At 59.7% G+C, this 57,671-nt stretch carries 41 protein-coding genes (2 of these 41 cut by a window edge); 24 read left to right on the top strand and 17 right to left on the bottom strand.

Features of this window, described 5'->3' with window-relative positions; translation table 11 throughout:
* From prpB to prpD, 5 genes are all read left to right on the top strand, one after another.
* On the top strand, positions 1-812 hold the 3' portion of the coding sequence (gene prpB / locus DFS28_RS16575) for a methylisocitrate lyase (RefSeq protein ID WP_008146328.1). It extends 79 nt beyond the left edge of the window; the window shows 812 of its 891 coding nt (coding positions 80-891); the start codon falls outside the window, past its left edge; the stop codon is at positions 810-812.
* Positions 813-951: 139 nt separating this feature from the next.
* Entirely contained in the window at positions 952-2,079 is a 1,128-nt protein-coding gene (gene prpC / locus DFS28_RS16570; RefSeq protein WP_111450650.1) for a 2-methylcitrate synthase, read from the top strand.
* A 185-nt stretch (positions 2,080-2,264) separates the two neighbouring features.
* Positions 2,265-4,859: a Fe/S-dependent 2-methylisocitrate dehydratase AcnD gene (gene acnD, locus DFS28_RS16565; protein WP_111450649.1), complete on the top strand. Its 2,595-nt coding sequence runs from the start codon at positions 2,265-2,267 to the stop codon at positions 4,857-4,859.
* 54 nt (positions 4,860-4,913) lie between these two features.
* Positions 4,914-6,104 carry a 2-methylaconitate cis-trans isomerase PrpF gene (gene prpF, locus DFS28_RS16560; protein ID WP_111450648.1) on the top strand — a complete coding sequence of 397 codons (1,191 nt, stop codon included), beginning with the start codon at positions 4,914-4,916 and terminating at the stop codon, positions 6,102-6,104.
* A gap of 200 nt (positions 6,105-6,304) precedes the next feature.
* Positions 6,305-7,789 carry a 2-methylcitrate dehydratase gene (gene prpD / locus DFS28_RS16550; RefSeq protein WP_111450647.1) on the top strand — a complete coding sequence of 495 codons (1,485 nt, stop codon included), beginning with the start codon at positions 6,305-6,307 and terminating at the stop codon, positions 7,787-7,789.
* A gap of 7 nt (positions 7,790-7,796) precedes the next feature.
* Here prpD and DFS28_RS16545 read toward each other — a convergent pair whose 3' ends face one another.
* On the bottom strand, positions 7,797-8,699 hold the full coding sequence (locus DFS28_RS16545) for a DMT family transporter (RefSeq protein WP_371922177.1): 903 nt from the start codon (positions 8,697-8,699) through the stop codon (positions 7,797-7,799).
* A gap of 137 nt (positions 8,700-8,836) precedes the next feature.
* On the opposite strand from DFS28_RS16545, the gene DFS28_RS16540 reads away from it, so the two are divergent.
* Positions 8,837-10,246, top strand: coding sequence for a PLP-dependent aminotransferase family protein (locus DFS28_RS16540; RefSeq protein WP_111450645.1), 1,410 nt, complete (start codon positions 8,837-8,839; stop codon positions 10,244-10,246).
* A gap of 112 nt (positions 10,247-10,358) precedes the next feature.
* Here the strand turns inward: DFS28_RS16540 and DFS28_RS16535 are convergent, their stop codons facing one another.
* Entirely contained in the window at positions 10,359-11,177 is an 819-nt protein-coding gene (locus DFS28_RS16535) for a pyruvate, water dikinase regulatory protein (RefSeq protein WP_111450644.1), read from the bottom strand.
* 174 nt (positions 11,178-11,351) lie between these two features.
* Between DFS28_RS16535 and ppsA the strand changes: the two genes are divergently transcribed.
* From ppsA to DFS28_RS16495, 8 genes are all read left to right on the top strand, one after another.
* Positions 11,352-13,727, top strand: a complete 2,376-nt coding sequence (ppsA, locus tag DFS28_RS16530) for a phosphoenolpyruvate synthase (RefSeq protein WP_111450643.1) — start codon at positions 11,352-11,354, stop codon at positions 13,725-13,727.
* 166 nt (positions 13,728-13,893) lie between these two features.
* A complete protein-coding gene (locus DFS28_RS16525; RefSeq protein ID WP_111450642.1) occupies positions 13,894-14,883 on the top strand; it encodes an alpha/beta fold hydrolase in 990 nt (329 codons plus the stop codon).
* A gap of 121 nt (positions 14,884-15,004) precedes the next feature.
* A complete protein-coding gene (rraA, locus tag DFS28_RS16520) occupies positions 15,005-15,496 on the top strand; it encodes a ribonuclease E activity regulator RraA (protein WP_111450641.1) in 492 nt (163 codons plus the stop codon).
* A 25-nt stretch (positions 15,497-15,521) separates the two neighbouring features.
* A complete protein-coding gene (locus DFS28_RS16515; RefSeq protein WP_111450640.1) occupies positions 15,522-16,517 on the top strand; it encodes a zinc transporter ZntB in 996 nt (331 codons plus the stop codon).
* A gap of 63 nt (positions 16,518-16,580) precedes the next feature.
* Entirely contained in the window at positions 16,581-16,829 is a 249-nt protein-coding gene (locus DFS28_RS16510) for a hypothetical protein (RefSeq protein ID WP_008146303.1), read from the top strand.
* Between the two features lie 2 nt (positions 16,830-16,831).
* A complete protein-coding gene (locus DFS28_RS16505; protein ID WP_046053154.1) occupies positions 16,832-17,656 on the top strand; it encodes a mechanosensitive ion channel domain-containing protein in 825 nt (274 codons plus the stop codon).
* 89 nt (positions 17,657-17,745) lie between these two features.
* Positions 17,746-18,336: an RNA polymerase sigma factor SigX gene (gene sigX, locus DFS28_RS16500; RefSeq protein ID WP_008146300.1), complete on the top strand. Its 591-nt coding sequence runs from the start codon at positions 17,746-17,748 to the stop codon at positions 18,334-18,336.
* Positions 18,337-18,443: 107 nt separating this feature from the next.
* A complete protein-coding gene (locus DFS28_RS16495; RefSeq protein ID WP_111450639.1) occupies positions 18,444-19,478 on the top strand; it encodes an OmpA family protein in 1,035 nt (344 codons plus the stop codon).
* A 124-nt stretch (positions 19,479-19,602) separates the two neighbouring features.
* On the opposite strand, the gene cobA is transcribed toward DFS28_RS16495, so the two are convergent.
* The 8 genes from cobA to DFS28_RS16455 all read right to left on the bottom strand — a co-directional run bounded on the left by cobA (position 19,603) and on the right by DFS28_RS16455 (position 31,316).
* Positions 19,603-20,370 (bottom strand): uroporphyrinogen-III C-methyltransferase, encoded by a 768-nt coding sequence (cobA, locus tag DFS28_RS16490; protein ID WP_111450638.1) that lies wholly within the window; start codon positions 20,368-20,370, stop codon positions 19,603-19,605.
* Between the two features lie 10 nt (positions 20,371-20,380).
* A complete protein-coding gene (locus DFS28_RS16485; protein ID WP_165934005.1) occupies positions 20,381-23,095 on the bottom strand; it encodes a nitrate reductase in 2,715 nt (904 codons plus the stop codon).
* On the bottom strand, positions 23,095-23,412 hold the full coding sequence (nirD, locus tag DFS28_RS16480) for a nitrite reductase small subunit NirD (protein WP_008146292.1): 318 nt from the start codon (positions 23,410-23,412) through the stop codon (positions 23,095-23,097). Before nirD ends, DFS28_RS16485 begins: the two co-directional genes overlap by 1 nt.
* Positions 23,409-25,862, bottom strand: coding sequence for a nitrite reductase large subunit NirB (gene nirB / locus DFS28_RS16475; RefSeq protein WP_111450637.1), 2,454 nt, complete (start codon positions 25,860-25,862; stop codon positions 23,409-23,411). The genes nirD and nirB overlap by 4 nt, the downstream gene beginning before the upstream one ends.
* A 402-nt stretch (positions 25,863-26,264) precedes the next feature.
* Positions 26,265-27,935 (bottom strand): bifunctional protein-serine/threonine kinase/phosphatase, encoded by a 1,671-nt coding sequence (locus DFS28_RS16470; RefSeq protein WP_111450636.1) that lies wholly within the window; start codon positions 27,933-27,935, stop codon positions 26,265-26,267.
* 7 nt (positions 27,936-27,942) lie between these two features.
* Positions 27,943-29,154, bottom strand: coding sequence for a NarK/NasA family nitrate transporter (locus tag DFS28_RS16465; protein WP_111450635.1), 1,212 nt, complete (start codon positions 29,152-29,154; stop codon positions 27,943-27,945).
* Positions 29,155-29,513: 359 nt separating this feature from the next.
* The gene (locus tag DFS28_RS16460; RefSeq protein WP_008146285.1) at positions 29,514-30,089 is read right to left on the bottom strand and encodes an ANTAR domain-containing response regulator; all 576 of its coding nucleotides are present in this window, start codon (positions 30,087-30,089) and stop codon (positions 29,514-29,516) included.
* A gap of 15 nt (positions 30,090-30,104) precedes the next feature.
* Positions 30,105-31,316, bottom strand: a complete 1,212-nt coding sequence (locus DFS28_RS16455) for a CmpA/NrtA family ABC transporter substrate-binding protein (RefSeq protein WP_111450634.1) — start codon at positions 31,314-31,316, stop codon at positions 30,105-30,107.
* Between the two features lie 229 nt (positions 31,317-31,545).
* Between DFS28_RS16455 and DFS28_RS16450 the strand changes: the two genes are divergently transcribed.
* The gene (locus DFS28_RS16450) at positions 31,546-32,565 is read left to right on the top strand and encodes a quinone-dependent dihydroorotate dehydrogenase (protein WP_111450633.1); all 1,020 of its coding nucleotides are present in this window, start codon (positions 31,546-31,548) and stop codon (positions 32,563-32,565) included.
* Between the two features lie 245 nt (positions 32,566-32,810).
* Here the strand turns inward: DFS28_RS16450 and rmf are convergent, their stop codons facing one another.
* Positions 32,811-33,026, bottom strand: a complete 216-nt coding sequence (gene rmf, locus DFS28_RS16440; RefSeq protein ID WP_003223300.1) for a ribosome modulation factor — start codon at positions 33,024-33,026, stop codon at positions 32,811-32,813.
* A 529-nt stretch (positions 33,027-33,555) separates the two neighbouring features.
* Here rmf and rlmKL point away from each other — a divergent pair.
* Positions 33,556-35,826: a bifunctional 23S rRNA (guanine(2069)-N(7))-methyltransferase RlmK/23S rRNA (guanine(2445)-N(2))-methyltransferase RlmL gene (rlmKL, locus tag DFS28_RS16435; RefSeq protein WP_008146282.1), complete on the top strand. Its 2,271-nt coding sequence runs from the start codon at positions 33,556-33,558 to the stop codon at positions 35,824-35,826.
* A gap of 142 nt (positions 35,827-35,968) precedes the next feature.
* A complete protein-coding gene (locus DFS28_RS16430) occupies positions 35,969-38,368 on the top strand; it encodes a GGDEF domain-containing protein (RefSeq protein WP_111450632.1) in 2,400 nt (799 codons plus the stop codon).
* A 134-nt stretch (positions 38,369-38,502) separates the two neighbouring features.
* Here DFS28_RS16430 and dacB read toward each other — a convergent pair whose 3' ends face one another.
* Positions 38,503-39,963 (bottom strand): D-alanyl-D-alanine carboxypeptidase/D-alanyl-D-alanine-endopeptidase, encoded by a 1,461-nt coding sequence (gene dacB, locus DFS28_RS16420; protein ID WP_111450631.1) that lies wholly within the window; start codon positions 39,961-39,963, stop codon positions 38,503-38,505.
* 233 nt (positions 39,964-40,196) lie between these two features.
* On the opposite strand from dacB, the gene DFS28_RS16415 reads away from it, so the two are divergent.
* A complete protein-coding gene (locus DFS28_RS16415) occupies positions 40,197-40,541 on the top strand; it encodes a YggL family protein (protein ID WP_111450630.1) in 345 nt (114 codons plus the stop codon).
* 138 nt (positions 40,542-40,679) lie between these two features.
* On the opposite strand, the gene DFS28_RS16410 is transcribed toward DFS28_RS16415, so the two are convergent.
* Positions 40,680-41,873 carry a benzoate/H(+) symporter BenE family transporter gene (locus DFS28_RS16410; RefSeq protein WP_111450629.1) on the bottom strand — a complete coding sequence of 398 codons (1,194 nt, stop codon included), beginning with the start codon at positions 41,871-41,873 and terminating at the stop codon, positions 40,680-40,682.
* A gap of 359 nt (positions 41,874-42,232) precedes the next feature.
* On the opposite strand from DFS28_RS16410, the gene DFS28_RS16400 reads away from it, so the two are divergent.
* Positions 42,233-42,997 carry a GntR family transcriptional regulator gene (locus DFS28_RS16400; RefSeq protein ID WP_008146364.1) on the top strand — a complete coding sequence of 255 codons (765 nt, stop codon included), beginning with the start codon at positions 42,233-42,235 and terminating at the stop codon, positions 42,995-42,997.
* A 157-nt stretch (positions 42,998-43,154) separates the two neighbouring features.
* Here DFS28_RS16400 and guaD read toward each other — a convergent pair whose 3' ends face one another.
* The 4 genes from guaD to xdhA form a co-directional block, all read right to left on the bottom strand.
* A complete protein-coding gene (guaD, locus tag DFS28_RS16395) occupies positions 43,155-44,459 on the bottom strand; it encodes a guanine deaminase (RefSeq protein WP_111450627.1) in 1,305 nt (434 codons plus the stop codon).
* Between the two features lie 23 nt (positions 44,460-44,482).
* A complete protein-coding gene (xdhC, locus tag DFS28_RS16390) occupies positions 44,483-45,328 on the bottom strand; it encodes a xanthine dehydrogenase accessory protein XdhC (protein WP_111450626.1) in 846 nt (281 codons plus the stop codon).
* Positions 45,329-45,443: 115 nt separating this feature from the next.
* The gene (gene xdhB / locus DFS28_RS16385) at positions 45,444-47,843 is read right to left on the bottom strand and encodes a xanthine dehydrogenase molybdopterin binding subunit (RefSeq protein ID WP_111450625.1); all 2,400 of its coding nucleotides are present in this window, start codon (positions 47,841-47,843) and stop codon (positions 45,444-45,446) included.
* Positions 47,836-49,290, bottom strand: a complete 1,455-nt coding sequence (gene xdhA / locus DFS28_RS16380) for a xanthine dehydrogenase small subunit (RefSeq protein ID WP_111450624.1) — start codon at positions 49,288-49,290, stop codon at positions 47,836-47,838. The genes xdhB and xdhA overlap by 8 nt, the downstream gene beginning before the upstream one ends.
* A gap of 267 nt (positions 49,291-49,557) precedes the next feature.
* Here xdhA and DFS28_RS16375 point away from each other — a divergent pair, with 267 nt between their 5' ends.
* From DFS28_RS16375 to DFS28_RS16355, 5 genes are all read left to right on the top strand, one after another.
* Positions 49,558-50,217 carry a GntR family transcriptional regulator gene (locus DFS28_RS16375; protein WP_046053172.1) on the top strand — a complete coding sequence of 220 codons (660 nt, stop codon included), beginning with the start codon at positions 49,558-49,560 and terminating at the stop codon, positions 50,215-50,217.
* 2 nt (positions 50,218-50,219) lie between these two features.
* Positions 50,220-53,708 carry a chromosome segregation protein SMC gene (smc, locus tag DFS28_RS16370; RefSeq protein ID WP_111450623.1) on the top strand — a complete coding sequence of 1,163 codons (3,489 nt, stop codon included), beginning with the start codon at positions 50,220-50,222 and terminating at the stop codon, positions 53,706-53,708.
* Between the two features lie 258 nt (positions 53,709-53,966).
* Positions 53,967-54,821: a cell division protein ZipA gene (gene zipA / locus DFS28_RS16365; protein WP_111450622.1), complete on the top strand. Its 855-nt coding sequence runs from the start codon at positions 53,967-53,969 to the stop codon at positions 54,819-54,821.
* Between the two features lie 183 nt (positions 54,822-55,004).
* Positions 55,005-57,362, top strand: coding sequence for an NAD-dependent DNA ligase LigA (gene ligA, locus DFS28_RS16360; RefSeq protein WP_111450621.1), 2,358 nt, complete (start codon positions 55,005-55,007; stop codon positions 57,360-57,362).
* A 230-nt stretch (positions 57,363-57,592) separates the two neighbouring features.
* Positions 57,593-57,671: the start of a putative zinc-binding metallopeptidase gene (locus tag DFS28_RS16355; RefSeq protein ID WP_111450620.1), read on the top strand. Its footprint extends 1,088 nt past the window's final position; 79 of the gene's 1,167 nt are visible here — the first part of the coding sequence; it begins with the start codon at positions 57,593-57,595; the stop codon falls past the right edge of the window.

The raw sequence follows: 57,671 nt of genomic DNA, 5'->3' as shown, positions 1-57,671 counted from the left end.
CGATCAACGCCAATCACGCGCTGCTGGCCAAGCGCGCCGGTTTCAAGGCTATTTATCTGTCGGGTGGCGGGGTGGCTGCCGGCTCCCTCGGCGTGCCGGACCTGGGCATCACCGGCCTGGATGACGTGCTGACCGACGTGCGCCGCATCACTGACGTTTGCGACCTGCCGCTGTTGGTGGACGTCGACACCGGTTTCGGCTCCTCGGCGTTCAACGTTGCGCGCACCGTCAAGTCGATGATCAAGTTCGGCGCGGCGGCAATTCACATCGAAGACCAGGTGGGCGCCAAGCGCTGCGGTCACCGTCCTAATAAAGAGATCGTGTCCCTGCAGGAAATGGTCGATCGCATCAAGGCAGCTGTTGATGCGCGCACCGATGACAGCTTCGTGATCATGGCCCGTACCGACGCCCTCGCAGTGGAAGGTCTGGAATCCGCTTTGGATCGCGCCGCCGCGTGCATCGAGGCCGGCGCCGACATGATTTTCCCGGAAGCCATCACCGAACTGGACATGTACAAGCTGTTCGCCAGCCGCGTGAAAGCGCCGATCCTGGCCAACATCACCGAATTCGGCGCGACGCCGCTGTACACCACCGAGCAGCTTGCCGCCGCCGATGTGTCGCTGGTGCTGTACCCGCTGTCGGCGTTCCGCGCGATGAACAAAGCCGCCGAAAACGTCTACACCGCGATCCGCCGCGACGGCACGCAACAGAACGTGATCGACACCATGCAGACGCGCATGGAGCTTTACGATCGCATCGACTATCACACCTTCGAGCAGAAGCTCGATGCGTTGTTTGCCGCGAAGAAGTAATTGTAGGAGCGAGCCTGCTCGCGATGGACGCCAACGATAACGCGGTGTCCTTAATGCACCGAGGTGTTCCGTCCACCTTCGCGAGCAGGCTCGCTCCTACAAGTTTCCCTAACAAATTCAAGAAAAACTGGAGACAGCAATGGCCGAAGCAAAAGTACTCAGTGGCGCCGGGCTCCGTGGCCAGGTTGCCGGGCAAACCGCACTGTCCACCGTGGGCCAGTCGGGCGCAGGCCTGACCTATCGTGGCTACGACGTTCGCGAACTGGCGGCTGACGCACAGTTCGAAGAAGTGGCCTACCTGCTGCTTTACGGTGAACTGCCGACCCAAACCCAGCTCGCCGCTTACATCAGCAAACTGGGCAAGCTGCGCGACCTGCCGCAAGCGCTGAAAGAAGTGCTGGAACGCATCCCCGCCGACGCCCACCCGATGGACGTGATGCGCACCGGTTGCTCGTTCCTGGGCAACATCGAACCGGAGAAAGACTTCTGCGAACAACACGACGTGACTGACCGTTTGCTCGCCGCGTTCCCGGCGATCATGTGCTACTGGTATCGCTTCAGCCATGACGGCAAACGCATCAGCTGCGTGAGCGACGAACAATCCATCGGCGGCCATTTCCTGCACCTGCTGCACGACAAGAAGCCGAGCGAGTTGCACGTCAAAGTGATGAACGTTTCGCTGATCCTCTACGCTGAGCACGAGTTCAACGCCTCGACGTTCACCGCGCGGGTTTGCGCCTCGACCCTGTCGGACATGTATTCGTGCATCACGGCGGCCATCGGCTCGCTGCGCGGTCCGCTGCATGGCGGCGCCAACGAAGCGGCGATGGAAATGATCGAGCGCTTCAGCTCGCCGCAAGAGGCCGTCGAAGGCACCCTCGGCATGCTTGCGCGCAAGGACAAGATCATGGGCTTCGGTCACGCGATCTATAAGGACAACGATCCGCGCAATGAGGTGATCAAGGGCTGGTCGAAAAAACTCGCCGAGGAAGTGGGCGACACCGTGTTGTTCCCGGTTTCCGAAGCCATCGACGCAACCATGTGGGAGCAGAAGAAACTGTTCCCGAACGCCGACTTCTACCATGCGTCGACGTACCACTTCATGGGCATCCCGACCAAGTTGTTCACCCCGATTTTCGTCTGCTCGCGCCTGACCGGCTGGGCGGCGCACGTGTTCGAACAACGTGCCAACAACCGCATCATCCGCCCGAGCGCCGAGTACGTCGGCGTCGAACAGCGCAAGTTCGTGCCAATCGAACAACGCTGAATGGTGTGGGCCGGCTGAACCGGGAACCTGTAGGAGCCGAGCTTGCTCGCGATGACGGTCTGACATTCAACATCGATGTCGACTGATATACCGCTATCGCGAGCAAGCTCGGCTCCTACAGGGCACCGGTCTCAATTCAAATGCCAGGTCCCACCTTTTGAAATCACCGTGACCGAGTCCTGACGATGAATACTGAATTCCGTAAACCGCTGCCCGGCAGCCATCTGGATTACTTCGACGTCCGCGCGGCTGTCGAAGCCATCCAGCCCGGCGCCTACGACACTCTGCCGTACACCTCCCGCGTGCTGGCGGAAAACCTGGTGCGTCGCTGCGACCCGGCCACGCTCACCGAATCCCTGAAGCAATTCATCGAGCGCAAACGCGACCTCGACTTCCCATGGTTCCCGGCCCGCGTGGTGTGCCACGACATTCTCGGCCAGACCGCGCTGGTCGACCTCGCCGGCCTGCGTGACGCCATCGCTTTGCAAGGTGGCGACCCTGCGCAAGTGAACCCGGTGGTGCCGACGCAATTGATCGTCGATCACTCCCTGGCCGTCGAGCGCGGTGGCTTCGATCCGGAGGCGTTCGAGAAGAACCGCGCCATCGAAGACCGTCGCAACGAAGACCGTTTCCACTTCATCAACTGGACCAAAAAAGCCTTCAAGAACGTTGATGTGATCCCGCCGGGCAACGGCATCATGCACCAGATCAATCTGGAGAAAATGTCTCCGGTGATCCAGGTGCGCGACGGCGTGGCGTTCCCCGACACGTGCGTCGGCACCGACAGCCACACTCCGCACGTCGATGCACTGGGCGTGATCGCCATCGGTGTCGGCGGCCTGGAAGCGGAAAGCGTGATGCTCGGCCGCGCGTCGTGGATGCGTCTGCCGGAAAGCGTCGGCGTTGAATTGACCGGCAAACTGCAACCGGGCATCACCGCCACCGACATGGTGCTGGCGCTGACCGAGTTCCTGCGTCAGCAAAAAGTCGTTGGCGCATGGCTGGAGTTCTTCGGCGAAGGCGCCTCCGCGTTGACGCTTGGCGACCGTGCGACCATTTCCAACATGGCCCCGGAATATGGCGCCACCGCCGCGATGTTCTACATCGATCAGCAGACCATCGACTACCTGAAACTCACCGGCCGTGAAGACGAGCAGGTGCAGTTGGTCGAGAACTATGCCAAGACCACAGGCCTGTGGGCTGACAGCTTGAAGAATGCGCAATACGAGCGTGGGTTGAGCTTTGACCTGTCCTCGGTAGTGCGCAACATGGCCGGCCCGAGCAACCCGCACGCACGCGTTGCGACCTCGGACCTCGCCGCCCAAGGTATCTCCGGTCAGTGGACCGAAGTGCCCGGTCAGATGCCGGATGGCGCGGTAATCATCGCCGCCATCACCAGTTGCACCAACACCAGCAACCCGCGCAACGTCATCGCCGCCGGCCTGCTGGCGCGCAATGCCAACAAGCTCGGATTGACCCGCAAACCGTGGGTCAAATCGTCCCTGGCGCCGGGTTCGAAAACCGTGGCGCTGTACCTGGACGAAGCCGGCCTGACCACCGAACTGGAGCAACTCGGTTTCGGCATCGTGGCCTTCGCTTGCACCACCTGCAACGGCATGTCCGGCGCGCTGGATCCGGTGATTCAGCAAGAGATCATCGACCGCGACCTGTACGCCACCGCTGTGCTGTCCGGCAACCGCAACTTCGATGGCCGGATCCACCCGTACGCCAAGAATGCGTTCCTTGCTTCGCCGCCATTGGTCGTGGCTTACGCCATTGCCGGCACCATCCGTTTCGACATCGAAAAAGATGTGCTGGGTGTGGTCGACGGCAAGGAAGTCCGCCTCAAAGACATCTGGCCGAGCGACGAAGAAATCGACGCGGTGGTGAAAGCATCGGTCAAGCCGGAGCAATTCCGTCAGGTCTACATTCCGATGTTCGCCATCCACGAAGACACCGGTCCGAAAGTGACGCCGCTGTACGACTGGCGCGAGATGAGCACCTACATCCGCCGTCCGCCGTACTGGGAAGGCGCGCTGGCCGGTGCTCGTCCGCTCAAGGGCATGCGCCCGCTGGCGGTGCTGCCGGACAACATCACCACCGATCACCTGTCGCCTTCAAACGCGATCATGCTCGACAGCGCCGCCGGCGAATACCTGGCGAAAATGGGCTTGCCGGAAGAGGACTTCAACTCTTACGCAACGCACCGCGGTGACCACTTGACCGCGCAACGCGCCACCTTCGCCAACCCGAAACTGTTCAATGAAATGGTTCAGGAAAACGGCAAGGTCAAACAGGGTTCGCTGGCTCGCGTCGAGCCGGAAGGCAAAGTGATGCGCATGTGGGAAGCCATCGAAACCTACATGGAACGCAAGCAGCCGCTGATCATCATCGCCGGCGCCGACTACGGTCAGGGTTCGTCCCGCGACTGGGCAGCCAAAGGCGTGCGTCTGGCGGGTGTGGAAGCGATTGCAGCCGAAGGCTTCGAGCGCATTCACCGCACCAACCTGGTGGGCATGGGCGTGTTGCCGCTGGAATTCAAACCGGGCACCGACCGCAAGACATTGGGCATCGATGGCAGCGAAACCTACGACGTGATCGGTGAGCGCACCCCGCGTGCCGAGCTGACGCTGGTGATCAACCGTAAGAACGGCGAACGCGTCGAAGTGCCGGTGACCTGCCGCCTCGACACCGCCGAAGAAGTGTCGATCTATGAGGCCGGCGGCGTGCTGCAACGCTTCGCTCAGGACTTCCTCGAAGAATCGGCGGTTGCCGTTTAACACGATAAGTTCGGGCGGGGCCACGCGGCCTCGCTCGATCCTAAAAGGAACATCATGGCTCACGCACCTCAAATTAAAATCGCCGCCACCTACATGCGCGGCGGCACCAGCAAAGGCGTGTTCTTCAGCCTGAAAGACCTGCCTGAAGCAGCACAGGTTCCAGGCCCGGCGCGCGATGCCTTGTTGCTGCGCGTGATCGGCAGTCCTGACCCGTACGACAAGCAAATCGACGGCATGGGCGGCGCGACCTCCAGCACCAGCAAAACCGTGATCCTGTCCAAAAGCATCAAGGCCGATCACGACGTCGACTATCTGTTTGGTCAGGTGTCCATCGACAAGCCTTTCGTCGATTGGAGTGGCAACTGCGGCAACCTGTCGGCGGCGGTCGGTTCGTTTGCCATCAGCAATGGTTTGGTGGACGCCAGCCGCATCCCGCACAACGGCGTTGCCGTGGTTCGCGTGTGGCAGGCCAACATCGGCAAGACCATCATCGCCCACGTGCCGATCACCAATGGTGAAGTGCAGGAAACAGGTGATTTCGAACTCGACGGCGTGACCTTTCCGGCGGCTGAAGTGCAGGTCGAATTCATGGACCCTGCAGCGGAAGAAGAGGGCGGCGGCGGTTCGATGTTTCCTACCGGTAACCTGGTGGATGACCTCGAAGTGCCTGGCGTCGGAACCTTCAAGGCGACCATGATCAATGCCGGTATTCCGACGATTTTCGTCAATGCCGAAGACATCGGTTACACCGGCACCGAGCTGCAAAGCGCGATCAACAGCGACCCAAAAGCGTTGCTGATGTTTGAAACCATTCGGGCTTACGGCGCATTGCGCATGGGCCTGATCAAGGATCTGGACGAAGCGGCCAAGCGTCAGCACACGCCCAAGGTTGCCTTTGTGGCCAAGCCTGCGGACTACGTCGCTTCGAGTGGCAAAGCGATTGCGGCGGCTGATGTCGATCTGCTGGTGCGGGCGCTGTCCATGGGCAAATTGCACCACGCGATGATGGGCACGGCGGCCGTGGCGATCGGTACGGCGGCGGCGATTTCCGGCACGCTGGTGAACCTTGCCGCGGGTGGTGTCGAACGCAATGCCGTGCGCTTTGGGCATCCGTCCGGCACCTTGCGTGTGGGGGCTGAAGCCAGCCTGGTGAACGGCGAGTGGACCGTGAACAAAGCCATCATGAGCCGCAGTGCGCGGGTGTTGATGGAAGGGTTTGTCCGCGTGCCGGGCGATTCGTTCTAAAACACGCCAAACCACTGTGGGAGCGGGCTTGCTCGCGAAAGCGGTGTGTCAGCTTGCATTGATGTCGGATGTGCCGCCGTCTTCGCGAGCAAGCCCGCTCCCACAGTTTGATTGCATTACCAAATAAGAACGGTGTAACCAACCAAGATTGCCCCTGAACCGAGGTCCCATTAACGAACCACTTCAAGAGTGAATCGAACATGAGCACCAACGTCGACCAGAACAACCGCCCCGACTACGACACGGTCCTGCAGGACATTGCCGACTACGTCCTCAATTTCAAGATCCAGTCCGCCGAAGCCCTCGACACCGCACGCAACTGCCTGATGGACACGTTGGGTTGCGGCCTGCTGGCCCTGCGCTTCCCCGAATGCACCAAACACCTCGGCCCCATGGTGGAAGGCACCGTCGTCCCGTTTGGCGCGCGTGTCCCCGGTACCAGTTATCGCCTCGACCCGGTCAAGGCGGCGTGGGACATCGGCTGCATCGTGCGCTGGCTCGACTACAACGACACCTGGCTCGCCGCGGAGTGGGGCCATCCGTCCGATAACCTCGGCGGCATTCTCGCGGTGGCCGATCACTTGTCGCAAAAACGCCTGGCCAATGGCGACGCGCCGCTGACCGTTCGCGCGGTGCTCGACGCCATGATCATGGCTCACGAAATCCAGGGCGTGATCGCGTTGGAAAACTCCTTCAATCGTGTAGGCCTGGATCACGTCATCCTGGTGAAAGTCGCCTCGACCGCGGTCACCGCCAAGCTGATGGGCGCCAATCGTGAGCAGTTGTTGTCGGCGTTGTCCCATGCGTTCGCCGACGGTCAGGCGCTGCGCACTTACCGTCATGCGCCGAATGCCGGATCGCGTAAATCCTGGGCGGCCGGCGACGCGTCCAGCCGTGGCGTGCGTCTGGCGGACATCGCCATGCGTGGCGAAATGGGCATCCCTGGCGTACTGACCGCGAAACAATGGGGCTTCTACGATGTGCTGTTCAGTCACACCAACAACGACCTGGCGCTCAAGCCCGAAGACAAACGCGCGTTCAGCTTCTCCCGGAAGTACGGCAGCTACGTGATGGAAAACGTGCTGTTCAAGATCAGCTTTCCGGCCGAGTTCCATGCGCAAACGGCGTGCGAAGCGGCCGTGACGTTGCATCCGCAAGTCAGAAATCGCCTGCACGAAATCGACAAAATCGTCATCACTACCCACGAATCGGCAATCCGCATCATCTCCAAGGTCGGCCCGCTGGCCAATGCGGCGGACCGTGACCATTGCATTCAGTACATGACAGCCGTGCCGCTGGCGTTCGGCAATCTGGTGGCCGAGCAGTACGAAGACGACTTCCACGCAGCGCATCCGATCATCGACGTGCTGCGCGAGAAAATGGTTATCGTCGAAGACCCGCGCTACACCCGCGAATACCTGGAGGCCGACAAACGCTCCATCGCCAATGCGATACAGGTGTTCTTCAAGGACGGCTCCAGCACCGAAAACGTGTTGGTGGAGTACCCGATCGGCCATCGCCGTCGCCGCTCCGACGGCATTGCGCTGCTGGAAGACAAGTTCAAGGCGAACCTGGCGACGCGCTTCAACGCCCAGCGCAGCGCTGAGATCTTTGCGTTGTGCAAGGATCAGGCGAAGCTTGAAGCCACACCGGTGAACAGGTTTGTGGATTTGTTTGTGATCTGACCGTCGCCTAGGGGTTTGTTTTTTTGCCGATGAGCCACTTCTCCACAGGCAATTTGGTGATCGCAAACCCCGTCAGCAAAATCGCCGAGTACATCATCAGTTCCCGGGACACGGTTTGCCCCTCGTACCAGGCGCCGATGATCACTGCGAACACCGGAAAAATGATGAACACAAACGACAGAATGATCGGGCTCAGCCGCTTGAGCAGCAAAAAGTAAACGATAAACCCGCCCACCGACGCCACCAGCCCCAGATAGAGCAGGGCGCTCCACGAACGCGCGGTGATGCTATTGAACTCCGGTGCTTCGACACTCAATCCGGCGACAAACAGCATCAGCCCGGCGATGCCGATTGGCAGCGTGTTGTAGGTGATCACGCTGATCGCCGTACCGTGTTTTTTAGTCACCACGTAACACAGCGCATGCATCACCGCCGCGCAGAGGATCGCCAACACCCCGAACATTTCAGCATGGTCAAGATGCAGCCCCTGGCTGCGGATGATCATGAACAGGCTGCCGAAACCGATGGCAATGCCCAGCACTTGCGAGGGGTAGATTTTCTCCCGCAGAAACAGCGCGCAAAACAACAGGATGAACACCGGCATGCAGCTGAACAACAGCGCCGTCAGACCCGATGACACGTGCATCTCGCCGTAGTTGAGCAAGTAGTACGGCAGGCTGAAATACGACAGCGTGACAAAGACAAAAAACCAACGGCTTTCCTTGGGAAACAGCAGCGGCTCACGACGTATCAGGGCGAAGCCGAGAAAGAGCGGGAAGGCGATGAGGAACCGCAGGCCGGCAGCGGTCAGCGGCGGCACGCTTTCAACGGCAATCTTGATCCCGAGCCACGTGGTGCCCCAGCTCAGGCACACGATCAGGAACAACACGCTGGTGATCAGGGCGGCCAGCCAGGGTTTAGCAGTACGTGAAGGTGCGCTGATGGCTATGGACATGATCGGACTCCTTTTATGTTCGGAATTGACCTCCTTCTGCAAAAGGTCTATCCCTGATTGAACCTGTTTCAAGCACGCTATTCGGGGCTGGAATGACTGTCAAAACAAGTATTGCCATGGTGTCAATCCTGCGCGACGGCCTGGCGAACGGTCTGGGGGTGAAATACAAACGCCTCGCCGACGCGATCGAAAAAGGCATTGCTGAAGGGCTGATCGAGCCCGGCTGCAAATTGCCGCCTCATCGGCTGCTGGCGGATAGCCTCGGTGTGACCATCGGTACCGTCAGCCGCGCTTACGGTGAGCTCGAACGTGTGGGATTGGTGGTCGCTCGCGTAGGAGACGGCACCTATGTGCGTCAGCGTGGGATGGAACGGCCGCGGGACGGCGGCTTTCGCAATGTCAGCGATGAGCCGCAGGCGTTTTTCGACATGAGCCGCAATCAACCGATTCCGGGGCAGGAAGCGCTTTTTTTGAGTCAGAGCCTGCAAGCGTTGTCCCTTGATCCTGAGGCGTTGCAACACATCAGCGGTTACACCGTCGATGTCGGTTTGCCACGCTATCGTGCGGCAGGGGCGCACTGGCTCAGGCATAAAGAATTTGTCCCGAACGCCGAGCAGATCGTTTGCGTGAACGGCGGCCAGCACGGTCTGTTGTGTGCCTTGATGGGGTTGCTCAAGGCGGGTGATACGTTGGTGACAGAGCACCTGACCTACCCGGGGTTGATCAGCGTCGCACGCCAGCTCGGGATAAAACTGATCGGTGTCGGGATGGATGATGAAGGGCTGATGCCCAATGCCCTGGAGGAGGTTTGCCGCAACCATCGTGTGTCGGCGCTGTATTGCACACCGACGATCCAGAATCCTACGGCTGCAGTGATGTCCGTCGCACGGCGCGAGGCGATTACAGAGATCTGTCGGCAGCACAATCTGTTGATCTTTGAAGACGAAGCCCACGCGGTATTGGCTCAACAGCGACCGTTACCCTTGAGCCATTTCGCCCCGGAGCGCTCGGTGCTGATCGGCAGCCTGAGCAAGGCGGTTTCGGCGGGTTTGCGGGTCGGTTACCTGCATGCGCCGCAACCGTTGATCGGACGTTTGAGCGCAGCCGTGCGCGGGACGTGCTGGATGGCCAGCCCGCTGTCGCTGGAGGTGGCGAGTCTGTGGATAGAAAACGGCATGGCCGAGCAGTTGTTGAGCCAGCAGATTGCCGAGATCGGTCGGCGCAAGACGTTGGTCAGTGGTGTGCTGGAAGGCTTGGCGTATAAAACCCATTCCCATAGCCCGCACTTCTGGATCGAAGTGCCCGAGCCGTGGCGGGCCTCGCAGATTGCTGAGGAGCTCAAGGAGAATAATTACCGGGTGGCGACTGCTGAGGCGTTTGCGGTCGGACATGGGGCGGTGCCGCAGTTCATCAGGGCGAGTGTGTGTCATTCGACGGGGGATGATCGGTTGTTGCTTCAAGGGTTTGAAGCGTTGGCGGGGGCATTGGCTGAGACCGTGTAATCGTTCTTCGCGAGCAAGCCCGCTCCCACATTTGACCGCGTACGTTTGCCGCGACTCGGTCAAATGTGGGAGCGGGCTTGCTCGCGAAGGCGGCCTGACAGGCGCTAAAGAACTACTTGAACCGCCGCTCCACGCCTTTCTCCACCAGAATCTTCGCCGAAATCTCTTCCACCGAAAAATGCGTGGAATTGATGTGCGGAATGTTCTCGCGACGGAACAGATTCTCCACCTCACGCACTTCGAATTCGCACTGGGCGTAGCTCGAATAGCGGCTGTTGGGCTTGCGCTCGTTGCGGATCGCGGTGAGGCGGTCCGGGTCGATGGTCAGGCCGAACAGTTTGTGCTGATGGGCACGCAGGGTTGCTGGCAATTGCAGGCGTTCCATGTCGTCTTCGGTCAGCGGATAGTTGGCCGCGCGGATGCCAAATTGCATGGCCATGTACAGGCACGTCGGCGTCTTACCACAACGCGACACGCCCACTAGAATCAGGTCCGCCTTGTCGTAATAATGCGTGCGCGCACCGTCGTCGTTGTCGAGGGCGAAGTTCACCGCCTCGATCCGCTCCATGTAATTGGAGTTGCTGCCAATCGAGTGGGACTTGCCGACGGTGTAGGAAGAATGCTCGGTCAATTCCTGTTCAAGAGGCGCCAGAAAGGTCGAGAAAATGTCGATCATGAAACCATTGGACGTTGCGAGGATCTCACGGATGTCCTGGTTGACAATGGTGTCGAAGATGATCGGCCGAAAACCATCGTTTTCAGCGGCTTTGTTGATTTGTTGTACCATGAGCCGCGCTTTATCCGCGTTGTCGATGTACGGCTTCGTGAATTTGCTGAAGGTAATGTTTTCGAACTGCGCCAGGAGGCTTTGACCCAGGGTTTCGGCGGTAATGCCGGTACCATCGGAGATAAAGAAAGCAGATCGTTTCATTTGCACCTTGGGCCTTAAGCTAGTAACGAATCTTGGATATGATAGGCGCGATTTGCCGGCCGCCAGTGGCCTGCATTCTCACTTATTTTCCAGGTCCAGGCCATACAGCTGGCAAACGCTCCATAGAGCAGCCGGCTTCTGAGCTTTTCCAACACAGTTAGTGGAGAGATCACCTTGGTAGAGTACGTAGTTTCCCTCGATAAGCTCGGCGTCCATGATGTAGAGCACGTAGGGGGCAAGAACGCATCCCTGGGCGAGATGATCAGTAACCTTGCAGGTGCCGGTGTATCGGTGCCCGGTGGCTTCGCCACGACAGCTCAGGCTTATCGTGATTTTCTCGAGCTGAGCGGCCTGAACGATCAGATCCATGCCGCCCTCGACGCCCTGGACGTCGATGATGTCAATGCCCTGGCCAAGACTGGCGCCCAGATCCGTCAATGGATCATGGAAGCCGAGTTCCCCGAGAAGCTCAACGCCGAAATCCGCACCGCGTTCGCCACGCTGTCGGCCGGCAACCCTGACATGGCCGTGGCCGTGCGCTCTTCCGCTACCGCCGAAGACCTGCCGGACGCTTCCTTTGCCGGTCAGCAGGAAACCTTCCTGAACATCCGTGGTGTCGAAAACGTTATTCGCGCCGCCAAAGAGGTGTTCGCTTCGCTGTTCAACGACCGCGCGATTTCCTACCGCGTCCACCAGGGCTTCGACCACAAGCTGGTTGCCCTGTCGGCTGGCGTGCAGCGCATGGTCCGCTCCGAAACCGGCACCGCCGGCGTGATGTTCACCCTCGATACCGAATCGGGCTTCCGTGACGTGGTGTTCATCACCGGCGCCTACGGCCTGGGTGAAACCGTCGTACAAGGCGCGGTGAACCCGGATGAGTTCTACGTCCACAAAGGTACGCTGGCAGCCGGTCGTCCGGCCATCCTGCGTCGCAACCTGGGCAGCAAAGCCATCAAGATGATCTACGGCGAAGTCGCCACGGCCGGTAAATCGGTCAAGACCATCGACGTCGACAAGGCTGATCGCGCACGTTTCTGCCTGACCGACGCCGAAGTCAGCGAACTGGCCAAGCAAGCGATGATCATCGAGAAGCACTACAAGTGCCCGATGGATATCGAATGGGCCAAAGACGGCGACGACGGCAAGCTCTACATCGTTCAGGCCCGTCCTGAAACCGTGAAGAGCCGCACCCAGGCCAACGTCATGGAACGTTACCTGTTGAAAGAAACCGGCACGGTGCTGGTTGAAGGTCGCGCCATCGGCCAGCGCATCGGCGCCGGCAAGGTCCGCATCATCAAGGACGTGTCCGAGATGGACAAAGTCCAGCCAGGCGACGTTCTGGTCTCCGACATGACCGACCCGGACTGGGAACCGGTCATGAAGCGCGCCAGCGCCATTGTCACCAACCGTGGCGGCCGTACTTGCCACGCGGCGATCATCGCTCGCGAGCTGGGCATCCCCGCCGTGGTCGGTTGCGGCAACGCCACCCAGCTGTTGATAGAAGGCCAGGGTGTGACCGTTTCCTGCGCTGAAGGCGACACCGGTTACATCTTCGAAGGCGAACTGGGCTTCGACATCAAGAAAAACTCCGTCGATGCCATGCCTGATCTGCCGTTCAAGATCATGATGAACGTCGGCAACCCGGATCGCGCCTTCGACTTCGCGCAACTGCCGAACGCCGGTGTGGGCCTGGCCCGTCTGGAGTTCATCATCAACCGCATGATCGGTGTTCACCCGAAAGCGCTGCTGAACTACGCAGGGTTGCCGCAGGACATCAAGGACAGCGTCGACAAACGCATTGCCGGCTATGACGACCCAGTCGGTTTCTATGTCGAGAAGCTGGTTGAAGGCATCAGCACCCTGGCTGCTGCGTTCACCCCGAAAAAGGTCATCGTGCGTCTGTCGGACTTCAAGTCCAACGAATACGCGAACCTGATCGGTGGCAAGCTCTACGAGCCGGAAGAAGAAAACCCGATGCTGGGCTTCCGTGGCGCTTCGCGTTACATCAGCGAATCGTTCCGTGACTGCTTCGAACTCGAATGCCGCGCCCTCAAGCGTGTGCGCAACGAGATGGGTCTGACCAACGTCGAAATCATGGTGCCGTTCGTCCGTACCCTCGGCGAAGCCAGCCAGGTCATCGACCTGTTGGCGGAGAACGGTCTGAAGCGCGGCGAAAACGGTCTGCGCATCATCATGATGTGCGAACTGCCGTCCAACGCGATCCTCGCTGAAGAATTCCTCGAGTTCTTCGACGGCTTCTCCATCGGTTCCAACGACCTGACCCAGCTGACCCTGGGCCTGGACCGTGACTCCGGGATCATCGCGCACCTGTTTGACGAGCGTAATCCGGCGGTCAAGAAGCTGTTGGCCAACGCGATTCAGGCCTGCAACAAGGCTGGCAAGTACATCGGCATTTGCGGTCAGGGTCCTTCGGACCACCCTGATCTGGCCAAATGGCTGATGGAGCAGGGCATCGAAAGCGTTTCGTTGAACCCCGATTCCGTACTGGAAACCTGGTTCTTCCTGGCTGAAGGTCAGGCTCCGGCTTGATGGTGTGAGTGAAAGGGCCGCTCACTGTAGGAGCAAGGCTTGCCCGCGATGGCGTCTACAAAATCGCCATCGCCAGCAAGCTGTGCTCCTACAGGGGGTAGTCGTTTTCTGAGATTGAAGTAGGGCGGGCTCCTCTGGATGCCGCCCTTTTTTGTGCAAGAGCATTATGCAAAGCAGCAGCAACCTATTTCCTGTCGCCCTGATCAGCGCCGAGCGGCGCGGCGATCTGAGCGAAGACGTCTATCGTCTGAAACCCGGCAACAGCCCTGACGGCACCGTCGAACTGGCCGTGACGCGCCTGGGCATGGCGGATGGCTCAGACGCGCGTGGCGTTCCGGTTATTTTGCTTCACGGCAGCTTTTCCAATCGCCGGTTCTGGTTTTCCCCGAAGGGGCTTGGACTGGGCGCCTACCTGACGCGTCTGGGATTCGATGTATGGATTCCCGAAATGCGTGGACACGGCCTGTCCCAGCGTAACCAGAACTACCGCAAGAACCGTGTTGCCGACTACGCCCGTTACGATTTGCCGGCCATTGGCGCGTTCGTGCGCGAGCAGAGCGGCCAGATCCCGCACTGGATCGGTCACTCGCTGGGCGGGATTACCCTGGCAGCGGCATTGGGTGGTGAGTACATCGGCGAGCCGGTAGTGGCTTCCGCAGCGTTTTTCGGCACTCAAATCAGCCGCACCTATTGGCCGTTGAAAATTCCCCCGGTGGAGTGGAGCGGGCGTTTCATTCTTAAACGCTTTGCCCAGTTGTCCGGTTCACGGCTCAAGCGCGGCCCGGAGGATGAGCCCATTGGCCTGGCCCTGGAAAGCATGCGCTGGTATGGCCTGTTCGGGCGCTTTGGCGATGCCGACAAGGATTGGTGGGCCGGATTGGCCGACGTTCAGTTACCGGTATTGGCCGTGAGTGCCGCCGGTGACCATCAGGACCCAACCTGGGCTTGTCGCAAGCTGTTCGATCAGGTGGGTTCCGAGCATAAGCAATTCATCAGCCTGGGTCGCGAGCAGGGCTTTGGCGATAATTTCGGTCATGTAGAGATGCTCGTCAGCAAGTCTGCGCAGACTGAAGTCTGGCCGCTGGTGGCGCGCTGGTTGGCAGATCAGCAAACGCCATTGCTGGGTGGAAAACCGGGTCTGGCTGCGGCGGTATGAGCCTGATGCTCTAACAAGGGCATTTCGCTCCGTTCGGCTTGCGGCTAAGATATGACGCATTGAGCTTTTCTGGTCACTTTGCGACATCCTCGATTGTCTTCCTCTCTACAGGAGTTTCTCGATGAACCATTACATCACGCCTGACCTTTGCGACGCCTATCCGGAGCTGGTGCAGGTGCTGGAGCCGATGTTCAACAATTTCGGCGGCCGTGATTCTTTCGGTGGCGAAATCGTGACCATCAAATGTTTCGAAGACAATTCGCGAGTCAAGGAGCAGGTCGAGCTGAAGGGGAATGGCAAGGTGCTGGTGGTCGACGGCGGCGGTTCCCTGCGTCATGCGTTGCTGGGTGACATGTTGGCCGAGAAAGCCGCTAAAAACGGCTGGGAAGGGCTGGTGATCTACGGTTGCATCCGCGACGTAGATATCATCGCGCAGACCGATCTGGGCGTTCAGGCCCTGGCCAGCCACCCGAGGAAATCCGACCGGCGCGGGCTCGGCGATCTCAACGTTGCGGTCACTTTTGCCGGTGTGACGTTCCACCCGGGCCACTACATCTATGCGGACAATAACGGCGTGATCATTTCGCCAAGCCCGCTGAAAATGCCTGAATAAGCGCTGCACCAACAAAGGGGTGAGGATGTTCGAGGAAGAAAACGCGCAGTGGGGGCTGGTGCATGCCCTGGTGCTGGACGGTAAAGGCAGTGCGCGTTCGATAGCCCGGACTGAACTCGATGACTTGCAGCTGCAGGCCCAAGAAAGCCTGTGGCTGCACTGGGATCGCAGTCACCCGCAAACCCAGACCTGGTTGCGAAAATCCAGCGGTCTGAGCGAATTCAGCTGTGATCTTTTACTTGAAGAAAACACCCGTCCGCGTCTTGTACAGCTTTCGGACAGCGAACTGCTGCTATTTTTGCGTGGGGTCAACCTGAACCCGGGCGCCGAGCCGGAAGACATGGTCTCGGTGCGGATCTTCGCGTCGGCCCAGCGGGTCATTTCCCTGCGTTTGCGTCCGTTGCGCGCCACGGATGAGTTGCTGCTGCAGCTCGCCGAAGGCAAAGGACCGAAAACGGCGTCAGAACTCATCCTTTATATGGCGCAATACCTCACCCACAAGGTGCAGGATCTGGTTAGCTGCCTCTCGGAAGTCGTCGATGAGGAAGAAGAAAAGCTGGATGCCGACGAACGGTATACACCCGAGCACGGAGCCGTTTTACAGATCCGGCGAAGGGCTGCTGCGTTGAAGCGCTTTCTCGCTCCGCAACGGGACATTTTCGGTCAGCTGACACGGATAAAACTGCCTTGGTTTGTCGAAGATGATGGCGATTACTGGAACGAATTGAACAACAGCCTGACCCGATATCTGGAGGAGCTGGAATTGACCCGGGAGCGGGTGGGGTTGGTCCTCGAGGCCGAAGACAGACGTTTAAGCGTGCGAATGAATCGCACGATGTACCGCTTCGGGATCATCACCGGGATCTTTTTGCCGATGAGTTTTCTGACGGGGCTTCTGGGCATCAATGTCGGCGGGATTCCGTTCTCTGCAAGCCCCTATGGCTTCCTGATCGCGTGCCTGATGATGGTCTCGGTGGCGCTGGGGCAGTGGTGGTTATTCCGACGTTTGCGCTGGGTCTGAGGATGAGCGATGTGACCCGAGCAAATTTGACCGCGTCTTTCACAGATATCACGAGAGGTGCGTATGCACGATCCGTTTGAACAGTCTTTGCGTGACATGCTCAAGGCATCACCGTCCACCCGGGACGACGATGCGTGCCTTGGGCGTGTACTGAAAACCGCCAACCGCCAGGTCGGCGCCGGTGATCTGTTCAGCCTGCTGGGCCGTTGGCTGCCCGCGTTGATGATCGCCCTGAATAACGGATCGGCCCATGTCGCTCCGGTTTCCCGTCACCGTAAACCTACCGTTCGCACTGCTGATAAGGCTGATTGAATATGGAACTTGATCTCTGGACTCAGAGCCTCGTCACTGCAATGACTGCGTTATGGACCAAGGTTGCAAATTTCATCCCGAACCTGTTCGGCGCACTGGTTGTGCTGCTGTTGGGTTTCGTCGTTGCGAAACTTTTGGACACTTTGCTGTCTAAGTTGCTCGCCAAGCTGGGGCTCGATCGCCTGATGGGCGGCACCGGACTGACCAAATTGCTGTCCCGGGCCGGCCTTCAAGTGCCTATCTCGACCTTGATTGGCAAGATTGTCTATTGGTTCGTTCTGCTGATTTTCCTGGTTTCTGCCGCAGAATCCCTTGGGCTTGAGCGAGTTTCGGCTACGCTTGATATGCTTGCGCTGTATGTGCCGAAAGTATTTGGCGCCGCGCTGGTGCTGCTGGTGGGTGTTTTACTCGCGCAATTGGCCAATGGGCTGGTGCGAGGTGCAGCAGAGGGTGTCGGGCTGGATTATGCTGCGGGCTTGGGGAGAATTGCCCAGGGCCTGGTGATTATCATCAGTATTTCGGTCGCAATCAGCCAGTTGGAGGTCAAGACTGACCTGCTCAACCACGTGATTGTGATAGTTTTGATTACCGTTGGTCTGGCGGTTGCGCTGGCCATGGGATTGGGAAGCCGGGAAATTGCCGGTCAGATTCTTGCGGGAATCTATGTGCGGGAGTTGTATCAGGTTGGGCAACAAGTGCGTGTTGGCGAGGTCGAAGGTCAGATCGAAGAGATCGGCACGGTTAAAACCACATTGCTGACCGATGAGGGGGAGCTAGTCTCTCTTTCCAATCGGATTCTCCTGGAACAGCATGTGAGTAGCCGCTAACCCGGCAAACCCTGCTAATGTATGCCGCCGCAAAAATACCCTGAAAAGGGTTGCGGCGGACATTGACCTGACTGTCGGCCCGACTTGTTTTGAATAAAGCTCAATCGCTGTCCACGCGCTACGACCCCCGCGAGCTCTCTGATGAGGAGTTGGTCGCGCGCTCGCATACCGAGCTGTTTCACGTAACGCGCGCTTATGAAGAACTGATGCGGCGTTACCAGCGAACATTATTTAACGTCTGTGCGCGGTATCTTGGGAACGATCGCGACGCAGACGATGTCTGTCAGGAAGTGATGTTGAAGGTGCTGTATGGCCTGAAGAACTTCGAGGGCAAATCGAAGTTCAAGACGTGGCTATACAGCATCACGTACAACGAGTGCATCACGCAGTATCGGAAAGAACGGCGAAAGCGTCGTTTGATGGATGCTTTGAGTCTGGACCCCCTCGAGGAAGCGTCTGAAGAAAAGGCGCCGAAACCTGAGGACAAGGGTGGACTTGATCGCTGGTTAGTGTATGTGAACCCGATTGACCGTGAAATTCTGGTGCTACGATTTGTCGCAGAGCTGGAATTTCAAGAGATCGCGGATATCATGCACATGGGTTTGAGTGCGACAAAAATGCGTTACAAACGTGCTCTAGATAAATTGCGTGAGAAATTTGCAGGCATTGCTGAAACTTAGTTCGGCGCAAATATCTCTTACGTGTAGGCAAGTTCTGATAGACTTGCCGCCGAGTTGTCCCCCGGTTTGCGGGACTGCTTCACAATCACCAGATGGGGATTTAACGGATGAAACTGAAAAACACCTTGGGCTTGGCCATTGGTTCTTTGATTGCCGCCACTACGTTCGGCGCACTGGCACAAGGCCAAGGCGCAGTTGAAATCGAAGGCTTCGCCAAGAAAGAACAGTACGACAGCGATCGTGACTTCAAAAACAATGGCAACCTGTTTGGCGCTTCCGTAGGCTACTTCATCACCGACGACGTTGAACTGCGTCTGGCTTACGACGAAGTGCACAACGTGCGTTCCGATGACGGTCGTAACGTTAAGGGCGCTGATACCGCTCTGGACGCTCTGTACCACTTCAACAACCCAGGCGACATGATCCGTCCATACGTTTCTGCCGGTTTCTCGGACCAGAGCATTGGCCAGAACGGCGGTGGCGGTCGTAACCGTTCCACCTTCGCCAACGTTGGCGGCGGTGCCAAGCTGTACTTCACCGATAACTTCTACGCCCGTGCTGGCGTTGAAGCTCAATACAACATCGACCAGGGCGACACCGAGTGGGCTCCAAGCGTCGGTATCGGTGTGAACTTCGGTGGCGGCTCCAAGCCTGCTGCTGCTCCAGTTCCAGCACCAGCTGAAGTCTGCTCCGACAGCGACAACGATGGCGTTTGCGACAACGTTGACAAGTGCCCGGACACCCCAGCCAACGTAACTGTTGACGCTGATGGCTGCCCAGCAGTTGCTGAAGTTGTTCGTGTTGAGCTGGACGTGAAGTTCGACTTCGACAAGTCGGTAGTCAAGCCTAACAGCTACGGCGACATCAAAAACCTCGCTGACTTCATGAAGCAGTACCCATCCACCACTACTACTGTTGAAGGTCACACTGACTCCGTCGGTCCTGACGCTTACAACCAGAAACTGTCCGAGCGTCGTGCAAACGCCGTTAAGCAAGTTCTGACCAACCAGTACGGTGTTGAATCGTCCCGCGTTCAGTCTGTTGGCTACGGCGAATCCCGCCCAGTTGCTGACAACAAAACTGAAGCTGGTCGCGCTGTAAACCGTCGCGTAGAAGCGCAGGTTGAAGCTCCAGCTAAGTAATTAGCTTGCAGCTCTGAAAAGCCCGGCTTAGGCCGGGCTTTTCTTTGTCTGCGATTTGGGTTTTAGCGGGAGATTTGCGTTGCGGTGAAAAGATCGTCCGAAACGCGGCCCGAACCTTCGGCAGCTACAGGTTGAACGCAGAAGCTGTGTAGGGGCTGCCGCAGGCTGCGATTTTTTGACTTTCTTTGCAGGCCGCGACCGCTCCGATCACCAGGATGGCCGGGCTTTTCAACTCAAAGGCGTAGGCATCTTCTTCCATCGCAGTCAGATCGCTCCGACATTCCCGTTGGTGTGGCAGGGAAGCGTTTTCAATCATTGCCACCGGTGTATCCGCCGCCATTCCTCCGGCGAGCAGTTGCTCGCGAATCTCGCTCAGTTTTGCGACACCCATATACACCACCAGCGTCGTACCACCTTGGGCCAGGGCTTGCCAGTTCAGGCTGCTGCCATCCTGAGTGTGGGCGGTGACCAGCGTCACGCCACGCGCAACACCCCGCAGGGTCAACGGAATATCGCATTGCGTTGCGCCGGCCAGCCCGGCGGTGATGCCGTTGACCAGTTCCACTTCGACCCCCTGTTCACGCAGCCACTGCGCCTCTTCGCCGCCCCGGCCAAAAATGCACGGATCACCGCCCTTGAGGCGCACCACGCATTTTCCGTGGCGGGCATAACGCAGCATCAGGCGATGAATGAATGCCTGAGGTGTGGAGCGACAGCCGCCGCGCTTGCCCACGGGAATAATCCGTGCCTGCGGGCAATGCTCCAGCACCGCGTCGTTGACCAGGTCATCGATCAGCACCACATCCGCTTCGCTCAACGCTCGAACGGCCTTGAGGGTCAACAATTCCGGATCGCCAGGACCCGCACCCACCAGCCAGACTTTTGCGCTCATAGTGTTTTCCTCACGAGGTGACGGCGACCGGCTGCGCAGTGGCGGCCAGCAAACGCTTGATTTCCGGGACGCAGGAGCCGCATTGCGTGCCGCAGCCCAATTCTTGTTTCAAACCCTGCAGGTCCAGACCGCGGTTAATGCCGGCGCAGACCGCGCTTTGGCTGACGTTTTTGCAGTTGCACAGGGTTTTGCTACCGATGGCCGGCGTACTGCTGTTGCCCGGCGGTGCGCTCAGCGGTGCCAGTAACCAGCGCCGCAGTTGTTCGTCAGCGCGACCTTCCAGCCACAGGCTTTGCAGCCAGTGTTGGGCAAGGGTTTCACCGGCCAGGCGAATCGCGGTGATCCGGCCGTTCTCGATCCGCACCCGTTTACCGATGGAGCGCCGTGGGTCGTCGTAGGCCAAAACCGGGCCATCGTTGAGTCCCAGGCATTGATCGATATCACGCAGCAGTTGCGGGTCGGGCGCGACGGCGCTGGCAGCGCGTATCAGCAGCGCGGGGCGTTCACGACCAGCGAGGCTGAGGCTGACGTAGGAAAACGCCTCACAGAGCGGTCGTAGCGTCTCAAAATTCTGTTGAACATCGCCTTCGATCAGGGCGAATAGCTGCCATGGGAGATTCACAGGTTCGAGACGCACGCCGCTGTGTTTGAGTTCGGGTTGTTTCGACAAAGGATCGAAAGCCGGTTGGGTGAGCGCATTGACGCCACCCTTGAGGAAGCGGTCACCCCAATGCATGGGCAGAAAGGCCTGACCGGGTCGCACGCTGTCGTCGCCTCCAACGGCGACAATCACTTCGCCACGGCGACTTTTCAGGCTGACCAGGTCGCCCGATTGCAGCCGATGCCGACGCAGTTCATCGGGGTGCAAACTCAACACGGCTTCGCTGACGTGGCCGAACAACTGCGCGGCGGTGCCGGTGCGGCTCATGCCGTGCCATTGGTCCCGCAGGCGGCCGGTGATCAGGGTCAGCGGGAAGCGCGCGTCGCGTTGTTCCTTGGCGGCGCGATACGGGTCGGCCACGAATTGCGCACGTCCACTGGCCGTCGGGAAAATTCCGTCCAGGTACAGCCGGGCTGTGCCTTCGCTGGCGCCAGTGGGGAAGGGCCATTGCTGCGGACCGAGGCGGTCGATCAGTGCATGACTGATGCCGGACAAGTCCAGATCACGCCCGCGGGTCAATTGCTTGTACTCGTCGAAGACCTGCGCGGGGTTTTCAATGGCAAACAGGCTGCTTTGCCCGGGACGCAGATATTTCTCCAGGCGCTGTGCGAAATCCACCGTAATCGCCCAGTCCGGGCGGGCTTCGCCGGGCGCGACGATGGCTCGGCGAACGTGGGAAATGCGCCGTTCAGAGTTGGTCACCGTGCCGTCCTTTTCGCCCCAACTGGCGGCAGGCAGCAGCAGGTCGGCGAAGGCTGCGGTTTCGGTGGTGCGGAAGGCCTCCTGCAACACCACGAACGGGCAGGCTTGCAGTGCTGCGCGCACGGCGGTTTGATCCGGCATTGATTGCGCGGGGTTGGTGCAGGCGATCCACAGTGCCTTGATTTTTCCGCTGCGCACCTGCTCAAACAATTCGATAGCGGTGAGCCCGGTGTTTGCAGGCAGTTGATCCACGCCCCAATACGCCGCCACTTCTGCGCGATGTTCGGCATTGGCAGCCTCGCGATGGCCTGGCAGCAGGTTCGACAGGCTGCCGGTTTCGCGGCCACCCATGGCATTCGGCTGACCGGTCAGGGAGAAAGGTCCTGCGCCGGGGCGGCCGATTTGCCCGGTGGCCAGGTGCAGGTTGATCAGTGCGCTGTTTTTCGCGCTGCCGGCGGTGGACTGGTTCAAGCCCATGCACCACAGCGACAGGAAGCTCGGTGAAGTGCCAACCCATTCGGCGCATTGCTGCAGTTGCTCGACGCTGATCCCGCAGAGCTGCGAAACCATCTGCGGCGTGTAATCGCGCACCAGGTTCTTCAGTTCGGCCAAGCCTTCGGTGTGGGCCTTGATGAAGTCGCGGTCGACCCAGTCTTCCCACAGCAACAGGTGCAAAATTCCATGGAACAAGGCGACATCGGTGCCCGGCAGAATCGCCAGGTGCAGGTCAGCCAGATCGCAGGTGTCGGTACGACGTGGGTCGATGACGATGACTTTCATCTGCGGCCGGCGGGATTTTGCTTCCTCCAGGCGACGGAAAAGTATCGGGTGGGCGTAGGCCATGTTACTGCCGACGATCATCACGCAGTCGCTCAATTCCAGGTCTTCGTAGCTGCACGGGGGGGCGTCGGCGCCCAGGCTGCGCTTGTAACCGACCACGGCCGACGACATGCACAGGCGCGAATTGCTGTCGATGTTGTTGGTGCCCACCAGCGCTCGCGCCAGTTTGTTGAAGGCGTAGTAATCCTCGGTCAGCAATTGCCCGGAAATGTAGAACGCCACGCTGTCCGGGCCGTGTTCGGCAATGGTCTCGGCAAAAACGCTGGCGGCGTGATCGAGGGCGGTGTCCCAGTCGGTGCGGCTACGGGCGAGGCCTTTGCCCAGGCGCAGTTCGGGATACAGCGCCCTGGCTGCGAGGTCGCCGGTGAGGTGCAAGGTAGAGCCTTTGCTGCACAGTTTGCCGAAGTTGGCCGGGTGGGCCGGATCGCCGCTGACGCCGAGAATGCGCTCGCCGTCATGCTCGATCAGCACGCCACAGCCGACCCCGCAATAGCAGCAGGTGGAAGCGGTGATCTGGTTCATCAGCTTGCTTCCCGCAGGGCCAGCAACACCCGACCATTCTCGACCCGTGCTGAATGGTGGTGAGCACAACCGATGTCCGGGGCCTGGGCTTCGCCAGTCTCAAGGTCGATCTGCCAGTTGTGCAGCGGGCAGGCGACTCGTTTGCCGTAGATCAAACCTTGGGACAGTGGCCCGCCCTTGTGCGGGCAGCGGTCATCGAGGGCGAAAACCTCATCGTCGCTGGTACGAAAAATCGCGATATCGCCTTTCGGGCCGGCAATGATCCGCGAGCCTAGGGCATTGATTTCTTCCAGTGCGCAGATATCCAGCCAGTTCATACCGGCACCTCCAGATTCTTCACCGTGATGACGTCGAATTCTTTCTTCAACAGCGGTTGCTCCAGGCGTTCCTTCCACGGGTCCTGTTCGAACGACAAGGAGAATTGCAGGCGATCGTTGAGCGCTTTGCGCCGCTGCGGGTCTTCCAGCACGGCTTTCTTGATGTGTTCCATGCCGACCCGTTGCAGGTAGTGCACGGTGCGTTCGAGGTAGAACGCTTCTTCGCGATAGAGCTGCAGGAAAGCGCCGTTGTATTCACGCACTTCTTCGGCGGTCTTGAGCTTGACGAAGAATTCCGCGACTTCGGTTTTGATCCCGCCGTTGCCGCCGATGTACATCTCCCAGCCCGAGTCCACGCCGATAATTCCGACGTCCTTGATGCCCGCTTCCGAGCAGTTGCGTGGGCAGCCGGAGACGGCCAGTTTCACTTTGTGCGGCGACCACATGTTGAACAGGTCGTGCTCAAGCTCGATGCCCAGTTGCGTGGAGTTCTGCGTACCGAAGCGGCAGAACTCGCTGCCGACGCAGGTCTTCACGGTGCGAATGGATTTGCCGTAGGCGTGGCCGGACGGCATGTCGAGATCCTTCCAGACGCCTGGCAGGTCCTGCTTCTTGATCCCCAGCAAATCGATACGCTGGCCGCCGGTCACCTTGACCATCGGCACGTTGTATTTGTCGGCCACGTCGGCAATGCGCCGCAGTTCCGAAGGATTGGTCACACCGCCCCACATCCGTGGGACTACAGAGTAAGTGCCGTCTTTCTGAATGTTGGCGTGGGCCCGTTCGTTGATCAGGCGCGATTGTGGATCATCCTTGGCTTCGCCCGGCCAAGTGGAAATCAGGTAGTAGTTGAGCGCCGGGCGGCACGTGGCGCAACCGTTCGGGGTGCGCCAGTTCAGGTAGCTCAGGGTGCCGGCGATGGTCAGCAGGTGCTGGTCGCGGATGGCCTGGCGGATTTGCCCGTGGTTGAGGTCACTGCAACCGCAGATGGCTTTCTCGCTTTTCGGTTTGACGTCTGCTGCGCCACCCACGGTGTTGATCAGGATCTGTTCCACCAACCCTGCGCAGGAGCCGCAGGAGCTGGCAGCCTTGGTGTGTTTCTTGACGTCGTCGACGCTGAACAGCCCGTGCTCCTGAATCGCCTTGACGATGGTGCCTTTGCACACGCCGTTGCAGCCGCAGACTTCGGCGGTGTCGGCCATGCTCATGGCTTTGTCCTGGCCTTGATGTCCTACGTCGCCCAAGGCGTTTTCACCAAACATCAGGTGATCGCGGATCTCGTCGATGGCGTGATTCTCACGGATCTGCCGGAAATACCAGCCGCCGTCTGCCGTATCGCCGTACAGACAGGCCCCGACCAGCACGTCATCCTTGATCACCAGTTTTTTGTAGACCCCACCGATCGGGTCGGAGAGGGTGATGGTTTCGGTGCCTTCGCCGCCCATAAAGTCGCCGGCGGAGAACAGGTCGATGCCGGTGACCTTCAATTTGGTCGACGTCACCGAGCCTTTGTAGGTGGCAAAGCCCAATTGGGCGAGGTGGTTGGCGCAGACCTTGGCCTGTTCGAACAGCGGCGCCACCAGGCCGTAAGCGATGCCGCGGTGGCTGGCGCATTCGCCGATGGCGTAGACCCGAGGGTCGTAGGTTTGCATCGTGTCGTTGACCAAAATCCCGCGGTTGCAGGGGATGCCGGATTTTTCCGCAAGTTCGGTGTTGGGTCGAATACCGGCGGCCATCACTACCAGGTCGGCGGGGATGATTTCGCCATTCTTGAACTCAACCGAGCCGACCCGGCCATTGCCGGCGTCGTGCAGAGCCTGGGTTTGCTCGCAAAGACGAAAGTGCAGGCCACGGGCTTCCAGGGCGGTTTGCAGCAACTGGCCGCTGGTTTTGTCCAGTTGCCGTTCCAGCAGCCATTCACCGATGTGCACCACGGTGACGTGCATGCCGCGCAGCATCAGGCCGTTGGCGGCTTCAAGACCCAGCAGGCCGCCGCCGATGACCACGGCGTGCTTGTGGGTCTTGGCGGTGTCGATCATTGCCTGGGTGTCGGCAATGTCGCGGTAGCCGATCACGCCCTGCAAGGTATTGCCAGGGATCGGCAGGATGAACGGCGTCGAGCCGGTGGCAATCAGCAGGCGGTCGTATTCGGCCTCGGTGCCGTCTTCGGCGATCACCCGGCGTTTGACCCGGTCGATCTCTACCACTTTGCGGTTGAGCAGCAGCTTGATGTTGTTTTCCAGGTACCAATCCAGATCGTTCAGCACGATCTCTTCGAAGGTCTGTTCGCCGGCCAGTACGGGCGAGAGCAGAATGCGGTTGTAGTTGGTATGAGGTTCGGCGCCGAAGACCGTGATGTCGTACAGCTCATTGCTCAGCTTGAGCAGCTCTTCGAGGGTGCGAACCCCGGCCATGCCGTTGCCGATCATCACCAGTTTTAATTTTTTCATCAGGTTCTCCGGGGAGCTCGGACCCGCCTCATCAGGGCTTTCAGGTCTTGCTCGACAAAATTTGCGCAAACAAAAAAAGGCGTCCCGCTAGTTGCCTAGCGAGGACGCCTTTGTCCTGGTCCCGTTCTCTCGGGCAGCGCATCCTTCATCGTTGAAGGCTGGGCTTTATGTCTGTTGAGAAAGGTAATGCAGTGGTTGTGCCAACTCTCGCAAATGCAGAATTTATGGGCTTTCGTCATGGGCGGAGGGTGTTTTTGTGCACCGGTTCAATGCGCTATGCCCGGTTTTGAAGCAGAAAAGTCAAAAGATCGCAGCCTACGGCAGCTCCTGCAGGAGATCGTGGGCACCCGTAGGAGCTGGCGCAGGCTGCGATCTTTTGATCTTTTGGGTGCAGTGAAAAACTCAACCATGAAACAACAAAACCAGCAGCACCAGGTTCACCAGCAACGACACCAGCGCCAAGGTCCGCCAGACCTTCAACGGCTCTCGTTCCAGCAACGGTCTGGGGCGCACGCTCAAACTGCGTCGCTCGCCCTGTTCCAGCAGCAGCAACCATTCTTCCGCCGTTTCAAAGCGTTGATCCGGATCCGCCGCCACGGCGTGCTCCAGACTTTGTGCAATCCATTCCGGCAGGTCGGGTCGATAGCGACTGGCGCTGACCGGAACCCCGAACCGTGGGCGCTGGAAGGCTTCGATTTCGCCGTAGGGATAATGCCCGGTGAGCAGGAAATACAAGGTCACGCCGACGGCATATAAGTCCTGTTGCGGAGTCGGCGCTTCCCCGCGAAAGGCTTCGGGCGCGATATAGCTGGGTGTTCCAGGCAAGGCAGAAGGCTGATCTTCGGACAGGCCAGGGCAGTAGGCGAGGCCGAAGTCCAGCAGGCGCAATTCTCCGTCGTCTCCCAGCAGCAGGTTCTCCGGTTTGATATCGCGATGGAGAATCTGCCGTCGATGCAGCATGCCAACGGCGCGCAGCAGGCGTTCGGCCAGATCTTGCCATTGGGGCAGAGGCAGCGGTCCGACATCGGCGTGCAGCTCCGCCAAGGTAGATCCGGAATATTCCCGCATCACGTAGTACAAATGCTGGCGCTGACTGGCGGCATGGACTTCAGGGAAATGCCGCCCGGCCACGCGCTTGAGAAACCATTCTTCCGACAGCAACGCCTGCCCTGCGAGGTGATCATCACGCAACGCGCCCGGCAAGGTTTTCAGTAGCCAAGGCTGTTGTTGTCCATCGCGCACCCGATAGAGCAGCGACTGCTGGCTCTGGCCGAGTATTCCTTCAACCTGCCAACCCTCGAAGGTCTGACCCGGTTTCAGCGCTGGCGGCAGCGGCCATTGCTGCAAATGAATCAACGCATCGCCGATGCTCGTTTCACCGAGGGCATCGACCCGCACCAACAAGGCGCTGGCGTTGTCCTGGCTGCCGGCCAGATGCGCCGCACTGACCAAGGTCTGCGCAGCGCTGTTCAAATCCGGTTGATCGCGCAGAATTGCCGCAATCGCGGTGTCGCCCAGCACGGCCCAAATGCCGTCGCTGAGCAGTACGAAACTTTCGTTCAACCGCAGTTCGCCATCGAGAAAATCCAGCACCAGATGCTGATCGAGCCCAAGTGCCCGTTTGAGCACATGCTGCATGCCCGGCTGGTCCCAGACGTGATCCTCGCTGACCCGTTGCAAGGTGTCGGCGTGCCAGCGATAAACCCGGCAATCGCCGACATGGGCCAAGGTAAACCGCCTACCGCGCATGACCAAAGCACTGACGGTGGTGAGCAACGGTTGCCCACCGCCATTGGCCTGCAACCAGCGGTTTTGTGCCAGTAGCAGGCGATCCAATGCCTGCGCGACGCCCCAGGTTTCCGGCGTGGCGTAGTAATCCAGCGCAAGAGCCTGCAACGTCGAGCGGGCGGCGAGACCACCATCGGCGCATTGGCTGACGCCATCGGCGATGGCGAACAGGTAACCCTTGCTCGCCGCCAGCGCCGGGGCTGGAGTCACCAGGCGCAGGGCGTCCTGATTCTCCTCGCGAGGGCCGATGGCGCTCGCTTCGGCAAAACTCAGTTGCAGGCTCATTGAGGCTTCAGACCCGTGCAGCGGTCACGGCTGCCGAACCCCAAGTGGTTCTCCAGCGACGTTTCACACCATGCAGACCGAACCAGGCCAGAACGCCAAGGCTGGCGAACAACCACAAGGCCAGTTGATAGCTGCCGGTGCTTTGCTTGATCGCGCCCATGCCCGCTGCCAGTGCAAATCCACCAATACCGCCGGCCATGCCGATCAAACCGGTCATCACACCGATCTCTCGACGAAAACGCTGCGGCACCAATTGGAAAACAGCGCCATTACCTGCACCCAAACCGAGCATGGTGCAGACGAAAAGTGCCAATGCCGCGTAGGAACTCGGCAGATTGAAACCCACCGCTGCGATGCAGACCGCCGCCACCGAGTACATCCCCAACAGAGTGCGAATGCCACCGAAGCGGTCGGCCAGAGCGCCGCCCAACGGACGCATCAAACTGCCGCCGAACACGCAGGCGGCGGTGTAGTAACCGGCGGTTACCGGGCTGAGGCCATATTGGTCGTTGAAATAGCCGGGCAGGGCGCTGGCCAGGCCGATGAAGCCGCCGAAGGTCACGCTGTAGAAAAACATGAACCACCAGCTGTCGCGGTCGCCCAAGGCCTTGAAGTAGTCGGACACGGACTTGGCTTTTGGCCGCTCAGGCGAGTTTTTGGCCAGCCAGGCGAAGACGATGATGGTCAGAATCAGCGGGATCAGGGCGAAGCCGAACACGTTGCTCCAGCCAAATGCCGCGGCCAGCACCGGGGCGATCAGTGCAGCGAGCACGGTGCCCGAGTTACCGGCACCGGCGATGCCCATGGCTTTGCCTTGGTGCTGGGGTGGATACCATTGCGAGGCCAGCGGCAGGGCGACGGCGAAGGATGCGCCAGCCATGCCAAGGAACAGGCCCAGCACCAACGCTTGTTCGTAACTGTGGATGCCGAGTTTCCAGGCACCGAACAGGGCGCAGATGACGATCACCTGGCCAATCAGCCCGGCGGTTTTTGGCGACAGGCGATCAGCCAGCAAGCCCATTACAAAGCGCAATACCGCCCCGGCCAGAATCGGCGTGGCCACCACCAGCCCGCGCTGTTGGGTGGTCAGGTGCAGGTCGGCGGCGATCTGCACCGCCAGTGGGCCGAGCAGGTACCAGACCATGAAACTCAGGTCGAAATAGAGGAAGGCCGCGAACAATGTCGGGGTATGGCCAGATTTCCAGAAGCTTGAATTCATCGCGCACCTCAGCTGTTAGGAGTCTCGAGAAGGAGTCATGAGCTTGCAGGTGGGGCGCCGCATCGGCCGCACCACCGGCCCCGGTCTGTGGGGCCAAAACAAAAAAACGCCGCCACCGGATTCGCCAAAGGGCAAATGAGGTGAGCGACGTCTTTGTCGTAGGTGGGGCAACCGCCGTTGGTTACCTGTAGTGATTACTTTGCGAGATCTGTGCCAACAAGGGAGACCGAGTCGCGGCCATTCGCGAGCAAGCCCGCTCCCACAGGGAAGTTGTGTCGTTCACAACATTGAAGTTCGACACAAATCAAGTGTGGGAGCGGGCTTGCTCGCGAAGGCGATCGATCATTCACCACAAGGCTTCAGCCGAGCAGCTCACTCATGGCAATGATCTGCTCCGCCACCTGTATCAGCTTCTGCTGCCGGCTCATGGCCTGGCGGCGCATCAGGGTGTAGGCCTCTTCCTCGTTGCAGTCCTTCATTTTCATCAGCAGCCCTTTGGCCAGCTCGATGCGCTTGCGCTCGGCCAGTTGCTGGTCACGGGCGTTGAGTTGGGCGCGCAGGGCCTGGTCGCTTTCAAAACGCGCCATGGCCACGTCGAGAATCGGCTGCAAGCGCTGTGCGTGGATGCCTTCGACGATGTAGGCGCTGACGCCGGACTTGATCGCCTGACGCATCACATCGGGGTCATGTTCATCGGTAAACATCACGATCGGCCGCGGTTGGTCGCGGCTCACCAGCACCACTTGCTCCATCACATCGCGGCTCGGTGACTCGGTATCGATCAAAATCACGTCCGGACGCACCGTTTCGACGCGCGCGGGCAGGTCGATGGTCAGGCCCGACTCGTCGATTACCTCGAACCCGGCTTCGGTCAGGGCCGCCTTCAGGCGACCGACTTTCTTCGCGGTGTCGTTGATCAGCAGGATACGCAACATATTCGTAGTCTCCTGTCAGCGGCTGGCGAGAAGGGGCGAGCTGTCGCTCATGGCGTGAAGCTTGAAACTGCGGGCATAGCCGGCGGGGTCCAGGCCATCCCAGACCTTGCCGTCGATCAACTGGCTGCTGCGCATTGGCTGATCACTCGCGGTCACACCTACAGCGGTGGCGGCCTCTCGATACAAGTCTAGTTGCTGGACCTGACGGGCCACGCCCAGGTAGTCCGGGTCGTCGCGCAACAAACCCCAGCGGCGGAACTGGGTCATGAACCACATGCCATCGGACAGATATGGCAGATTGACCTCGCCATCACCATGGAAGCGCAGCGCGTGCGGGTCTTGCCAGCGATGACCCAGGCCATCGGCGTAGTCACCGAGCAATCGCGGTTCGATGCAGTCGAGCGGTGCGTCGAGGTATTGCGAGGCACTCAACAGCTTCGCGGTGCTGAGGCGATTCTCGGTGCTTTCTTCGATGAAGCGGCTGGCCTCCAGAATCGCCATCACCAGCGCCCGTGCGGTGTTGGGGTATTGCTCGACAAAGGCGCGGGTGCAGCCGAGGACTTTTTCCGGGTGATCGGGCCAGATGGTCTGGGTGGTGGCCATCGTGAACCCCAGGTTCTGCTGCACCGCGCTGGCGGACCATGGCTCGCCGACGCAGAAGCCGTCGATGCGCCCGGCTTGCAGGTGCGCGACCATTTGCGGCGGCGGCACCACCACGCTGTCGACGTCCTGCAACGGGTGGATGCCCTGACTCGCGAGCCAGTAATACAGCCACATGGCGTGGGTGCCCGTAGGAAATGTCTGGGCGAAGGTGAGTTTTGGGCGACTTTGGTGCACGTGCCGCTCCAGTGCTTCAGGACTGGTCACGTCCAGCGCTTGCAAGCCATGGGAGAGGTTGATGCTCTGGCCATTCTGATTCAGGCCCATGAGCACTGCCATGTCGGTCGACGCGACACCGCCGATGCCCAAATGCACGGCGTAGATCAAACCGTACAGGCTGTGGGCGGCGTCGAGTTCGCCACTGACCAGTTTGTCCCGCAGGTTGGCCCAGGACGACTGGCGCTTGAGGTTCAGGGTCAGGCCATAAGGTTGGGCGAAGCCCTGAGTGGCCGCGACCACTACCGAGGCGCAGTCGCTCAGGGCCATGAAGCCGAGGTTGATTTCGGTCTTTTCCGGGGCATCGCTGCCGTTGACCCAGGCCAGAGGGTTGGCTGGAACTTCAATCATCAGTAAACACCTTCCATAAAAAAGCGCCGGACCGGGCTGCTTGCCAGGGCAAGGCCAAGTGACGACGCCTTTGTCTTTCGACTCATCCCGCCGTTGGCATGAGTGCTGATGTCAGTGACGGTGCAAGGCATATGCCATCGCTCGCTGATTTTGTCGCGCGCCTCGCCTGCAACCCCGATGCCCGGCTATAATCGCCGCCACTTTTCGTAGCCCAGAGTCAAACCCGCCCATGTACACCCTGGCCCGTCAGCTGTTGTTCAAACTTTCCCCGGAAACCTCCCACGATCTGTCCCTGGACCTGATCGGCGCGGGCGGGCGTTTGGGCCTCAACGGCTTGCTGTGTAAGGCACCGGCGAAATTGCCGGTGACCGTCATGGGCCTCGACTTCCCGAACCCGGTGGGGCTGGCGGCTGGTCTGGACAAGAACGGCGCGGCCATCGACGGTTTTGCGCAACTGGGTTTTGGGTTTGTCGAAATCGGCACCATCACCCCGCGCCCGCAGCCGGGCAACCCGAAGCCACGCATTTTCCGTCTGCCGGATGCCGAGGCGATCATCAACCGCATGGGGTTCAACAACCTCGGCGTCGATCACCTGCTGGCTCGAGTGGCGGCAGCCAGGTTCAAGGGCGTGCTGGGCATCAATATCGGCAAAAACTTCGATACCCCGGTTGAACGGGCGGTCGATGACTACCTGATCTGCCTGGACAAGGTCTACGCCCACGCCAGCTACGTGACAGTCAACGTCAGCTCGCCGAACACCCCAGGCCTGCGCAGCCTGCAATTCGGCGATTCGCTGAAGCAGTTGTTGGCCGACCTGGCGACGCGCCGCGCAGAACTGGCGCTGCGCCACGGCAAACACGTACCGCTGGCGATCAAGATTGCGCCGGACATGACCGACGAAGAAACCGCTCAGGTCGCGCAAGCGCTGATCGAAACCGGGATGGACGCGGTAATCGCCACCAACACCACCTTGAGCCGCGTTGGCGTAGAAGGCATGGAGCATGGTGACGAGGCGGGCGGTCTGTCCGGCGCACCGGTTCGCGACAAGAGCACCCACACCGTGAAGGTGCTGGCGGCCGAGTTGGCCGGTCGCTTGCCGATCATCGCCGTGGGCGGCATCACCGAAGGCAAGCACGCGGCTGAGAAAATCGCTGCGGGTGCCAGCCTGGTGCAGCTCTATTCCGGCTTCATCTACAAAGGCCCGGCGCTGATTCGTGAATCCGTCGACGCGATAGCAGCCCTGCGCTAAACCCTGTGGGAGCGGGCTTGCTCGCGAAGGCGGTGTGTCATTCAGCTTTGATGTCGACTGACACACCGCATTCGCGAGCAAGCCCGCTCCCACAGTTGATTGGTGTGCAGGTCGAGATTGGGTTTTGGCAGGCATAAAAAAGGGCTCCTCGAAGGAGCCCCTGGGCCGAAGCCCGCCGCCCGGATGGGGCGTGCGTGGTAAGTCGTTACGTATTCAGATTGTCGTGTCGGAGTGTGTGCCCTGTATTAGCCGACGGCGTGAAGTTCGTTGAGTCTATGGATTCCCGCAGTGCCGGTCATACCGTCCCAGTTGTCGCCGCGTCCTTCTCGCCAGCCGTTAATCCAGGCTTGGCGTACCGACGGTAGAGTAAATGGGCAAAGCTCACGGGATTTGCCACCAACGCCATATTGATATCCGCGCAAAAATGCTCTTTCCAACGGATCACGCTTAAGTCTTCTCATAGGGTGTTGCCCTCACTTGTTGACTGTATTTATCGCGTCGACCTCAATTGAGGTCTGGCAGAAAAACTCCTGCCGTTGGGGCTCGCTGCCGGCGTCGCGAGCCAAGGTGTTGACGTCATTGCGGCGTCAACCTGTGTTGAGTTCTAACCAATGCGTCACATCGAGGGAATGATCGTTTTGTCATAAGGACGTAACGATAAAGATGGTATGGCCATAAGTAACACGATGTTTGCCCGTGTTTATTGGCCAAACCCCGGTATGATCAGCCCCGCGCTGCATGATGGGGTTAATCCTTTGCTGAGAATGGCTCGCGTTGCGGTGGGGCATTATTCGACGAAGGGTCGACTTATGACATTTGTTGCATCAACTTTTTTATCTGTCTTTGCATCTAAGCTCTTTTAACCCGAGCTTGCAGGGGTGGGACGGCACACCTTCGTGCCACGCGGGCGCTCTTTTAGAAAAGCGCCTGATTGAAAACCGGGCCGGCAATGCGTTGCCGGTTCACTTAGCTAAAGGCTCTGAAATTCCAATGTCCGATCAATTCGAAATCTTCCTCACTTGCCCCAAAGGCCTTGAAGGCCTGCTCATCGAGGAAGCCGTCGGGCTTGGCCTTGAGGAAGCGCGTGAGCACACCTCTGCCGTGCGCGGCATGGCCACCATGGAAACCGCTTATCGCCTGTGCCTGTGGTCGCGTTTGGCGAACCGGGTGCTGCTGGTGCTCAAGCGTTTCCCGATGAAGGACGCCGAAGACCTGTACCACGGCGTGCTGGATATCGAGTGGCAAGACCACATGCTCAACGATGGCACCCTGGCCGTTGAGTTCAGCGGTCACGGCTCGGGTATCGACAACACCCACTTCGGCGCCTTGAAGGTCAAGGACGCCATCGTCGACAAACTGCGCACACCACAGGGCGACCGTCCATCCATCGACAAGCTCAACCCGGACCTGCGCATTCACCTGCGCCTGGACCGCGGCGAAGCGATCCTGTCCCTCGACCTCTCCGGCCACAGCCTGCACCAGCGCGGCTATCGCTTGCAGCAGGGCGCGGCGCCGCTGAAGGAAAACCTCGCGGCCGCGATCCTGATCCGTTCCGGCTGGCCACGCATTGCGGCCGATGGCGGCGCGCTGGCTGACCCGATGTGCGGTGTCGGTACGTTCCTCGTCGAAGCCGCGATGATCGCCGCCGACATGGCGCCGAACCTGCGTCGCGAGCAGTGGGGCTTCACCGCCTGGCTCGGTCACGTCCCGGCCCTGTGGAAAAAGCTTCACGAAGAAGCCACTGAGCGTTGCGCGGCCGGTCTGGCCAAGCCACCCCTGTGGATTCGCGGTTACGAAGCCGATCCGCGCCTGATTCAACCGGGCCGCAACAACGTTGAACGTGCCGGCCTGAGCGAGTGGATCAAGATCTACCAGGGCGAAGTCGGGACGTTTGAGCCACGTCCGGACCAGAACCAGAAAGGCCTGGTGATCTGCAACCCACCGTACGGTGAGCGTCTGGGTGATGAAGCGAGCTTGCTCTATCTCTACCAGAACCTCGGCGAACGTCTGCGTCAGGCCTGCTTGAACTGGGAAGCTGCGGTATTCACCGGCGCCCCGGACCTGGGCAAGCGCATGGGCATCCGCAGCCACAAACAGTATTCGTTCTGGAACGGCGCGTTGCCGTGCAAGTTGCTGCTGATCAAAGTCACGCCAGACCAGTTCGTCACTGGCGAACGTCGCACTCCGGAACAGCGTCAGGTCGAGCGCGAGCAAGCCGAAGTCGAAGTCGCAGACAACGACGTGGCACCGGGCAAGTACGAGAAGTACAACAAGAACGGCAACCCGATCAAACCGGCGCCAGTGGTGATCGAGCAGCCGCGCTTGAGCGAAGGTGGGCAGATGTTTGCCAACCGTCTGCAAAAGAACCTCAAGGCCCTGGGCAAATGGGTCAAGCGTGAAGGCATCGACTGCTACCGCGTCTACGATGCCGACATGCCGGAATACTCGATGGCCATCGACCTGTATCAGGATTGGGTCCACGTCCAGGAATACGCCGCGCCGAAATCCATCGATCCGGAAAAAGCCTCAGCGCGCATGTTCGATGCCCTGGCTGCCATTCCGCAGGCCCTGAACATCGACAAGAGCCGCGTGGTGGTCAAGCGTCGCGAGCGTCAGAGCGGCACCAAACAGTACGAACGCCAAGCGGCACAGGGCAAGTTCGTCGAGGTCAACGAAGGCGGCGTGAAGCTGCTGGTGAACCTCACGGATTACCTCGACACCGGGCTGTTCCTCGATCACCGGCCAATGCGCATGCGGATTCAGAAAGAGGCCGCCGGCAAGCGCTTCCTCAACCTGTATAGCTACACCGCAACCGCCAGTGTTCACGCAGCCAAGGGCGGCGCGCGCAGCACCACCAGCGTCGACCTGTCGAAAACCTATCTGGACTGGGCGCGTCGCAACCTGTCGCTAAACGGTTTCTCCGAGAAGAACCGTCTGGAGCAGGGCGACGTGATGGCCTGGCTCGATGCCTGCCGTGATGAATACGACCTGATCTTCATCGATCCGCCGACGTTCTCCAACTCCAAGCGCATGGAAGGGATCTTCGACGTGCAGCGTGACCAGGTGCAATTGATCGACCTGGCCATGGCGCGTCTGGCCCCGGGCGGCGTGTTGTACTTCTCCAACAACTTCCGCAAGTTCCAGCTCGAGGAAAACCTCACCGAGCGTTATGCGGTCGAGGAAATCACCGCCCAGACCATCGATCCGGATTTCGCCCGTAATGGCAAAATCCACCGCGCCTGGAAAATCACGGCGCGTTGACATTTGCAGGGATTGGATCCACAGAGCCTTGATTTTTAAAGGCTCTTGGCTTCTTTCTGTGCTGGTCAAATTGATGGCTAATAGCTATAACTCAACGCATGGCCAATGGGCTTTCCCGCACCTGGCGTTTTGAGTTGCGTTTATGTCGTTGCACGCCGTGCGCCCCAAGATCCTGGGTTTTATCAGCGAAGATGTCTCGGCCTGGCTGGTCGCGCTGCTGGTATTGATCGTCGGCGGGATTCTCACGGGATTGCTGGCATGGTCGACGCTGAATCTGTTTCACCAACAATTACGGCAACGCTTCCAACTGCTGGCCAGTGAGCGTTACAGCCGTATCGAAGAACGCTTCGAAGATCAGGAGCAGCGCCTCGATGGCCTGCGCCGGTTCTTTACCAATTCCGATTCGGTCTCCCGCGCGGAGTTCGACGGTTACACCCAACCGTTGCTGCACCGGACTCAGGCCTATTCCTTCGCCAAGCGGGTAACCGGTGCTGAACGGGCGGAATTTGAACGCCAGGTGCGTGCAGAGGGTTTACCCGACTTCACCCTGCGTGAACTCAATGCCGACGGCCAACTGCAACTGGCGGCTGAACGGGATGAGTATGTGGCGGTGCTGTATAGCCAGACCCAAAGCAAACTCGGCTCGCCGCTGGGCTATGACTTGTGGGCTCAACCCTTGCGTCGCGCCACCCTTGAACGGGCCGATCAGCATGGCGGCATGGCGGTATCGCAGCCGATGCATCTGGTCAATATCGAACCGGCCTATGCGCGCGGCGTGCTGCTGGTCGCACCGGTGTTGCTGCGCAATGGTCCGGGTACAGCGGGGGTGAAACCGTTCGGTTATGTCATGGCGGTGATCAGCATGCATCAGTTGCTGGCGGACGGGCTGCCAGAGGCTGGCCGTGACTATCTTTCGGTGCGCATCCTCGACTTATCCACAGACGATCAGCACGAAGTGCTTTATGAGTCCCCTAACCCCCCAGCCCCCAGTGAGTTGGCCGCGACCCGGCTGTTAAGGCTTGCCGACCATGACTATCAAGTCGACATTCAGCCCAGCGATGCCTTCCTGAAAGCCAATCATTCATCGGTGAACACCCTGGTGGTGCTGGGCGGTTTGCTCAGTCTGTTGCTCAGTGCCTTGCTTTATGTGCTGGTCAGTCAGCGTCAACGGGCGCTGAAAATGGTCGAGCAACGGACCCAGGAACTGCGCGCCCGCGAGCAGGAGTTGCGCGGCACCCATGGCCAGTTGCGTGGAGTGCTGAATGCCGCGACCCAGGTGGCGATCATCGCCACTGACCTTCGCGGGGTTATCCGCACCTTTAATGCCGGTGCCGAGCAAATGCTTGGCTACACCAGCACCGAGGTGGTGGGCCACATGACCCTGGAAAACCTGCACCTGCCCCGAGAGCTCCTGGCACGTTCGGCGGAGTTGAGCGCGCGCTATGGCAAACCGATTCCGACCTGCCAGGCGATGTTGGTCGAGGGTGATGAGGGGGGCGGTCACGAAGCGCGGGAATGGACGCTGCTGCGCAGCGACGGCAGCCATTTGACGGTGAACATGCTGGCGACCCCGGTCCTCGACGAGCAAGGTTTGTGGGTCGGGCACCTGGCGATCTGTATCGACATCACTGAACGCAAGCGGGTCCACGAGGCCCTGGCGGCACGCGACCTGTTGTTGAAGAAACTCAGCGCCCATGTGCCCGGCGGGATCTACCAATTCAAGATGGAGTTCGATGGGCGCTTCAGTGTGATCTACGCCAGCGACGGTATTCGCGAGATCTACGAACTTGAACCGGATGTCCTGTTGTTCAACGCCGAAGCGATTTTCACGCGAATTCATCCGCAGGACACCACCCGGGTCCGCGCTTCGATCCGGGCGTCGGCGGAAACCCTCAGCCCTTGGCGCGAAGAATACCGCGTGCAGCTGCCCCTGCGCGGCCTGCGTTGGGTTCGTGGCGAGGCGACACCGGAGGAATTGCCCGGTGGCGGCGTGCTCTGGCACGGCTATGTCTCGGACATCTCCGACTTGAAACGGGTGGAAGAAGAACTGCGGGCGCTATCGATCACCGACTCCCTGACCGGGATCCACAATCGCCGCTATTTCCAGGAACGCCTGACCACCGAAATGGCCCGGGTCGAACGCGGTGGCGGCGAACTGTCGGTGATCATGCTCGATATCGACCACTTCAAACGCATCAATGACCAGCATGGCCACGCAGTCGGCGATCGGGTGTTGCAGATTGTGTGCGAACGCATCGGCCTTCGGCTGCGGCGCACCGACGTGTTCTGTCGCCTGGGTGGCGAGGAGTTCATGGTGCTTTGCCCGGACATCAGCGGCGAGCATGCCCATGTCCTGGCCTTGCAGCTATGGCAAGGGTTGCGCAGTTCGCCGATCGAAGGCGTCGGGACAGTGACTGCCAGTTTCGGGATTGCCAGCTGGCGAGTCGGGGAGGGCGCCGATGCGCTGCTGCTGCGGGCGGATTCGGGGGTGTATGCGGCGAAGCAGGCCGGACGGGATCGGGTAGAAGGAGAGATGAACTAGAGCTGCGGGCTTACCCCTGTGGGAGCGGGCTTGCTCGCGAAGACGGTGTGTCAGTCAACATTGATGTCGACTGTCACACCGTCTTCGCGAGCAAGCCCGCCTCCCACAATTGGATCTGTGGTTTGTAGATCGGGTTAGAGCACCGAAGCCGTTTCCGGCAGTTTCGGCTGGCGATACAGGTCCAGCAGCACCTGATCCAGCACCGACGACGCGCCAAACGGTGCCTTGTCGTTGAGGATCGCCACTACCGCCCAGGTATTGCCGTTGATGTCGCGGCTGAAACCGGCAATCGCCCGCACCGTATTCAGGGTGCCGGTCTTGATGTGGGCTTCACCGCGCATCGCCGTGGTCTTCAGGCGTTTGCGCATGGTGCCGTCGGTGCCGGCAATCGGCATCGAACTGATGAACTCGGCCGAATACGGGCTTTTCCAGGCCGCTTGCAGCATGCCGGCCATTTCACGCGCACTCACCCGTTCCGCACGGGACAGGCCTGAACCGTTTTCCATCACCAGGTGCGGTGCGGTGATGCCTTTCTTCGCCAGCCACTGACGCACCACACGCTGTGCAGCCTTGGCATCGTCACCGTCGGCCTCGGTGCGGAACTGCGCACCCAGGCTCAGGAACAGCTGCTGGGCCATGGTGTTGTTACTGTATTTGTTGATGTCGCGGATGATTTCCGCCAGGTCCGGCGAGAAGGCCCGAGCCAGGACCTTGGCATCTTTAGGGGTTGGCGCCAAACGGTCCACGCCCTGAATGCTGCCGCCCAGTTCCTTCCAGATCGCTCGCACAGCGCCTGCGGTGTAGGTCGCGTGGTCGAGCAGCGACAGGTAAGTCTGGGAACTGCAGCCTTCGCCCAACTGGCCGCCGACCGTCACGGTCACGCTGCCATCGGCCTGGGTCACCGGGTTGTAACGCACGCCACCGGTGCATTGCTTGGAGTTGACGGCTTTGACCTGGTTTTCGATGCGAATGGTGGCAATCGGCGGTTCCACCGACACCAGCACCCGGCCGTTGTCGTTGCGTGCCACAAAGCGCAAGGCCTTGAGGTTGACCATCAGCGCGTCAGGTTTGACCAGGAACGGCTTGTTATCGTCATTGCCGTCGTCGTTGAACTGCGGCAATTGCGGTTGTACGAAGAAATTGCGGTCCAGCACCAGATCGCCGGTGATTTGCGTCACACCATTGGCGCGCAGGTCACGCATCAGTAACCAGAGTTTTTCCATGTTCAGCTTCGGATCGCCGCCACCCTTGAGGTAGAGGTTACCGTTGAGGATGCCGCCGCTGAGCGTGCCATCGGTGTAGAACTCGGTTTTCCACTGGTGGTTCGGGCCGAGCATTTCCAGCGCCGCGTACGTGGTGACCAGTTTCATGGTCGAGGCCGGATTGACAGAAACGTCAGCATTGAAAATCGTCGGGGTGCCAGGGCCGTTGAGTGGGATCATCACCAGCGACAGGGCGTTGTCCTGCATCTTGCTGGCCTTGAGGGCCTTTTCAACGTTGGGCGACAGCGCGGTGTTGATTGAGGCGGCGGAAACGGAGAAGGCCAGTGGGAGCAGAAAACCGGCCAGTAACAATGGACGCAAAGATTTGATCATGTGAAATAAAACCCTACAGCCGAGGGGGAAAAAGACGAGGGCATACAGATAAATTCCCTCAGTGGTCATGAAAGTGTCGGCATTATGCCCCAAGGTGTAGTGGCTTGTGCCGTGCCCTGGCCTTCTAATCCGCTATTTTTTACCGACGGTAGGGCTTGCAACCCAGAGAGACGGGCATTCGGCGCCTTAAACTGCTAAAGTGCCGCCCGTTATTACTTATGAGGATTGTTCCAATGGCGACTAACCGTTCCCAGCGTCTGCGCAAAAAACTGTGCGTCGATGAATTTCAAGAGCTGGGTTTCGAACTGAACCTGGATTTCAAAGAAGATTTGGCTGATGAAGCCATTGATGCTTTCCTCGACGCGTTCCTGAAAGAAGCCATGGAAGCCAACGGTCTGGGCTATGTTGGCGGCGACGACTTCGGTCTGGTTTGCCTGCAGAAGCGTGGCTCGGTGTCCGAAGAGCAGCGTGCCGCTGTTGAAGCCTGGCTCAAAGGCCGCAGCGAACTGACTGAAGCAACCGTCAGCCCGCTGATCGACGTCTGGTACCCGGAAAAGCCGATCAATCCGGTAGTTTGATGTTGTAAAAAACGGCGGCCCAAGGGTCGCCGTTTTTTTATGCCTGCTTTTTGTCGGAGCGGGGGGACGCCCAGTCCTTGCCCGCGATGGCGCACCTGAGATCGCCATCGCGGGCAAGGACTGGGCGTCCCCCCGCTCCTACAGGGCCTTGCGCCAATTCAGAATCACCATCGTTAGAACCCCCGCCACAATCCCCCAGAACGCCGAACCGATGGAAAACAGCGTCAGCCCCGACGCCGTGACCATAAAGGTAATCAGCGCCGCTTCACGTTCCTTCACTTCATTCATGGCGATGCTCAAGCCATTGATGATCGAGCCGAACAGCGCCAGTGCCGCAATCGACAGCACCAATTCTTTCGGTAATGCGGCAAACAGCGCCGCCAGTGTCGCGCCGAACACCCCGGCAATCCCGTAGAAGATCCCGCACCAAACGGCCGCCGTGTAGCGCTTGTTGCGATCCTCATGGGCATGCGGCCCGGTGCAAATCGCCGCGCTGATGGCCGCCAGGTTGATCCCGTGGGAACCGAACGGCGCCAGCAGTAACGAAGCGATGCCAGTGGTGGTAATCAGCGGCGATGCCGGCACGGTGTAACCGTCGGCGCGCAGCACGGCGATGCCGGGCATGTTCTGTGAGGTCATTGCCACGACAAACAGCGGAATGCCGATGCTGATGGTCGCGGCGAGGGAGAAGTGCGGCGTGGTCCAGACCGGCGTCGCCACTTCCAGATGAAAACCGCTGAAGTCCAGCAGGCCCATGAGCCCTGACAGCGCCGTCCCGATCAACAGCGCGGCCAGTACGGCATAACGCGGCGACAGACGTTTGACCACCAGATAAGTGAAGAACATGCCCAACACCAGCGCAGTGCGATGCTGCGCGGCGACGAAAATTTCGCTGCCGATCTTGAACAGAATCCCCGCCAGCAGGGCAGCGGCCAATGACGCCGGAATCTTTTTCACCAGCCGTTCGAAGCTGCCGGTCAGGCCACAAATCGTCACCAGCACCGCGCAGGTAATGTAGGCGCCGATGGCTTCGCCGTAGGTCACGCCGCCCAGACTGGTGATCAGCAACGCCGCGCCGGGTGTCGACCAGGCGATGGTGATCGGCGTGCGGTAACGCAGAGACAGGCCAATCGAACACACCGCCATGCCAATCGAGATCGCCCAGATCCACGAGGAAATCTGCGCGCTGGTCAGACCCGCCGCTTGCCCGGCCTGGAACATCAGCACCAGCGAGCTGGTGTAACCGGTCATCATCGCGATGAAGCCGGCGACGATCGCAGAAGGCGACGTATCGGCAAAAGGGCGGATCTGCGTGTGCGTGGCGTCGTTCATGACGGCGGTGTTCCTTATACAGATGAAGATGTCCGCCACAACATAGAACCATTGTGGGAGCGGGCTTGCTCGCGAAAGCGGTGAGTCTGTAGAAGCAGATGTCGACTGACACACCGCTTTCGCGAGCAAGCCCGCTCCCACAGGGGGATTGTGTTCAAGCGGCGGATTCTGCGTTCAAGCCTAAACTCAAAAGTAACCAGTCGTTGCAATACAGCGGAAGTGACAAACAGCCGTACAGTCGTGTTGCCACTGTCCATTGTGTACAATCGCAGTGTTTTTTACGCGATACTTGCCAGCGACCCACTGTGCCGTATTACAGTCACGGTCAATTCGCCGCAGTTCTTCCGACTCGAGTGCCCATGAACGAACAGTTGCAACCCCTCAAGAAACAACCGCGAGCAGGCAAAGCCGGCCGCAGCGGTACCCAGGACGATATCGTCTACGCGCATATTTTCGAGGCCATCCTCGAACAGCGTCTGGCGCCCGGTACCAAGTTGAGCGAAGAAGCGCTGGGGGAAATTTTCGGGGTCAGTCGCACCATCATTCGCCGCGCGCTGTCGCGCCTGGCCCATGAAGGCGTCGTGCTGTTGCGGCCGAATCGTGGCGCTGTCGTGGCCAGCCCGAGTGTCGAAGAGGCTCGCCAGGTGTTCATGGCCCGGCGTCTGGTGGAGCGTGCGATCACTGAGTTGGCGGTGCAGCACGCCACTGCCGAGCAGATTGCCGAGTTGCGCCAGATGGTCAACGACGAGCGCGACAGCTTCTCCCGGGGCGATCGCGGCGCCGGTATTCGTCTGTCGGGCGAGTTTCACTTGAAGCTGGCCGAAGCGGCGAAAAATGCGCCGCTGATCAGCTTCCAGCGCAGCCTGGTGTCCCAGACTTCGTTGATCATTGCCCAGTATGAAAGCGGCAATCGCTCCCACTGTTCCTACGACGAGCACACCCAGCTGATCGACGCCATCGAAGCGCGCAACGCTGAGCTGGCGGTGGACCTGATGATGCATCACATGGATCACATCGACAGCAAACTCAACCTGGACGAAGAAAGCGCGTCGGATGATTTGCATGCGGTGTTCTCGCATTTGTTGCAGACCAAGAAGCCAGGGCGGCCAGCTGCGAAACTCTGACACACCGAGGCGCGCCCTTCGCGAGCAAGCCCGCTCCCACATTTGATTTGTGTACGCAGATCAATGTGGGAGCGGGCTTGCTCGCGAAGGCGATATGACAGGCATAAAAAATCCCCCGGACTGAAGAGCACGGGGGATTTTTTATGCCCGAAGAAAACTAGCGCTGATGCACCTGATTTCCCGCCGCATAGGTCTGCAACACCGTCCGGTCATCCCCCAGCGTCATCAACACAAACAACGTCTCGGCAATGTTATTGGCCTGCTTCAAGCGATAGCTCAGCAGCGGTGTGGCGTTGTAGTCCAGTACCAGGAAGTCCGCATCAGTGCCCGGTTGCAGGGTGCCGATCTTGTCTTCCAGGCGCAGCGCGCGAGCGCCACCGAGCGTGGCCAGGTACAGCGATTTGAACGGGCTCAGTCGCGCACCTTGCAGCTGCATGACCTTGTACGCTTCGTTCAACGTTTGCAGCAGCGAGAAACTGGTGCCGCCACCGACGTCCGTACCGATGCCGACATTCAACTTGTGCTTCTCGGCCATCGGCAGGTTGAACAGGCCGCTGCCGAGGAAGAAGTTCGACGTCGGGCAGAAGGCGATCGCCGAGCCGGTTTCCGCCAGTCGCGCGCACTCCTCATCGCACAGGTGCACGCCATGGGCGAATACCGAACGTTCGCCGAGCAGTTTGTAGTGGTCGTAAACGTCCAGGTAGCCCTTGCGCTCCGGGAACAGTTCCTTGACCCACTCGATTTCCTTGAGGTTTTCGCTGATGTGGGTCTGCATGTACAGGTCTGGGAATTCGCTGAGTAACTGGCCGGCGAGGGTCAGCTGTTCCGGGGTGCTGGTCGGGGCGAAGCGCGGGGTGACCGCGTAGTGCAGGCGACCCTTGCCGTGCCAGCGCTCGATCAGCGCCTTGCTTTCGACGTAGCTGGATTCGGCGGTGTCGGTCAGGTAGTCCGGCGCGTTGCGGTCCATCATCACTTTGCCGGCGATCATCCGCAGGTCCAGCTGTTCGGCGGCTTCAAAGAACGAGTTCACCGACTGCGGATGCACGCTGCCGAACACCAGCGCGGTGGTGGTGCCATTGCGCAGCAGTTCCTTGATGAAAATGTCCGCGACTTGGTCAGCGTGAGCCTTGTCGGCGAACTGGCTTTCGCACGGGAAGGTGTAGGTGTTGAGCCAGTCCAGCAGCTGCTCGCCGTAGGCGCCGACCATGCCGGTTTGCGGCAAGTGAATGTGGGTGTCGATGAAACCCGGGGTGATCAGCGCGTCCTGATAATGGCTGATTTCGATATCGGCCGGCAGGGTCGGCAGCAAGTCGCTGGCGTGACCAAGGGCGCTGATCTGGCCGTTATCGACCACCAGCAAGCCATCTTCGAAATACTCATACGAGGCTTCGATGCCCACTTCGGCGGGGTCGGCGATGCTGTGCAGAATGGCGGCGCGGTAGGCTTTGCGAGTCAGAGGCATTGTTGTTCTCAATTCGTGGCTTTTTAGTTCGAAGCGTGGCTGCGGCGTGAGGCAGGCAGCAGTTTGGCGATCGATGATCCGGCGCTGGCGGTGTGCTGGCCGAAATTGGCGTTATAGGTGGCGATGATTTCGCCGGCGATGGAGATGGCGATTTCCACTGGCAACTTGCCTTTGACTTCGCCGATGCCCATCGGGCAGCGCATGCGTTGCAGCACGGCGCTGTCGAAACCTCGGTCACGCAAGCGGTGTTCGAATTTCACCCGTTTGGTCTTCGAACCGATCAGGCCGAAGTAGGCGAAGTCGTTGCGCTTGAGGATCGCGGCGGTGAGTTCGAGGTCGAGTTGGTGATTGTGGGTCATGACGATGCAGTAGCTGCCGGCGGGCAGGTCATCGATTTCGTCCACCGGTTCTTCGGCGACGATTTTGCGTACGCCGTGGGGGATCTGTTCCGGGAATTCGGCTTCTCGCGAATCGATCCAGCGCACCCGGCAGGGCAGGCTGGCGAGCAGCGGCACCAGCGCCCGGCCGACGTGGCCGGCACCGAATACGGCGATCTGAGCCTGGACCTGGCCCATCGGTTCGAACAGCAACACTGTCACGCCGCCGCAGCACTGACCCAGGCTGGCGCCGAGGCTGAAGCGCTCAAGGTGCGTGTCCTGCTTACCGCTGGCCAGCATCTCACGGCCGATTTGCATGGCCTTGTATTCCAGATGCCCGCCACCGATGGTGTCGAAGGTCTGATTGGCGCTGATGACCATCTTCGAACCGGCATTACGCGGCGTCGAGCCGAGCTCTTCGATGATGGTCACCAACACACAGGGTTCGCCCCGGGTTTGCAGGTCGGCGAGGGCGTCGATCCAGTTGTACATATTCACCTCAACATTTCTGTTGTCTGTTCCGGCCTCTTCGCGAGCAAGCCCGCTCCCACAGGTACGATGCAATCCTTGTGGGAGCGGGCTTGCTCGCGAAGGCCGCGACTCGGTCTTAAAGCGAAGCCAACTCAACTTCGGTTTCAGCCGCCTTCGCCACCTTCAACTGCCGCATCTGCTCACAACCCCACAACACCCGCTCCGGCGTCGCCGGCGCATCGATTTTCGGTTGATGCTTGTAGTCGCCCAGACTGGCCACGGCGTCCTTGATCGCACACCACGCAGCGATGCCGAGCATGAATGGCGGCTCGCCCACTGCCTTGGAGTGGAACACCGTGTCTTCCGGGTTTTTACGGTTTTCCACCAGCTTCACCCGCAGGTCCAGCGGCATGTCCGCCACCGCCGGGATCTTGTAGCTGGCCGGGCCGTTGGTCATCAGTTTGCCCTTGTTGTTCCACACCAGTTCTTCCATGGTCAGCCACCCCATGCCCTGGATGAAACCACCTTCGACCTGGCCGATGTCGATCGCCGGGTTCAGTGAGTCGCCGACGTCATGGAGGATGTCGGTGCGCAGCATTTTGTACTCGCCGGTGAGGGTGTCGATGATCACCTCGCAGCACGCTGCGCCGAAGGCGTAGTAATAGAATGGCCGGCCCCGTGCCTGGCTGCGGTCGTAGAAGATTTTCGGGGTCTTGTAGAACCCGGTGCTCGACAGCGAAACCTGGGCGAAATACGCCTGCTGGACCAGCGCTTCGAAGGTCAGGATGTGATCGCGAACGCGTACATGACCGTTGTGGAATTCCACGTCTTCTTCGCTGACTTTGTATTGCCGCGCGGCAAATTCAACCAAGCGTTTTTTGATGATCTCCGCCGCGTTCTGTGCGGCTTTACCGTTAAGGTCGGCGCCACTGGAAGCGGCGGTCGGCGAAGTGTTTGGCACCTTGTCGGTGTTGGTCGCGGTGATCTGCACGCGGTCCATTTCCACCTGGAACACTTCAGCCACGACCTGCGCGACTTTGGTATTCAAACCCTGACCCATTTCGGTGCCGCCATGGTTCAGGTGGATGCTGCCATCGGTGTAGACGTGGATCAGCGCGCCGGCCTGGTTGAGGAAGCTGGCGGTGAAGGAAATACCGAATTTCACCGGGGTCAACGCCAGGCCTTTTTTCAGGATCGGGCTGTTGGCGTTGTAGCGACGAATCGCTTCGCGGCGTTCGGCGTACTGGCTGCTTTCTTCCAGTTCGGCGGTCATTTCCTCGAGCATGTTGTGCTCGACGGTCTGGTAGTAATGGGTGACGTTGCGCTCGGTCTTGCCGTAGTAGTTGGCCTTGCGCACCGCCAGCGGATCAAGGGCCAGATGGCGGGCGATGGCGTCCATCACTTCTTCAATAGCGACCATGCCTTGCGGGCCACCGAAACCACGGTAAGCGGTGTTCGACGCGGTGTTGGTTTTGCAGCGATGACCGTTGATGGTTGCATCGCCGAGGTAGTACGAGTTGTCGGCGTGGAACATCGCACGGTCGACAATCGACGCCGAGAGGTCCGGCGAACAACCGCAGTTACCGGCCAGTTCCAGGGCAATGCCGTGCAGCCGGCCGGTGCTGTCGAAGCCCACGTCGTATTCGATGTAGAACGGGTGACGCTTGCCGGTCATCAGCATGTCTTCGACGCGCGGCAGGCGCATTTTGGTCGGCTGGCCGGTGAGGTGCGCGATTACTGCGCACAGGCACGCCGGGCTCGCGGCCTGGGTTTCCTTGCCGCCGAAACCACCGCCCATGCGGCGCATGTCGACGACGATTTTGTTCATCGACACATCGAGCACTTCGGCGACGAGCTTCTGCACTTCGGTGGGGTTCTGCGTCGAGCAGTAGACGATCATGCCGCCGTCTTCAGTCGGCATCACCGAAGAGATCTGGGTTTCCAGATAGAAGTGTTCCTGGCCGCCGATGTGCAGCGTGCCCTGGATACGATGTTCGGCGGTGGCCAGGGCGCCGGCCGAATCACCGCGCTGATGGGTGTGGCTGTCGAGCACAAAGTGGCGTTTGCGCAGCGCTTCAACCACGTCCAGTACTGGCTCCAGATCTTCGTATTCGATGATCGCGGCCATCGCGGCTTTACGCGCGGTTTCCAGATCCTTCGCCGCAACAGCGAGCACCGGTTGACCGACGAATTGCACGTCGTCGATGGCCAGCAGCGGATCACCCGGCAGCAACGGGCCGATGTCTTTCAGGCCCGGCACGTCTTCGTGGGTAATGGCGATGCGTACGCCTTCGAAGGCGTAGCAAGGCTGGGTGTCGATGCTGATGATTTTCGCGTGAGCGCGGTCCGACAAGCGTGCATAAACATGCAACTGGTTCGGAAATTCCAGCCGGTCGTCGATGTACTGCGCTTCACCGGACACATGCTTGGCGGCGCTGTCGTGCTTGACGCTGCGGCCGACACCGGTGGTCAGGTCCTTGGCGAACAGTTCAGCCAATTCGGCTTGGGTCTTCTCTACAGCGTGATGATTAGACATAAGCGGTCACCCGAGTCTCGATGTGCGGTGTTTGCAGTTCGATGAAGTATTTACGCAGCAGGTTCTGGGCGCTGAGCAGGCGGTATTCCTTGCTGGCGCGGAAGTCCGAGAGTGGCGTGAAATCTTCGGCCAGTGCGGCGCAGGCACGTTCGACGGTGTCGTTGTTCCAGGTGGCACCGAGCAATACGGCTTCGCAGGCCTTGGCGCGTTTCGGGATTGCGGCCATGCCGCCGAAGGCGACGCGAGCGTCGGCGATCACGCCGTTGTCGATGCGCAGGTTGAACGCGGCGCAGACGGCGGAAATGTCATCGTCCAGACGCTTGGAAACTTTGTAGGCGCGGAACAGTTGTTCGGCGCTGGCACGCGGCACGATGATCTTTTCGATGAACTCGCTTTCCTGACGCGCGGTGACCCGGTAATCGATGAAGTAATCTTCCAGCGCCATCGTGCGGCGGGTTTCGCCTTTGCACAAAACGATCTGCGCACCGAGTGCAATCAACAGGGGCGGGGAGTCACCGATCGGCGAGGCATTGCCGATGTTGCCGCCGAGGGTGCCCTGGTTGCGGATCTGCAGGGAAGCAAAGCGTTGCAGCAATTCGCCGAAGTCCGGGTACTCGGCTTTCAAGGCCTCGTAGCAATCGGAGAGGGCGGTGGCGGCGCCGATTTCCAGGCGATCGTCGAAACGCTCGATGCGCTTCATCTCGGCGACGTTGCCGACGTAGATCATCACCGGCAGGGTGCGGTGGAACTGCGTGACTTCCAGCGCCAGGTCCGTGCCGCCGGCCAGCAGGCGAGCCTGTGGATAAGCGTCATAGAGGTCAGCCAGATCGGCAACGGTCAGCGGCACCAGGCAGCGCTTGTCGCCACTGTTGAGTTCGCCGATATCGGTAGGGGCGATGGCCTTCAGGCGAGCGATGGTGTCGGCTTCACGGGCGTCGAACTGGTCCGTTTGCTTGCCGCAGCAGGATTGTTCGGCGGCAGCCAGAATCGGCCGATAGCCGGTGCAACGGCAGAGGTTGCCGGCCAGCGCTTCGTGAGCTTTATGAGCATCCGGTTGATCGCTGTTCTTTTGCAGCGCGAACAGCGACATGACGAAGCCGGGTGTGCAGAAACCGCATTGCGAGCCGTGGCACTCGACCATGGCTTTCTGCACGCTGTGCAGTTCGCCTTGGTGCTTGAGGTCTTCGACACTGATCAATTGTTTGCCGTGCAGTGACGAAACGAACGTCAGGCACGAGTTGAGGCTGCGATAGCGAATGTGTTCGCGGCCATCGTCATCCGTTTGCAGCTCGCCAACCACCACAGTGCAGGCGCCGCAGTCACCGCTGGCGCAGCCTTCTTTGGTGCCGGGTTTGCCCACATGGTCGCGCAGATAATTGAGCACGGTCAGGTTTGGGTCCAGGGCGTGCTCGCTACGGAGTTCCTGGTTAAGTAAAAACTGGATCACGGAAGGCCTCGCAGACTCATTATTGTTGTTAACCGACTTGAACCGAATTTATCAGGTCTGACTTTGCGGTCAATGATTTTCTGACTTAAAGGTCAGGAAATAGCATTTTGTCGATCAACGACTCGTTCCTTCATTATTGACCCTCTCGGGATAGCCTGCTTTTTGCTGGATTCGTGCCAAAAACCGCTGAGTGGGCACTCCGCCATGACCCTTTATGTGCGCTACACTGCGCCGCTTGTGCAGATCGAAGAGTTTGAAGGGACAACCATGACGTTCAAGGCGCCGGACAGCCTCGCCGAGCAAATTGCTCACCACCTCGCCGAACGCATCATTCGTGGCGAAATGAAGCCCGGGGAGCGCATCCAGGAACAGAAGGTCACGCTGGCCCTCAATGTCAGCCGCGGTTCGGTCCGTGAAGCCTTGCTGATCCTCGAGCGCCGCCACCTGATCGCGATCCTGCCGCGACGTGGCGCCCATGTGACCGAGCTCACGGTCCACAAGGTCCAGAGCCTGTGCACGCTGATGAGCGAGCTTTACATCCTGCTGGGCAATGCCGTGGCCAGTGGCTGGAAAGTCCAGGCCGACATGGCGCCGTTCGTACAAATCCAGCAGCGCCTGACCGCCAGCTACGAGCGCCAGGACATTCGCACCTTTGTCGACGACAGCTTCAGTGTGATGCGCGCCGCGTACCCGTTCGCCAACAACCCGTACTTGCAGGAAACCGTCGAGAATCTGCAGCCGGCCATGAGCCGCGCGTATTTCCTCGCTCTGGAACAGCGCAAGGCCTCGATGAGCGAGTTCCTCGAATTGTTCGAACGCTTGCTCGCCGCCGTGCTGGCCCGTGATTTTCCGCAGATCCGCATTGTGCTGACGGCGTATGCCCAGCGCAGCAGTGATCTGGTGGTTTCTGCCCTGACGGACGCCTGAGCGTGCGGCTAAAGTGCATCAAGCTGGCGGGGTTCAAATCCTTCGTCGACCCGACCACGGTGAACTTCCCCAGTAACATGGCGGCGGTGGTCGGGCCCAATGGTTGCGGCAAGTCGAACATCATCGACGCCGTCCGCTGGGTGATGGGCGAGAGTTCGGCCAAGAACCTGCGCGGCGAGTCGATGACCGACGTCATCTTCAACGGCTCGACCAGCCGTAAACCGGTGAGCCAGGCCAGCATCGAACTGGTGTTCGATAACTCCGACGGCACCCTGCTTGGCGAATACGCGGCCTACGCGGAAATTTCCATTCGCCGCAAAGTGACCCGCGACAGCCAGACCACTTACTACCTCAACGGCACCAAATGCCGCCGCCGCGATATCACGGATATCTTCCTCGGCACCGGCCTGGGCCCGCGCAGCTACTCGATTATCGAGCAGGGGATGATCTCCAAGCTGATCGAGTCAAAGCCTGAAGACCTGCGCAACTTCATTGAAGAAGCGGCGGGCATCTCCAAGTACAAAGAGCGCCGGCGCGAGACTGAAAACCGCATTCGCCGCACCCACGAAAACCTGGCCCGCCTGACCGACCTGCGCGAAGAACTCGAGCGTCAGCTTGAACGCTTGTACCGCCAGGCCGAGGCCGCCAAGAAGTATCAGGAATTCAAGGGCGAGGAGCGTCAGCTCAAGGCCCAACTGTCGGCCCTGCGCTGGCAGGCGTTGAATGAACAGGTCGGTCAGCGCGAAGCGATCATCGGCAATCAGGAAGTCACCTTTGAAGCGCTGGTGGCCGAACAGCGCAACGCCGATGCGGCTATCGAACGCTTGCGGGACGGGCACCACGACCTGTCCGAACGCTTCAATCTGGTGCAGGGGCGCTTCTATTCGGTCGGCGGCGACATCGCCCGGGTCGAGCAGAGCATCCAGCATGGTCAGCAACGCCTACGTCAGCTGCAGGACGATCTGAAAGAAGCCGAGCGTGCGCGTCTGGAAACCGAGTCTCACCTGGGCCACGACCGCACCTTGCTGCTGACGCTGGGCGAAGAGCTGGACATGCTCACCCCCGAACAGGAAGTCACCAGCGCCGCCGCCGAAGAGGCTGCCGCCGCGCTGGAAGAATCCGAAACCACCATGCACGCCTGGCAAGAGCAATGGGACACCTTCAACCTGACGGCCGCCGAACCGCGTCGCCAATCCGAAGTTCAGCAGTCGCGCATCCAGCAGCTGGAAACCAGCATGGAGCGCCTGGCTGATCGTCAGAAGCGTCTCGGCGAAGAGCGCACGTTGCTTTCGGCGGACCCGGAAGACGCGGCGATCATGGAGCTCAGCGAGCAGCTCGCTGAATCCGAAGCGACGCTTGAGGATTTGCAGACCAGTGAACAAGCTCAGGTCGAAAAGCTTGAACAACTGCGTCAGGAATTGCAGCACGCGCTGACGGCGCAGCAACAGGCCCAAGGTGATTTGCAGCGTCTGAACGGTCGCCTCGCCTCCCTTGAAGCCTTGCAGCAAGCCGCACTCGATCCCGGCACCGGCACCGCTGAATGGCTGCGCGAACAACATTTGGCCGACCGTCCGCGACTGGCTGAAGGCCTGAAAGTCGAAGCCGGTTGGGAGCTGGCGGTGGAAACCGTGCTCGGCGCCGATCTGCAAGCGGTGTTGGTAGATGACTTCGGCGATTTCGATCTGGCCGGGTTTGCCCAAGGCGATTTACGTTTACTCAGTCCGGCCACCGATGGTGTGCGCGTGCCCGGCAGCTTGCTCGATAAAGTTGAAGCGCAGATTGATCTGGCGCCATGGCTGGGGCAGGTTAAACCGGTCGACAGCCTCGAACAGGCCTTGGCCCTGCGTAATCAATTGACCGCCGGCCAGAGTCTGATCAGCCGTGATGGTTACTGGGTTGGTCGGCACTTTTTACGCGTACGTCGCGCCAGCGAAGCGGAAAGCGGCGTGCTCGCTCGCGGTCAGGAAATCCAGCGACTGGGCCTCGAACGCGAAGAGCGCGAAGCCACAGTTGAAACCCTGGAAACCCATCTTCAGAATCTCAGGGCGCAGCAGCGTCAGCAGGAAAACGGTCGCGAACATCTGCGCCGTCTGCTGCAAGACGAAGCGCGTCAGCAAGGTGAGTTGAAAGCCCAGTTGTCCGCCGGCAAAGCCAAGGCCGAACAACTGACCCTGCGCCGCACACGCCTGGACGAAGAGCTCACCGAATTGGCTGAGCAACGCGCTCTGGAACACGAGAATATCGGCGAGGCGCGTCTGCAATTGCAGGAAGCCCTCGACAGCATGGCGCTGGACACCGAGCAGCGCGAGCTGCTGCTGGCCCAGCGCGACAGCTTGCGCGAGCGACTTGATCGGGTGCGGCAGGAAGCCCGGCAGCACAAGGATCACGCGCATCAACTGGCGGTGCGTCTGGGTTCGCTCAAGGCGCAACACGACTCCACGCGTCAGGCGCTGGAACGTCTGGAAATGCAATCCGAGCGCCTGACCGAGAAACGCGAACAGCTCAGCCTCAATCTGGAGGAGGGCGAGGCGCCGCTGGAAGAGTTGCGCCTCAAACTCGAAGAGCTGCTCGACAAACGCATGACCGTCGACGAAGAACTCAAGACGGCGCAGATCGCTCTGGAAGACGCTGACCGTGAATTGCGTGATGCGGAAAAACGTCGCAACCAGGCCGAGCAGCAATCGCAGTTGATTCGGGGGCAGATGGAAACCCAGCGCATGGAATGGCAGGCCCTGACCGTGCGCCGCAAGACCTTGGAAGATCAGTTGCTGGAAGACGGCTATGATCTCCACGGCGTACTCGCCACCCTGGTGGCCGACGCCAACGAGAAAGACGCCGAAGAAGAACTCGAACGCATTGCCGCGCGGATTCAGCGTCTGGGTGCGATCAACCTGGCGGCCATTGACGAATACCAGCAACAATCCGAGCGTAAACGTTATCTGGATGCGCAGAACGACGATCTGGTGGAAGCGCTGGATACGCTCGAGAACGTGATTCGCAAGATCGACAAGGAAACCCGAAACCGCTTCAAAGATACCTTTGATCAGATCAATGGCGGTTTACAGGCCCTTTTCCCAAAAGTTTTCGGTGGAGGACGCGCCTATTTGGAACTGACGGGCGAAGATCTACTCGATACAGGGGTAACGATCATGGCGCAGCCGCCAGGAAAGAAGAACAGCACCATCCATTTGCTCTCCGGTGGCGAAAAAGCCCTGACTGCCTTGGCTCTGGTTTTTGCCATCTTCAAGTTGAATCCGGCGCCGTTCTGCATGCTCGATGAGGTTGACGCGCCATTGGATGACGCTAACGTTGGACGCTACGCACGGCTGGTCAAAGAGATGTCGCAGACGGTGCAGTTCATCTATATCACCCACAACAAGATCGCCATGGAAATGGCCGAGCAATTGATGGGGGTGACGATGCACGAGCCGGGTTGTTCGCGTCTGGTGGCAGTGGATGTCGAGGAGGCGATGGCGATGGTGGATGCCTGAGTCGGCGCTTGTAGGAGAGGTATTTTTGAGTTGTAGGACTTATTTACCTCCCTTGACTTGCTGGCCAATCGACATATTCGCGCAAGCCGTTGTGACAGACGGTGTAAAGTTGCCTTTGGTCGTGCTAGTTTAATGTCAATTTTTCGTATACGTGGGCAAAACGCCTGTCAGAACATAGAGTTGGCGCCACGTTTTAAAGCGGTTTACGAGTTGTAAACCTCTTATTTTTCAGCATTTTTTATAGAGGCACGGGATTACATGGAAATCGGTCTGCGCGAGTGGCTGATCGTCATCGGCATTATTGTCATTGCCGGTATTCTTTTTGATGGCTGGCGTCGCATGCGCGGCGGCAAGGGGAAACTGAAATTCCGTCTCGACCGAAGTTTGTCCAATTTACCGGACGAGGACACCAGCGCTGAGCTGTTGGGCCCGCCCCGTGTGCTGGATACGCATAAAGAGCCGCAACTGGACGAGCACGATCTGCCGTCGGTGAGCATGCCTGCTCGTGAGCCGCGTGAGTCGGGTTCCAAGCGCGGCAAGCGTGGCCATGGCGAGCCTTCGCAAGGCGACATGAACCTGAGTCTGGATCTGGACGGCGGCCCGAGCTTCAGCAGCCGGGACGACGATTTCCCGGACGACACCAAGGCTTCGAGTTCGGCCAGCGACAAAGAACAACCGCAAGCCGAAGAAGTGCTGGTGATCAGCGTGATCTGCCGCGATGCCGCCGGCTTCAAAGGCCCGGCGCTGTTGCAGAACATTCTGGAAAGCGGTCTGCGTTTTGGCGAGATGGACATCTTCCACCGCCACGAAAGCATGGCCGGCAATGGCGAAGTCCTGTTCTCGATGGCCAATGCGGTCAAGCCGGGCGTCTTCGATCTGGACGACATCGACCACTTCAGCACACCGGCAGTGAGCTTCTTCCTCGGTCTGCCAGGCCCGCGTCATCCGAAGCAAGCCTTCGACGTGATGGTGGCTGCGGCGCGCAAACTGTCCCAGGAGTTGAACGGCGAACTGAAAGACGATCAGCGCAGCGTACTGACTGCCCAGACGATTGAGCATTACCGTCAGCGCATCGTTGAATTCGAACGTCGCGCCCTGACCCAGAAACGCTAAGGTCAAAACATCGCAAGCTGTGCCAGCTCCTACAGGATCACCAAACCCTGTAGGAGCCGAGCTTGCTCGCGATGACGATCTCAAGGACGCCATCGCCGGCAAGCCGTGCTCCTACAATGAGTTTGTGCCGCACTAACAGATTGAGCAGCCTCGGCTGCTCTTTTGCTTTATGAGAGAACACCCATGACCGCCGCCAAAAACCGCATTCTAGAGCTGCGCGCTGAACTCGATCAGCACAACTATCGCTACCACGTGCTGGACGAGCCGAGCATTCCGGATGCCGAATACGATCGGTTGTTCCACGAACTCAAGGCCCTCGAAGCGGCCCATCCCGAACTGATCACCAGCGACTCGCCAACCCAGCGCGTCGGCAGTGCGGCGCTGTCGGCGTTCACACAGGTGCGTCACGAAGTGCCGATGCTCAGCCTCGGCAACGCCTTCGAAGAAACCGACATGCGCGAGTTCGATCGCCGGGTAACCGAAGGTCTCGACCTGCCGGTTGGCGACTTGTTCGGCAGCGGCGCGGCGGTGGAATACAGTTGTGAACCCAAACTCGATGGCCTGGCGGTCAGCTTGTTGTATCTGGACGGCGTGCTGGTGCGCGGCGCGACTCGCGGCGACGGCACCACTGGCGAAGACATCAGCGTCAACGTCCGTACCGTGCGCAACATTCCGCTCAAGTTGCACGGTACGGGCTGGCCAGCGACCCTGGAAGTACGCGGCGAAGTGTTCATGTCCAAGGCCGGTTTCGAACGCCTCAACGCCACGCAGCTGGAAGTCGGCGGCAAGACCTTCGCCAACCCGCGCAACGCGGCGGCGGGCAGTTTGCGCCAGCTCGATTCGAAGATCACCGCCAACCGTCCGTTGGAATTTTGCTGCTACGGCATCGGCCAGATTTCGGCCGATATTGCTGATACGCACATCGGCAATCTCAAGCAGCTCAAGGCTTGGGGCATGCCGATCAGTCATGAGTTGAAACTGGCTCACGGCATTGCTGAATGCCTGGATTACTACCGCGACATCGGTGAGCGCCGAAATTCGCTGCCCTACGAAATCGACGGCGTGGTGTTCAAGGTCAACAGCATTGCCTCTCAGCGTGAGCTGGGCTTTCGTGCTCGTGAACCGCGCTGGGCGATCGCGCACAAATTCCCGGCGATGGAAGAACTCACTGAATTGCTCGATGTGGAATTCCAGGTCGGTCGTACCGGTGCAGTGACGCCGGTGGCGCGCTTGAAACCGGTCAAGGTCGCCGGTGTGACTGTGGCCAACGCGACATTGCACAACATGGACGAAGTGGCGCGTCTGGGCCTGATGATTGGCGATACGGTAATCATTCGCCGCGCTGGCGATGTCATTCCGCAGGTGGTGCAAGTGGTCATCGAGCGCCGTCCGGACAACGCTCGGCCGGTACAGATTCCCGAGAAATGCCCGGTCTGCGGCTCGCATGTCGAGCGCACGCAACTGGTCAAACGCAGTAAAGGTCGTGAGACCGTCAGCGAAGGCGCGGTGTACCGCTGCGTCGGTCGTCTGGCCTGCGGTGCGCAACTCAAGCAGGCCATCATTCACTTCGTCTCCCGTCGCGCCATGGACATCGAAGGCCTGGGCGAGAAGAGCGTCGAGCAACTGGTGGACGAAGGGCTGGTGAATTCGCCGGCTGATTTGTACGCGCTGACGTTCGAACAGATTGTCGATCTGGAAGGCTTTGCCGAGTTGTCGAGCAAGAACTTGCTCAGCGCCATCGAAGACAGCAAGCAACCGAGCCTGGCGCGCTTCATCTACGCTCTCGGGATTCCCGATGTCGGCGAAGAGACGGCCAAGGTGCTGGCGCGTTCTCTCGGCTCGCTGGAGCGGGTTCAGCAAGCCTTGCCGCAAGTGCTCACGTACTTGCCGGACGTGGGCCTGGAAGTGGCTCATGAGATTCACAGCTTCTTCGAAGATGCGCATAACCAGCAGGTGATCAAGGATCTGCTCAAGCACGGCATGCAAATTCAGGATCAGGGTGAACTGGGCGCCGAGTTTGCCGCCAGCACTACGCTGGGTGGTTTCCTCGACAAGCTGCACATCCCTTCGGTCGGGCCGGGTGGGGCGCAGAAGCTGGCGGACAAGTTTGGTTCGCTTGAAGGTGTTTTCAGCGCCGACTGGCTGGATATGCGCCAGGCGCTGCCGGAAAAACAGGCCACTTCGGTTCGGGAGTTCTTTGCGGTTGCGCAAAATCGCCAGATTGCCGAAGCCGCCGAGAAACAGCTGCGCGATTTCGGCATGCACTGGCAGAGCGAGAAGAAAGTCGTTGAAGGCTTGCCGCTGGCCGGGCAGACCTGGGTGCTGACCGGTTCGCTGGAGTTGATGAGCCGCGACATCGCCAAGGACAAACTTGAAAGCCTCGGTGCCAAGGTGGCGGGCTCGGTGTCGGCCAAGACTCATTGCGTGGTGGCCGGGCCGGGTGCAGGTTCCAAGTTGACGAAGGCTAATGAGCTGGGATTGAAGGTTCTGGATGAAGAGGCGTTTGTCGAGTTCCTGAAGAAGAACGGCATCCCGGTCTGACACTGAACCTGTGGTGAGGGGATTTATCCCCGTTCGGCGACGCAGTCGTCGCAAACTCGGCGCACGCGGTATACCTGATTAATCCGGGGTCGCCTGATCTGGGGTTGCTTCGCAACCCAACGGGGATAAATCCCCTCGCCACAAAAGCAATGCACACAGGAGTGTTGATCGCGGGAACGATCAAGGCGCGGGAATGATCTAGTCTTGGCAAGCCTCAGGGAGAGATCGTCATGTACCGCTTCTTCGAACAGCTCAGTGCGCGCATCGCCACGCCCTTCATCGGCGAAAGCTCGCGCAACAGCAAGGTCT

Origin of the sequence: Pseudomonas sp. 478, from assembly GCF_003254125.1 — a bacterium.
In the GTDB taxonomy this organism is placed as follows: Bacteria; Pseudomonadota; Gammaproteobacteria; order Pseudomonadales; family Pseudomonadaceae; genus Aquipseudomonas.
Note: the sequence above shows the minus strand (reverse complement) of the source record. Positions and strands in the feature narration are given on the sequence as shown.

Coding starts and splice junctions, on each gene's coding strand:
- prpC (WP_111450650.1), top strand. CDS start 952: ATGGCCGAAGCAAAAGTACTCAGTGGCGCCGGGCTCCGTGGCCAGGTT.
- acnD (WP_111450649.1), top strand. CDS start 2,265: ATGAATACTGAATTCCGTAAACCGCTGCCCGGCAGCCATCTGGATTAC.
- prpF (WP_111450648.1), top strand. CDS start 4,914: ATGGCTCACGCACCTCAAATTAAAATCGCCGCCACCTACATGCGCGGC.
- prpD (WP_111450647.1), top strand. CDS start 6,305: ATGAGCACCAACGTCGACCAGAACAACCGCCCCGACTACGACACGGTC.
- DFS28_RS16540 (WP_111450645.1), top strand. CDS start 8,837: ATGACTGTCAAAACAAGTATTGCCATGGTGTCAATCCTGCGCGACGGC.
- DFS28_RS16535 (WP_111450644.1), bottom strand. CDS start 11,177: ATGAAACGATCTGCTTTCTTTATCTCCGATGGTACCGGCATTACCGCC.
- DFS28_RS16525 (WP_111450642.1), top strand. CDS start 13,894: ATGCAAAGCAGCAGCAACCTATTTCCTGTCGCCCTGATCAGCGCCGAG.
- rraA (WP_111450641.1), top strand. CDS start 15,005: ATGAACCATTACATCACGCCTGACCTTTGCGACGCCTATCCGGAGCTG.
- DFS28_RS16515 (WP_111450640.1), top strand. CDS start 15,522: ATGTTCGAGGAAGAAAACGCGCAGTGGGGGCTGGTGCATGCCCTGGTG.
- DFS28_RS16510 (WP_008146303.1), top strand. CDS start 16,581: ATGCACGATCCGTTTGAACAGTCTTTGCGTGACATGCTCAAGGCATCA.
- DFS28_RS16505 (WP_046053154.1), top strand. CDS start 16,832: ATGGAACTTGATCTCTGGACTCAGAGCCTCGTCACTGCAATGACTGCG.
- DFS28_RS16495 (WP_111450639.1), top strand. CDS start 18,444: ATGAAACTGAAAAACACCTTGGGCTTGGCCATTGGTTCTTTGATTGCC.
- cobA (WP_111450638.1), bottom strand. CDS start 20,370: ATGAGCGCAAAAGTCTGGCTGGTGGGTGCGGGTCCTGGCGATCCGGAA.
- DFS28_RS16485 (WP_165934005.1), bottom strand. CDS start 23,095: ATGAACCAGATCACCGCTTCCACCTGCTGCTATTGCGGGGTCGGCTGT.
- nirD (WP_008146292.1), bottom strand. CDS start 23,412: ATGAACTGGCTGGATATCTGCGCACTGGAAGAAATCAATGCCCTAGGC.
- nirB (WP_111450637.1), bottom strand. CDS start 25,862: ATGAAAAAATTAAAACTGGTGATGATCGGCAACGGCATGGCCGGGGTT.
- DFS28_RS16470 (WP_111450636.1), bottom strand. CDS start 27,935: ATGAGCCTGCAACTGAGTTTTGCCGAAGCGAGCGCCATCGGCCCTCGC.
- DFS28_RS16465 (WP_111450635.1), bottom strand. CDS start 29,154: ATGAATTCAAGCTTCTGGAAATCTGGCCATACCCCGACATTGTTCGCG.
- DFS28_RS16460 (WP_008146285.1), bottom strand. CDS start 30,089: ATGTTGCGTATCCTGCTGATCAACGACACCGCGAAGAAAGTCGGTCGC.
- DFS28_RS16455 (WP_111450634.1), bottom strand. CDS start 31,316: ATGATTGAAGTTCCAGCCAACCCTCTGGCCTGGGTCAACGGCAGCGAT.
- DFS28_RS16450 (WP_111450633.1), top strand. CDS start 31,546: ATGTACACCCTGGCCCGTCAGCTGTTGTTCAAACTTTCCCCGGAAACC.
- rmf (WP_003223300.1), bottom strand. CDS start 33,026: ATGAGAAGACTTAAGCGTGATCCGTTGGAAAGAGCATTTTTGCGCGGA.
- rlmKL (WP_008146282.1), top strand. CDS start 33,556: ATGTCCGATCAATTCGAAATCTTCCTCACTTGCCCCAAAGGCCTTGAA.
- DFS28_RS16430 (WP_111450632.1), top strand. CDS start 35,969: ATGTCGTTGCACGCCGTGCGCCCCAAGATCCTGGGTTTTATCAGCGAA.
- dacB (WP_111450631.1), bottom strand. CDS start 39,963: ATGATCAAATCTTTGCGTCCATTGTTACTGGCCGGTTTTCTGCTCCCA.
- DFS28_RS16415 (WP_111450630.1), top strand. CDS start 40,197: ATGGCGACTAACCGTTCCCAGCGTCTGCGCAAAAAACTGTGCGTCGAT.
- DFS28_RS16410 (WP_111450629.1), bottom strand. CDS start 41,873: ATGAACGACGCCACGCACACGCAGATCCGCCCTTTTGCCGATACGTCG.
- DFS28_RS16400 (WP_008146364.1), top strand. CDS start 42,233: ATGAACGAACAGTTGCAACCCCTCAAGAAACAACCGCGAGCAGGCAAA.
- guaD (WP_111450627.1), bottom strand. CDS start 44,459: ATGCCTCTGACTCGCAAAGCCTACCGCGCCGCCATTCTGCACAGCATC.
- xdhC (WP_111450626.1), bottom strand. CDS start 45,328: ATGTACAACTGGATCGACGCCCTCGCCGACCTGCAAACCCGGGGCGAA.
- xdhB (WP_111450625.1), bottom strand. CDS start 47,843: ATGTCTAATCATCACGCTGTAGAGAAGACCCAAGCCGAATTGGCTGAA.
- DFS28_RS16375 (WP_046053172.1), top strand. CDS start 49,558: ATGACGTTCAAGGCGCCGGACAGCCTCGCCGAGCAAATTGCTCACCAC.
- zipA (WP_111450622.1), top strand. CDS start 53,967: ATGGAAATCGGTCTGCGCGAGTGGCTGATCGTCATCGGCATTATTGTC.
- ligA (WP_111450621.1), top strand. CDS start 55,005: ATGACCGCCGCCAAAAACCGCATTCTAGAGCTGCGCGCTGAACTCGAT.